The following is a 53,884-nucleotide window of genomic DNA, read 5'->3' as shown; positions in this document are numbered from 1 at the left end:
GTTACAAATTTAGGGTATTCAGATTGGGCAACTACCGATATCCCGCTTCCTAAAGAGATTTGGTATCGTTTAAGTCGTAGAGGGCCAGATTTTCTTATCGAATCCTCGTTTGATGGCTTGGTTTTTAACCAGATGCGTATCTTTCACTTACATCAGTTGGGAGAGACTACGATAGAAATGGGTAAATGTAATCCCCCTTTGCCGACACAAAAAGTGGCCAGTTTTGGAGTTTATGCGTGTAGTCCTTCAGAATCATCGTTTACAGCAAAATTTACCGAAATGAGCCTGGAGCCTTGTAAATGGTTAGCTCACTAGGCTCAAATTCACATAACAAACGCCTCAAGAGGGACTGTCAACGCGTGGCGTTTCCAGTCCCATTGAGCCGCGGTGGTTTCGGTTGTTGTGTTTGAGTTTAGTGTTATGCGTTGTCAGCCCCTTAGGCGGGCGTTATGCTTAATCCATAAAAATCAGCAGGTTGTGATTGTCAATTCCTTTGGCATTTCGTACATGTTTTGTCGGCAATTCAATATTGTTTTTCGCTGCCTAATGAAACGGCAATGTGTCTGTCGCTGTAAATTTCAGTGTCATTGCCTCATTGAGTTGTCGAGCCCATGCGTGGTGAGTTGGTTTGTCGGAGAGGGTCTCCACATTGGCCTAGTTGCTAAATGAAAGCCTGCATTGGTCAGTTCATAGGTAAAAGTTGAGCCAGTTCTAATTCAAGGAAACTCGGAGTTTGGCCAATGATTTCAGTTGGTTATCATTGATTTGATTCAAATGTAAAGTGTTGAAGCTTAAGCATAACAAACGCCTCAAGAGGGACTGTCAACGCGTAGCGTTTCCAGTCCCATTGAGCCGCGGTGGTTACGGTTGTTGTGGTTGAGTTTGGTGTTATGCGTTGCCAGCCCCTTAGGCGGGCGTTATGCTTAATCCATAAAAATCAGCAGGTTGTGATTGTCTATTCCTTTGGCATTTCGTTCATGTTTTGTCGGCAATTCAATATTGTTTTTCGCTGCCTAATGAAGCAGCAATGTGTCTGGCGCTGTAAATTCTGAGTGATTACCTCATTGGGTTTTTGAGTCTGCGCGAGGTTAGTATTGTTGGCTCAAGTCGCTTTGAGCAGTTTGGTGCCTTTACTTACAGGCTTAAAGTCTGTCGGCAATTGAGCATTGTTTTGCGCTGCCTAATAAAACGGCAATGTGTCTGTCGCTGTAAATTTCAGTGTTATTGCCTCATTGAGTTGTCGCGCCCATGCGTGGTGAGTGAGTTTGTCGGAGAGGGTTTCCACATTGGCCTAGTTGCTAAATGAAAGCCTGCATTGGTCAGTTCATAGGTAAAAGTTGAGCCAGTTCTAGTTCAAGAAAATTCGAGTTTTGGTCAATGATTTCAGTGGGTTATTCTTGAGTTTGTTCAAATGTAAATTGTTGAAGCTTAAGCATAACAAACGCCTCAAGAGGGACTGTCAACGCGTGGCGTTTCCAGTCCCATTGAGCCGCGGTGGTTTCGGTTGTGGTGTTTGAGTTTAGTGGTAATGCGTTGTCAGCCCCTTAGGCGGGCGTTATGCTTAATCCATAAAAATCAGCAGGTTGTGATTGTCTATTCCTTTGGCATTTCGTTCAGGTTTTGTCGGCAATTCAATATTGTTTGTCGCTGCCTAATGAAGCGGCAATGTGTCTGGCGTTGTAAATTCTGAGTGATTGCCTCATTGGGTTCTTGAGTCTGCGCGTGTTGAGTTTTGCTCTCTCAAGTCGCTTTGAGCAATTTGGTGCCTTTACTTATGGGCTGAAAGTCTGTCGGCAATTGAGCATTGTTTTTCGCTGCCTAATGAAACAGCAATGTGTCTGTCGCTTTAAGTTTCAGCATCATTGCCTCATTGAGTTGTTGTGCCCATGCGTGGTGAGTGAGTTTGTCGGAGAGGCTTTCCACATTGGCCTAGTTGCTAAATGAAAGCCTGCATTGGTCAGTTCATAGGTAAAAGCTGAGCCAGTTCTAGTTCAATGAAAGTCGAAGTTTGGTCACTGATTTCAGTGGGTTATTCTTGAGTTGGTTCAAATGTAAAGTGTTGAAGCTTAAGCATAACAAACGCCTCAAGAGGGACTGTCAACGCGTAGCGTTTCCAGTCCCATTGAGTCGAAGTGGTTACGGTTGTTGTGTTTGAGTTTAGTGTAATGCGTTGCCAGCCCCTTAGGCGGGCGTTAGGAATATGGAGATATAAATTGTTCAAAATTTTTAAGCGTAAACAAAATAAAAAGCGAAGTATTTCTTCAGATGTGTCAGATATTCATACTTCCTGGCGAGAGCTTCCTGGTTCTTTATGTCCATCAGTTGAAGATTTGAAGGTTGAAATTCTGAAACTAGAAAGAAATGTAAGGCTTTACCTTGAGAGTCGAGGAAAGTTAATGAATAAACGTTCTAGTTTGAATGAAATGCTTGGTGAGTTACCAAACTACCCATCTTACAGTGACTATCCAGAGATTTGGGCGCAACAAATTGAAAGATTAAATGAGCTCAAAGGTTATCGCAACCAGATAATTCATCACCGAGATTGCGATACACTGCCTCCGGTTGAAATACTTTATCCCAAATTCAAGAAGGCTAATGAGTTATTAACTCCGATGAGAATCTGTGACAGTAATATCGATCGATTTTCTAATAGAGGATGGAATGAGTTAGATGAGTTTCAAATGATAATTGATGATAATCTATACAGCTTAAAAGTAGCAGATATTAATAATGTTATCGCTCAACTCGACATGCATTCGCGCGGTAATATTAACTTTCAAAAGGGTCTAATGGTCGTAACCAAATATCATGACTATTTCTATGAGAACTTAACTGTGTACATTGAAGGGTATCCTCGCTTTGATTTGACTATAGATGAAACAATGACACTTAGTGACTATTTGATAAGTGCTTTAGCCGAAAGAATGTATTCCTAACAAACGCCTCAAGAGGGACTGTCAACGCGCGGCGTTTCCAGTCCCATTGAGCCGCGGTGGTTTCGGTGGTTGTGTTTGGGTTTGGTTGTTATGCGTTGTCAGCCCCTTAGGCGGGCGTTAGCCCTAGGAGGATATAATATGAAATCCGCACTTTTAGTCGTAGATGTACAACATGGAGTTTTTGGGTCAACTAATCCACCATATTTATCTGAAAATGTAATAAGTAACATTGAGAAATTATTGAGTTACGCTAGCTCGTCTGGAATTGGGATTGTATTTATACAGCACGAAATACCTGGGGTTCTAGTACCAGGAAGTGATGCTTGGGAACTGTTTTCAGGCTTAACAATTAATGCTTCCAGCTACAAGGTTCGAAAAAATACTCCAGATTCGTTTCAGAATACCGATTTAAAAGAGTACCTAGACAAAAATGGGATTGAGCATGTGCTTATATGTGGTTATTCAACAGATTTTTGTATTGATAGAACGGCGTTTAGTGCTGCAAGCAAAGGCTACAAAGTCACTTTGATAGAAGATGCTCACACAACACACAGTAAGACTCATTTGGATGCACCTTCGATTATCGCTCATCATAGCTTTACTTTGTCTAAGCATCCTAATATTGAACTTAATTCTACGGCAACGTTAACTTCGGGCTAACAAACGCCTCAAGAGGGACTGTCAACGCGTGGCGTTTCCAGTCCCATTGAGCCGCTGTGGTTACGGTTGTTGTGTTTGAGTTTAGTGGTATGCGTTGCCAGCCCCTTAGGCGGGCGTTAGCTTCTTTGAAGCAAGAATCATCAAAATCCAAGCTCAATCGTTCTGAAAAAACCGCTTTTAGCGTTCAAATTTCACAATTTGGCTTTTGAGTTTTCTTGATGCTGATTTGGTCGAGCGTGTTGAAAATTCAGTCGTTTCAAAATCGCTGAAAACTAGCAAGCATAGATGCTTCAACGCTGTTGGATGTTCAACACTCAAAGTTTGGTTTCACAAAAGGCAGCATCATCGCTGTGATCTTGCTTTCTTTGTCGCAGACTCTTAACCGTGGCTAACTTGACCTTTATTGTTTTGAGTTTTGGCTGTCAACTTCACAGCTTTTGGCGTTGGACGTGTGCTTGTTTGATGCATTTGCGTAAAATGACTCTCAAGTAAATGTGTTTAAAAAGTCATTGGTAAACAATGGGCTACGAAACTAACAAACGCCTCAAGAGGGACTGTCAACGCGTGGCGTTTCCAGTCCCAATGAGTCGCGGTGGTTACGGTTGTTGTGATTGAGTTTAGTGTTATGCGTTGTCAGCCCCTTAGGCGGGCGTTAGCTCTCTTTCAAAGTTCATCGTGGAGTCAAAAGTCCAAGCTGGATTTGAAGTTCTTTTTAGCGATATTTCAGGAGATAGTATGAGCACAAGGTTTTGTGAAAAGTGTGGGAAGAACACTGAACATAAAGAGGTGATGAAGCAAAAGCCATCGAAGTACGGTAAGTCCAAAAGAGAGCAGTTCAAAGCATTTCTAGATGGATTTTTTAGTAGTTCGGCGGCCTCTTTACCTGGTGGCGTTTCGTTAGAATTAACAGATAGATATGTGGTTTGTGCTATCTGTGGCAGCGCAACTTTAGAAAATCATGGTGAACAATTTCAATAACCTATTCGCCAAGCAGAGAGCTAACAAACGCCTCAAGAGGGACTGTCAACGCGTAGCGTTTCCAGTCCCAATGAGCCGCGGTGGTTGCAGTTGTTGTGTTTGAGTTTCGTGGTAATGCGTTGCCAGCCCCTTAGGCGGGCGTTATGTGAATGGATAAAATAATGTCTTCAGTTCCTGAATCAAAAGATGAGTTGCTCACAGCTATAAATTCTATATTCCCGAAACTTATGGACGAATATCGGAGTGTTCCAGCATCAATGGCACGTAAGTGTGAAATTGAAGGTAACGTAAAAGGAACACAAATTAGCGTTTGTGACACTGTCGCTTATCTTATTGGTTGGGGAAACTTGGTCTTGAAATGGCACAGTTTGAAGTCACAAGGTTTGCCAGTCGATTTTCCTGACACGGGTTATAAATGGAATCAGCTTGGATTGTTGGCGGTCAGTTTTCACGATCAGTACCGTGATTGGCAATACGAGGACTTACTTCAGGAGTTAGACTCAACAATAAAGAAGCTTATCTTGTTAGTCGCAAGTTTAAGCAATGAAGAGTTGTATGAAACGACGTGGTATGAAAAATGGACATTTGGTCGAATGATCCAGTTCAACACGTCATCACCAATGAAAAATATGCGAGCCAAAGTTAGGCGATTTAACAAAAACAACAAGCTTCGGTAGGTAATTCACATAACAAACGCCTCAAGAGGGACTGTCAACGCGCGGCGTTTCCAGTCCCAATGAGCCGCGGTGGTTGCCGTTGTTGTGTTTGAGTTTAGTGGCATGCGTTGTCAGCCCCTTAGGCGGGCGTTATACGTTTTAAGGAGAAATCGTGGTCGTAATATATGGAATTAAAGAGCATTTGAATCCCATCAAAGCTGATTTATCAGATGTGATTCAACAGTCGATGACTCAAGCTTTAGGCTTACCTGAGGATAAGCGTGCTCACAGATTTATCCTGCTCGATAAAAGTGATTTCTACTATCCTAGTGGTCGTTCGGATGCTTACACAGTGATCGAAGTAAATATGATGGAAGGTCGCAAAGTCGAAACCAAGAAAGCTCTAATCAAGGCACTGTTTAATAACATTGGATTGAGGTTAGGCATTGCTCCCGTTGATATTGAAATTACGATCAAAGAGCAACCTGCTCATTGTTGGGGTTTCAGAGGCATTACTGGTGATGAAGTCGCAGACTTAACGTACAAAGTCCACGTATAACAAACGCCTCAAGAGGGACTGTCAACGCGTGGCGTTTCCAGTCCCAATGAGCCGCGGTGGTTACGGTTGTTGTGTTTGAGTTTAGTGTTATGCGTTGCCAGCCCCTTAGGCGGGCGTTAGTTGCCAATCAGCAACAAATCAATCGTTTGGAAATTTTTGTTTCTGATGTAGTACACGCATTATTCGAATTTTAGAACCATCAACCCAATACGAAACAATCATTGATATCTCAGGGATAATAAGCAATCTGCCTCTAATGCCATCACGCTGAACACCCATTAGTGGTTGCTCAAGCAAATTTTCAACTTTGGCTTCTATGAGCTCATCCGTTTTTTCAGCGGCTGCTGGGTTAAAGTCGTAAAGAAATTCGAAAATTTTCTCACGATCATTGAGAGATGCTTCTTCCCAGAAAATCATGCGTGGCCTCGATTTCGGATTTTTGCTTTACGTTCAGCCATTCGTGCTTTGGCGATGTCATGTTCAATGAATACTGCTTTTCCTGAGTCGAACTTCTCAAATGCTTGATTCACTTGTTCTGTTAGCCATGCATCGTGAGATAATGCCTTGCGTTGCTGCTCAGCTAATTGTTCAGTGAGTTCACGGCAAGCATCGCTAAGAGTTCGACCTTGGCTTTCAGCCATTTGTTGAGCTAAACGTTTTGTTTCTTCGTCTACACGAAATTGAATTCTAGTATCCATGGTGAGCTCCTTTTTTGTGTGTACGAATGTTAGCACTGGTGTTGGTGTAGGGCAACTAACAAACGCCTCAAGAGGGACTGTCAACGCGTGGCGTTTCCAGTCCCAATGAGCCGCGGTGGTTACGGTTGTTGTTTTTGAGTTTAGTGGTAGTGCGTTGCCAGCCCCTTAGGCGGGCGTTAGTTTCTCTCAGGAAAAATCATCAAAAATTCACGCACAAGGTTCTGAAAATTCAGCCTTTATCGTTCAAGCTGCGCAATTGGGCTTTTGGGTTTTCCTGATGCTGATTTGGTAGAACGCGTTGAAAGTTCTGCAGTTTCAAAATCGCTGATAACCAACAAGCTTTGATGCTTCAATGTTGTCGGACGTTCAACTTGATCAGTTTGGTTTCACAAAAGGCTGAATCATCGCTGTGATCTGGCTTTCTTTGTCGCGGACTCTTAACGTTTTGGCAGCCAACGTCACAGCCTTTGGCGTTGGACGTGTGTTTGCGTGATGCTTTTGCGTAACATGACTTTCAAGCAAATGAGTTTAAAAAGTCATTGTTAAACAATAGGCTACGAAACTAACAAACGCCTCAAGAGGGACTGTCAACGCGCGGCGTTTCCAGTCCCAATGAGCCGCGGTGGTTTCGGTTGTTGTGATTGAGTTTAGTGGTATGCGTTGCCAGCCCCTTAGGCGGGCGTTAAATGTATTTACATCAACCTTGTCATTTGTAAGTTAAAAAATAAAGCAGTTAATTATCCTGTTGTTGTTCAGGATTCATCATGAAAATAGTAAGTTTCTGTCTGTTAGGTTGTGTTAAATTTTTAATTTTGATTTTTTAAGGATAACTTTAAAAAAAGTTTGTAGTTGTCATAACTTATGTAATGTCACAAGCAGTAAAGCAATCTAAATATGTGTGATTTTAAGTGCGTTGTGTAATTTGTCATTTAAATTTAGGCAATGACAAATGGTTAACTTAAATATTAAAGCACTTATGTCAATGAATTAAATGCCTACTGGCAAAAGTTCTATTCACAACTTGGGTTGTTAACTTAATATATCGTTTCCATTCAATAGGGTTGAGCCCATTTTCTCAGTTAAAGGATTTTTATAATGGCAGGAATCATTTTTAGTAATTCACTAAAACTGTGTTTTGTATCGGAAGAGACGAAGCATTACATGGTATCTGGAATATCACATTATGAGATAAAGCAGTACGCACATGGCTGCCTCGATAATGGTTCACAAAAGCGCGAAGCATCAAATATACGCCGCTTGCTAAACAGCGTAGACTTTGAGCATGTTGTGACAGAGGATTGCAAGTATACTGATATGGATCGTTACGAAAGTATCGGTTTTAAGATTCTGAATACACGTCGAAATCGTTCGAATCGAGCATAATCATCGGGATGGTTGCTAAAACTTTTGTCTCAACGAAATAGTGTGTTTTTTAGCATTATGTTTCAAGGGTATTTGCAAAATCCATTTAACAAACGCCTCAAGAGGGACTGTCAACGCGTGGCGTTTCCAGTCCCAATGAGCCGCGGTGGTTTCGGTTGTTGTATTTGAGTTTAGTGGTAATGCGTTGCCAGCCCCTTAGGCGGGCGTTAGCTTCTTTGAAGCAAGAATCATCAAAATCCAAGCTCAATCGTTCTGAAAAAACCGCTTTTAGCGTTCAAATTTCACAATTTGGCTTTTGAGTTTTCTTGATGCTGATTTGGTCGAGCGTGTTGAAAATTCAGTCGTTTCAAAATCGCTGAAAACTAGCAAGCATAGATGCTTCAACGCTGTTGGATGTTCAACACTCAAAGTTTGGTTTCACAAAAGGCTGCATCATCGCTGTGATCTGGTTTTCTTTGTCGCGGACTCTTAACCGTGGCCAACTTAGCTTTTATCGTTTTGAGTTTTGACAGCTAACTTCACAGCTTTTGGCGTTGGATGTGTGTTTGCTTGATGCTTTTGCGTAAAATGCATTTCAAGCAAAAGTGGTTAAAAGTCATTTTGAAACAATAGGCTACGAAGCTAACAAACGCCTCAAGAGGGACTGTCAACGCGTGGCGTTTCCAGTCCCAATGAGCCGCGGTGGTTACGGTTGTTGTGTTTAAGTTTGGTGTTATGCGTTGCCAGCCCCTTAGGCGGGCGTTATGCGCCTATCATGAAAAATGATCTGCTCCAGCCAGACTGGACACTTCATTAAGCGACATTTTGTTGTTCAAAGTTAACTGGGCTTAGATACCCAAGAGCACTGTGCCTTCTCATCCGATTATAATCAACCTCTATATACTCGAAGATCGTTTGGCGCATCTGGTCTCTCGTCATAATCGGCTCATATTGGATCGCTTCCACTTTCATAGAATGGAAGAAGCTCTCAACACAAGCATTGTCCCAGCAATTTCCTTTCCTACTCATACTTTGTTCTAGATTATAAGCAGTTATGAGATCTCGATAATCTTTTGAGCAGTACTGACTACCTCGATCACTATGAACGATAACCTGCTCGGGGAATCCGCGACGGAACATCGCCATTGATAGCGCATCACAGACCAGCGTAGCCGTCATTCTGGTATCCATAGACCATCCAATTACTTGTCTTGAGTAAAGGTCAATAATTACCGCCAAGTACAGCCAGCCTTCGCTTGTCGCTATATAGGTGATGTCTCCAGCCCATTTTTCATTCGGAGCAGATGCGCTAAAGTTCTGAGCCAACAGGTTTGGAGCAACAGGCATTTGATGCTTGCTGTCCGTAGTGCACTTAAACTTGCGTGCCGCTTTCGGCGTTAAATCTTGACGCTTCATACTGGCAGCAATGGTTTTAACATTGTAGCTATCACCGCTCTCAGACAGTTCTTTTTGGATACGCCTTGAGCCATCTCGGCCTTTGCTGTTGGCGAAAGCTTCTTTAACTTTTGTATCAAGCTGTTGGCGAATAGCCTCACGTTGGATGGCGTTGTGTCGATGCTTAATCCAGTAATAAAACCCACTTCGGGATATCCCGAACACCTTAGCCATACGCACTATACTGAAGCACAGCAGGTGTTCGAGCATAAACTCGTAGCAATCTACTTTAGATTCTTCGCGAAGTAGGTGGCGGCCTTTTTTACAATTTCTAGCTCTTCTGCTTGCTCAGCCAACTGCCTTTTGAGCTTGGCAACCTCTGCGGCTAGCTCTTGCTCTCGCTGACTAGTACTGGTGTCTTTCTTCGAGTTCTTCCGCCACCCGTAGATTTGAGATTCGTGTAAAGAAAGCTGTCTTGCTGTCGCAGCTACTCCCACTTTATCTGCTAACTTCAGGGCTTCTGCTTTAAATTCAGGGGAATGTTTAATTCTAGTTTTCTTAGTTGTCATTGTTCACCTCGTTAGTGATTGTACTCACTTAACTCAGTGTCCAAAACTGCTGGGGCGGATCAAAATCAGCTATATCTGCAAAATTTAAAAGGATATAAATTGAGCAAGGTAATTCTAAAAGGCTACATTATTGTTCCACAAGCAGAACTAACAGCGGTTATCAGCGAGCTAGAAAATCATATTCGTTTGACGAGATTAGAGGATGGTTGTCTAATTTTTGAAGTCACGCAAAACGAAGAAAACCCATGTCGATTCGATGTTTATGAAGAGTTTAGAGATCAAACTGCTTTTGATAGGCATCAGCTAAGAGTTAAATCGTCTACGTGGGGTAAAGTTTCCGTTAATGTTGAACGTAATTATGAAGTTACGGTGAGTTGCGCATAACAAACGCCTCAAGAGGGACTGTCAACGCGTGGCGTTTCCAGTCCCAATGAGCCGCGGTGGTTGCAGTTGTTGTGTTTGAGTTTAGTGGTAGTGCGTTGCCAGCCCCTTAGGCGGGCGTTAGCCGTTTCCATAATCAATACGGAGAAAAAATGGATTTTGTTTTAAGTTGGATTGATCAATTAAGTTCGTTCAATCAAGGCCTGCTAGGGTCGGCGGTATTTGCTATCTCGTCTTGGTTTGTACAAAAAGTGTTTAGTAAAGCAAAGTCAAGTGGTTCAGAGTTTCTTGATGCTTACATCACTTTAGATGTGCACAAACATGTCTTGCACAAGCATTATGTGCGTTCTAAAAATATCCAAATGGCTAGCTATGGTTCTTCTATAGCATTACTACTTGCTGCTCGCTGGGTTATTTTGGCATTTATGAGTTTGATATTCGTATTTGGTGTTCAGTCAGCTTTAGATGGGAAGTGGCTCTATGTCGTGGGTGCTTGGGTTAGCTTTAATTACATGTTTGAAGCACGTAACTGGGTCAAAGATTCAGGAACTGATAAGTCTGTAGCTCATATTGATCAAGAAAAAGTGCAAGCGGTAACAGAAAAGTTAATTCCTGAACTCGTTAATAATTCTGAAAGCAAGCATGAGATAGAACAGTCAAAAAACGGCTAACAAACTGTTTAAGAGTGATTCGCAACGCGTGGCATTTTTACTATGCGTTGTGTTTGGTGTTTAAGGTGGTATGCGGGAGCTTCGGTATTGCGTTGCTCACACCTTAACAGGGCGTTAGCATTTTCTGAAGTTTTGGGGTTAATAATTGAGTCTAGATATAAATAGTTTTGTATCCGCGATTGTGGGTGGAGCTGCAACACTGAGTGGTGTATGGATTGCGAATCGGTTTCAAGAGAAAAATCTGGCGCAACAACAACTTGCGTATATTCAGGGAGTTTTAAACGGATTGCATGCAGAGCTTGAAGCTCTCTGGCTAAAATATGATGAAAGAATGGGGAGTCATGTTGAACAGTTAAATGAGGGAGAGCCCTTATCTGCATACTGGCCAATTACCCAAGACTATTTTACATTTTATGGTGCAAACGCTAGTACTTTAGGACAGTTATCAGACAAAGAACTACTGCATGATATTGTTAAAGTGTATGGGGAGTTAAAAAGTTTGGTTGATAGCTATCGCATGAATAACGTGTTGGTTGAAAAATACGAAATTGCACACGAACGTTACCAGTCATCCCAAACAGAGTTAAATAAACAAAGCTTGGCTAATGCGGAAGCATCACTAATAGAATATGCAATATCGTTAAAAGAATTGCATGTGGTATGTAAGCAAATGATCACTCCATTATTAAAAACACTGCGAAAAAAATGCTAACAAACGCCTCAAGAGGGACTGTCAACGCGCGGCGTTTCCAGTCCCAATGAACCGCGGTGGTTACGGCTGTTGTGTTTGATTTTGGTGGTTTGCGTTGCCAGCCCCTTAGGCGGGCGTTAGCCGTTTTAGGAGGTTTCATGAACAATCGGGTAGTTTTTACTGGTGGTCCAGGTTCAGGAAAAACTTCGGTTATTAAATTTTTAGAGCAATTGGGGTACCCGAGTGCTACAGAAGTCGGTCGTAAAGTCATTCAAATACAGACTGAGCGGGATGGGGAAGCTTTACCTTGGAAAGATAAAGTCGCATTCCGTGATGCAATGGTTCTTGAAGAACTCCACAATTACAAAGTACACGACAACTCAGTTCTGACTTTCTTTGATCGAGGCATTATTGATTCTTATGGGTACAGTCAGCTTGAACAAATAGCTATTTCAGAGATCTTATTAAGAAAATGCCGCGAGCTAACCTATCACAGAAAAGTATTCATTTTCCCACCGTGGGAAGCGATCTATGAAAATGACATCGAGCGTAAGCAAGATTTTAATGAGGCTGTTGCGACATACCATGAAATGGTAAAAGCCTACGAAAGGTTTGGTTATGAACTTATTGAAGTTCCTAAGGTTTCAGTCGAAGAAAGGGCTGAGTTCATCTTAGATACGGTGGGCAACGGCTAACAAACGCCTCAAGAGGGACTGTCAACGCGTGGCGTTTCCAGTCCCATTGAGCCGCAGTGGTTGTGTTTGAGTTTGATGTTAATGCGTTGCCAGCCCCTTAGGCGGGCGTTAGCCCAATCGCGTCAATACGGAGATTTAGAAACGAATGGACATTGTATTTGTAAGACATGGTGTGCCTGATTATTCGCTATCTGACGAGCGAAAAATGAGCCAACTAGAAAAGGACTATGCTCCTTTAAATCGAGAGTATATAGATGAGCTAAAGGCTATTGCTCAAGATATTCAACTCGAAAAAGCAGAAGTTATTATATCTTCACCCTATACAAGAGCACTTCAAACAGCCGAAATTATCAATCGTAAACTGGGCTTAGAACTCTTTGTTGAACATGACCTCCGTGAGTGGCGAGCCGACTTAGAGGGTGGCTATGTTGATCTGGAGGAAAGAGATCGCCGTTGGTGTGAATATCGCGCTTCACTTAAAAATAATGTGCTGCCTAACAATGTTTCTTATGAGTCTTGGGCAGAACTAAGAAACCGTGCGGAAAATGTTTTATCTCGATACACGCATTACTCAAAGGTAATAGTTGTGTCTCATTTCAACGTGTTTGAAAGCCTAGCTGGCTATCAAGATACTGGCATTGATTGTGGAAGCTACCGCTTGCTGACGTTGGAAGAATTGGGCTAACAAACGCCTCAAAGGGACTGTCAACGCTCGGCGTTTCCAGTTTCAGTGAGCCGCAGTGGTTATGGCTGTTGTGTTTAAGTTTAGTGTTATGCGTTGCCAGCCCCTTAGGCGGGCGTTAGGTGAATGGTCTGTGGATTGAACAAGGACAGTTTTATGAAGTTGTTTTTAGCTTTTTGGCTCGTTTTCACAAGCTGTTTTTCGGTTAGCTTGTATGCCAATGACGCCGTTTTACAACAAGCTTATCAATCGCAGCAAAGTGATTTACAGGTTCAAGGATTTGGACAGGTTGCGAAAGTGCTGCCTGATGACAATGATGGTTCAAGACATCAAAAATTCATCTTAAAGCTCAATAGCGGACAAACATTGCTGGTTGCTCATAACATCGACTTAGCACCGAGAATTCCGAACTTGAAAGTTGGGGATAGTGTTGAGTTTTATGGTGAATACGAATGGAACAAAAAGGTGGAGTTCTTCATTGGACTCATAAAGATCCTCAAAATCGTCATGCTCATGGTTGGTTGAAACATAATGGGCAGGTGTACGAGTAAATTCACCTAACAAACGCCTCAAGAGTGACTGTCAACGCGCGGCGTTTCCAGTCCCATTGAGCCGCGGTGGTTTCGGTTGTTGTGTTTGAGTTTAGTGGTATGCGTTGCCAGCCCCTTAGGCGGGCGTTAGCTTCTTAAAGGGTAGAATCATCAAAATCCAAACTCAATCGTTCTGAAAAATCAGCTTTTAGCGTTCAAATTGCACAACTTGACTTTCGAGTTTTTCGGGTGCTGACTTGGTAGAAAGTGTTGAAAGTTCAGTGGTTTCTAAGTCGATGAAAACTAGCAAGCCTCGATGCTTCAACGCTGTTGGACGTTCAGCGCGGTCTGCTTAATTTCACAAAAGGCTGCATCATCGCTGTGATCTTGCTTTCTTTGTCGCGTGCTCTTACCCGTGGTCAACTCAACCTTGATCATTTTAAGTTTTGGCAGCCAACTTCACAGCTTTTGGCGTTGGACGTGTGCTTGTTTGATGCTTTTGCGTAAAATCGCTTACAAGCAAAGGTGTTTAAAAGTTATTGGGAAATAATAGGCTACGAAGCTAACAAACGCCTCAAGAGGGACTGTCAACGCGTGGCGTTTCCAGTCCCATTGAGCCGCGGTGGTTGCAGTTGTTGTGTTTGAGTTTCGTGGTAATGCGTTGCCAGCCCCTTAGGCGGGCGTTATAAGCCAAGGAGAAATTGTGGTTACATTTAGGGAAATGGATATTTCCGATTACAACGAAGTGATTGCTTTATGGGCTACTACTGAAAACGTATCCCTCAGAGATGCCGATTCTCGGCCAAACATCGAAGCTTATTTGAAAAGAAATCAAGGTTTAAGCTTTGTCGCAGTTTCAGATTCTCTTGTGATTGGCGCTGTTTTGGTTGGTACAGACGGTAGGCGAGGTTACGTACAACATCTGGCGGTCTCATCTGACTTTCGAGGTCAAGGGATTGGTAAGTCTTTAATTCAAAAAGCGACAGATGCACTATCAAGAATAGGCATTTCTAAGACGCATTTGTTTGTGTTGATTGAGAATGTTGCGGCACAGGACTTCTATACCAAGTTAGATTGGTACCCGAGAGATGAAATCCGAATGTTTTCGTACAACAGTTCGAGTAACCCAGGAGTCTAGGGTTCGGGCTTATAACAAACGCCTCAAGAGGGACTGTCAACGCGTGGCGTTTCCAGTCCCATTGAGCCGCGGTGGTTACGGTTGTTGTGTTTGAGTTTAGTGTTATGCGTTGCCAGCCCCTTAGGCGGGCGTTAGGCGATTGGAGGAAACGATGAAATCTTTGAAAAGTGGTGAGCAGTATCTAGAGGTTTCCTTCGAGAAGCTTGAGTTATCAGAAAATAGTTTCAAAGACATAGAATTTGAAGAATGTCATTTTTCAGATTGTGATTTGTCTGGCGTACAGTTCCAAAACTGCAAGTTTGTAAGTTGCGAGTTTGCACGTTGTAATCTCAGTTTAGCGAGTTTCCCCAATGCACGTTTATTTGGTGTGTCATTTCAAGACAGTAAGCTCGTGGGTATCGACTGGACAAGAGCAACGTGGCCTGTCTATCACTTAGATTTTGAGCTTAAATTTCAGCGTTGTATTTTGAACGATGCCTCATTCTTTGGGCTGACATTGAATGAGTTAGCATTCGATGAGTGTAAGTTGCATGATGTGGACTTCCGTGAAGGCAATTTTGCCAGTTCAACAATGTGTTACTGCGATTTTACGCATAGTTTATTCATGCGGACTAACTTACAAAAAGTGGATTTCAGCGAGTCGACAAATTACGCAATTAATGTGTTAGAGAACCAAGTCAAAGGGGCTAAGTTTTCTCGTTATGAAGCACTGAATTTATTGGAATGTTTAGGCATCGAGTTGGTTGATTAATCGCCTAACAAACGCCTCAAGAGGGACTGTCAACGCGCGGCGTTTCCAGTCCTATTGAGCCGCGGTGGTTGCAGTTGTTGTGTTTGAGTTTAGTGGTTTGCGTTGCCAGCCCCTTAGGCGGGCGTTATGTTTAATCACCAAAAATCAGTGGATTATGGTTTTTCTTTGTTCCCTCGGCTGATTGGTTTCACGTTTGTCGGCAAGTTGGCATTTGTGAGCGCTGTTTCCCGGACATCAATTCTTTGGCGCTGGAAGTTCAGAGAATTGCCTCAATCAGAAATCAGTTTTAAGTTTCTAGTTGTCAAAGCTTGAAATGTTAAACGCCAAGTCTGCTTTTCAAAAGTTATGAGTCAATTCAGTTTTTTAGGTTTTGCCTTTTGTTTGTGAGTCAATGCTGAGTTAATCTTGGTTTTGGTAAAACGTAAGTCATTGAAGCTTAAACATAACAAACGGTTCAAGAGGGACAGCCAACGCGCGGCATTTTTATCATACGTTGGTTTTTGTGGTTACGGCGTTATGCGGAAGCTTGGTAATGGCGTTGGCTGCCCCTTAACCGGGCGTTATGTTTCTAAGAGGAAATCATGTTTACATTGGATGTTGATACAGACCTAAAGCTTGCTTTGGTTTCTCCTAAATTTGCGCCTCACTACCTCGAAATTGTTAACCGAGAGCGTGAGTATTTGAGCCAATGGTTAGCGTGGCCTCCTCACGCAAACAGCGAAGAGTTCTTCTTAAGTTTTATCCACCGCTCATTACATGATTATGCCGATGGTAAATCGCTTGTTTGTGGCATGATTTATAAAGACAAATTAGTCGGAAACATCAGTTTTAACAGCATTAACCATCAACTGAAAAAAGTGGAAATGGGTTATTGGTTAAGTGCTGACTATCAAGGTAAAGGTATCGTTAGTAGGTCAGTGCTGAAGCTGATAGACGTTGCATTTACCGACTTGGACATGGAAAAAGTTCAAATATCGGCAGCAACGGGAAATCAACCCAGCCGAAACGTGTGTGAGCGTTTAGGATTCGTGCTTGAGGGGACAATTACTCGTGCAGAAAATTTAAATGGTCGCGTCGTAGATCATGCGGTTTATGGCTTAAGTCGTACATCGTGGCCAGAAACATAACAAACGCCTCAAGAGGGACTGTCAACGCGCGGCGTTTCCAGTCCCATTGAGCTGAGGTGGTTACGGTTGTTGTGTTTGAGTTTAGTGTTATGCGTTGCCAGCCCCTTAGGCGGGCGTTATGTGCTTTCTCGAAAAATCTCGAAGTAGTGTAGAATCCGGCTTTTGAAATCTTGAGAAGTCAGCATGTCTAAAGTTGTTCAACAGCAAATCGGCAATATCGCGCTTGTCGTAGAAAACTACGATGATGCCATTGAGTTCTATACAAAAAAGCTTCAGTTCAGTTTGGTTGAAGATACAGATTTAGGTGGTGGTAAACGTTGGGTTCAAGTTTCGCCGCCAAACTCGAATGGAACGAACCTACTTCTTGCTCAAGCAAGTACCGAAGAGCAAGCTCAATTTGTAGGTAATCAGGCAGGAGGTCGTGTTTTTCTGTTTCTACAAACGAATGACTTCTGGCGAGATTATGAGTTGATGAAGGCTAATGGTGTTGTTTTTAATGAAGAACCACGAGTTGAAGAGTATGGGACAGTTGTTGTGTTCCAAGATCTTTATGGAAACAAATGGGATCTTTTGGAGTTGAACAAGGCTCACCAATAGTACGCACATAACAAACGCCTCAAGAGGGACTGTCAACGCGTGGCGTTTCCAGTCCCATTGAGCCGCGGTGGTTGCAGTTGTTGTGTTTGAGTTTAGTGGCATGCGTTGCCAGCCCCTTAGGCGGGCGTTATATTTATTATTGGAGTTTTGATGATTGATTATAGTTTTAAGAAGTACAAAGATGAACTATTCCAAGAATTTGAAGGAAAGTGCTGTTATTGTGGAGTAAAGGCTTTTAGTCCCCAAATGGTGGATATTGAACATTTCAAACCTAAATCCTTATATCCAGAATTAGCCAACGAAAAAGCTAATCTGTTAATTGCTTGTCGTGAATGTAATATGTTCAAAGCAGCTAAATTTCCATTAGATGATCCGCCCCAGCAGTTTTGGACACTGAGTTAAGTGAGTACAATCACTAACGAGGTGAACAATGACAACTAAGAAAACTAGAATTAAACATTCCCCTGAATTTAAAGCAGAAGCCCTGAAGTTAGCAGATAAAGTGGGAGTAGCTGCGACAGCAAGACAGCTTTCTTTACACGAATCTCAAATCTACGGGTGGCGGAAGAACTCGAAGAAAGACACCAGTACTAGTCAGCGAGAGCAAGAGCTAGCCGCAGAGGTTGCCAAGCTCAAAAGGCAGTTGGCTGAGCAAGCAGAAGAGCTAGAAATTGTAAAAAAGGCCGCCACCTACTTCGCGAAGAATCTAAAGTAGATTGCTACGAGTTTATGCTCGAACACCTGCTGTGCTTCAGTATAGTGCGTATGGCTAAGGTGTTCGGGATATCCCGAAGTGGGTTTTATTACTGGATTAAGCATCGACACAACGCCATCCAACGTGAGGCTATTCGCCAACAGCTTGATACAAAAGTTAAAGAAGCTTTCGCCAACAGCAAAGGCCGAGATGGCTCAAGGCGTATCCAAAAAGAACTGTCTGAGAGCGGTGATAGCTACAATGTTAAAACCATTGCTGCCAGTATGAAGCGTCAAGATTTAACGCCGAAAGCGGCACGCAAGTTTAAGTGCACTACGGACAGCAAGCATCAAATGCCTGTTGCTCCAAACCTGTTGGCTCAGAACTTTAGCGCATCTGCTCCGAATGAAAAATGGGCTGGAGACATCACCTATATAGCGACAAGCGAAGGCTGGCTGTACTTGGCGGTAATTATTGACCTTTACTCAAGACAAGTAATTGGATGGTCTATGGATACCAGAATGACGGCTACGCTGGTCTGTGATGCGCTATCAATGGCGATGTTCCGTCGCGGATTCCCCGAGCAGGTTATCGTTCATAGTGATCGAGGTAGTCAGTACTGCTCAAAAGATTATCGAGATGATCCGCCCCAGCAGTTTTGGACACTGAGTTAAGTGAGTACAATCACTAACGAGGTGAACAATGACAACTAAGAAAACTAGAATTAAACATTCCCCTGAATTTAAAGCAGAAGCCCTGAAGTTAGCAGATAAAGTGGGAGTAGCTGCGACAGCAAGACAGCTTTCTTTACACGAATCTCAAATCTACGGGTGGCGGAAGAACTCGAAGAAAGACACCAGTACTAGTCAGCGAGAGCAAGAGCTAGCCGCAGAGGTTGCCAAGCTCAAAAGGCAGTTGGCTGAGCAAGCAGAAGAGCTAGAAATTGTAAAAAAGGCCGCCACCTACTTCGCGAAGAATCTAAAGTAGATTGCTACGAGTTTATGCTCGAACACCTGCTGTGCTTCAGTATAGTGCGTATGGCTAAGGTGTTCGGGATATCCCGAAGTGGGTTTTATTACTGGATTAAGCATCGACACAACGCCATCCAACGTGAGGCTATTCGCCAACAGCTTGATACAAAAGTTAAAGAAGCTTTCGCCAACAGCAAAGGCCGAGATGGCTCAAGGCGTATCCAAAAAGAACTGTCTGAGAGCGGTGATAGCTACAATGTTAAAACCATTGCTGCCAGTATGAAGCGTCAAGATTTAACGCCGAAAGCGGCACGCAAGTTTAAGTGCACTACGGACAGCAAGCATCAAATGCCTGTTGCTCCAAACCTGTTGGCTCAGAACTTTAGCGCATCTGCTCCGAATGAAAAATGGGCTGGAGACATCACCTATATAGCGACAAGCGAAGGCTGGCTGTACTTGGCGGTAATTATTGACCTTTACTCAAGACAAGTAATTGGATGGTCTATGGATACCAGAATGACGGCTACGCTGGTCTGTGATGCGCTATCAATGGCGATGTTCCGTCGCGGATTCCCCGAGCAGGTTATCGTTCATAGTGATCGAGGTAGTCAGTACTGCTCAAAAGATTATCGAGATCTCATAACTGCTTATAATCTAGAACAAAGTATGAGTAGGAAAGGAAATTGCTGGGACAATGCTTGTGTTGAGAGCTTCTTCCATTCTATGAAAGTGGAAGCGATCCAATATGAGCCGATTATGACGAGAGACCAGATGCGCCAAACGATCTTCGAGTATATAGAGGTTGATTATAATCGGATGAGAAGGCACAGTGCTCTTGGGTATCTAAGCCCAGTTAACTTTGAACAACAAAATGTCGCTTAATGAAGTGTCCAGTCTGGCTGGAGCAGATCATATACAACAGAGCATGTTATGGCGGGTGCTGAAGTGTATACAACATTCAAACGTAACCTAGAGAAGGTGGACGCGTTATCTAAGTTGAAGCTACCAACAGAAAAAGAACTAGATACTTATATGGTCTATATGTTGTATGCAAATGTAATTACTGCGTTAGAGACCTACCTTTGTGATAGATTCATATCGGTTGTGCAAGGAGATAAAAAAAATCTAAGAAGTTTTGTAGAAGAGTTCCATGATTTTCGTGATTCTAAATTCTCGCTTTCAGAAATATTCCACAAAATGGACACAATTGAAGAGCGCGCAATAGATGCTATGAAAGGCGTTCTTTACCACAATCTCCCTAAAGTTAGTGGTATTTATTCTTCGACACTAGGGATTAAGTTTCCTAAGTTCTCTGATATCTATAAATCGGTCAAAGTGCGACATGACCTAGTTCATCGAAGTGGCAAAGATAAGGATGGTAAGTATCATGAAATCGGCTCTAGTGATGTAACTGATTTGATTGGTGCAACAGCTGAGTTTGTCGACCTAATAGAAGTGGAAATTGCACAACTAAAATAAATATAACAAACAATTTAAGAGTGATTCAGCACGCTTGGCATTTTGGGTTTGGGTTAAGTTCAGTGATTACGGTGGTCAAATTAAGTGTTGTGGTCGCGTGCTTCACACCTTAATTGGGCGTTATGGCGCAAGGTGATAATGAAAGCCATTGTTGATTTAATTAGAAAAGATCCCATTCGACTTGAAGCACTAGAATGTGTTTATCAGCTTGAATTGCCTCAATGCTACATAGCCGCAGGTTTTGTGCGAAATCTTGTCTGGGACTCTTTACATCACAATTTAAAGCTGACGCCATTAAACGACATTGATGTCATTTTCTTCGATGCCTATCGTTTAGATTCAGATTATGAAAAATCACTTGAGCTCAAGTTGTCGGAGCAAATGCCCCAGCTCAATTGGCAAGTGAAAAATCAAGCCAAGATGCACTTACAAAATGGCGACAATCCTTACCAAAGCACATTGGATGCCATGAGCTATTGGCCTGAAAAAGAAACGGCGGTAGCAGTGAGGAAAGTCGAGCACGATCGTTACGAATGTATATCAGCCTTTGGTTTCGAGAGTTTATTTCAAGGTTTCATCACACATAATCCTAAACGAGCATATGGAATCTTCGAAAATCGAGTAAAGTCAAAGGGTTGGTTGGCTATGTGGCCTAACTTGAGAATAGCGCCATAACAAACGCCTCAAGAGGGACTGTCAACGCGTGGCGTTTCCAGTCCCAATGAGCCGCGGTGGTTTCGGTTGTTGTGTTTGAGTTTAGTGGTTTGCGTTGCCAGCCCCTTAGGCGGGCGTTATGAGGCTATAGGAAAACAAGATGAATCACGATGAGTTCAACCAATTTTGTCGTTCCTTTCCTGCTACTACATACGTAGTGCAATGGGGTGGTTCTCATGTTTGGAAAGTGGCTGGAAAAGTGTTTTCTATTGGCAGTATCGGCAAGGATCAGCAACCAGTTTTTACTTTCAAAACATCGGATTTGAACTTTGAGTATCTGAGTGAGCACGATGGTTATATTCCCGCCCCTTACTTCGCCAACCGAGGGATGAAGTGGATCCAACAAACGGAGACGTCAGGTGTATTAGACGAAGAGTTGAAGTATTACTTGTCTGAGTCCTACCGTCTTGTTGTGCTCGGGCTTAGTAAAAGGTTACAGAAAGAGTTGGGAATTACGCCAAGAGCAGACGGTGAATCCGCCTCATAACAAACGCCTCAAGAGGGACTGTCAACGCGTGGCGTTTCCAGTCCCATTGAGCCGCGGTGGTTACGGCTGTTGTGTTTGAGTTTAGTGTTAGTGCGTTGTCAGCCCCTTAGGCGGGCGTTATAACACAGAATCAATTCCTTGCTCGTAAATCTCAATTGAACTACTATTTGTACATTAAATTGTACTAAATGGAATTCATTATGAGCCGTATTCACCTTGATCAAGATATTCAGCCTTTGTCTGAGTTCCGTGCTGGCGTTGCATCATTTATCAAACAGATCAATGAGACTCGTCGACCATTGGTTATTACACAACGAGGTAAAGGTGTAGCCGTTGTTCTTGACGTTGCGGAGTATGAAGCAATGCAAGAGAAAATCGAATTACTCGAAGAAATGCGTACTGCAGAAGCTCAATTGGCTGCAGGTTTAGGTATATCAAACGAAGATGCTCGTTCACAAGTTCTGGGGCGCATCATCAAATGAAAGTAGTTTGGTCACCTCTAGCGTTACAAAAACTGGGTGATGCCGCAGAGTTTATTGCTTTGGATAACCCATCAGCTGCAGAAAAGTGGGTGAATGAAGTATTCGACAAAACGGAATTGCTCGGCTCAATGCCAGAAATGGGCCGCATGGTTCCTGAAATGCCTCATACGAACTACCGTGAAATAATTTTTGGTCATTACCGCATTATTTATAGTTTGAGCCACGAAATCCGCGTTCTAACAGTTCGTAACTGTCGTCAATTGCTCACGGAACATGATGTGTGAAACTGTGTTATAACAAACGCCTCAAGAGGGACTGTCAACGCGCGGCGTTTTCAGTCCCAATGAGCCGCGATGGTTACGGTTGTTGTGTTTGAGTTTAGTGGTATGCGTTGCCAGCCCCTTAGGCGGGCGTTAAGTTTCAGTTGAAGTTTGAGGAATATTTTTTAATGTATGAAGACCAAATAATGAACAATTTAAAGCTTAAACTTCAAGAGATTGGCTATCCACCGGATGCCATTATTGAGGAGTTAGCTGTTCGAAATTCTGATGGCAGGATTTTTTATATTGATTTGGCTATTGTAGAGCCCGTTAATAACACCGTTTTAGCTATTTTTGAAGTTAAGAAAAACTTACGTGATAACAGACAAGCAAGAAAAGCACTTGCTCAAATAAAACTGTATTCAAAAAGTTTTTTAGATATTCCACTGTTATTTCTATATAGCTCAAACGAAGAAGAAGAGTTCACTTACTCGGTCGACGTTGAAAGTGACAAACTGGAATTAATGACAAAGTTACCTAGCTTTGAGTCCTTACTTAGCTCTCAAGCTATAAAAGGCGCAAGTCTAGGTAAACGTAAAAACGATAGTACAGCTAGGAAGTGGTCGAATATTATAGCTGGTATGAGTTCTTCAATAGCAATAGCTGCAATACTAGTTTCATCATTAGGGCTGTTTTTTGATAGTGGTAGTAGAACTCTTGGTAATAAAGAGCTAACGCTCGAATTATCGCTAATAAAAGCGAAATCAAGTCATAGCAGTGCCGTAATCGAAAAGTTAGATCGAGAGCTAGAAACGATAAAAGGAACTTTAAGTGTATTATCAGACTTGCCTGATGAACAATGATCCGCCCCAGCAGTTTTGGACACTGAGTTAAGTGAGTACAATCACTAACGAGGTGAACAATGACAACTAAGAAAACTAGAATTAAACATTCCCCTGAATTTAAAGCAGAAGCCCTGAAGTTAGCAGATAAAGTGGGAGTAGCTGCGACAGCAAGACAGCTTTCTTTACACGAATCTCAAATCTACGGGTGGCGGAAGAACTCGAAGAAAGACACCAGTACTAGTCAGCGAGAGCAAGAGCTAGCCGCAGAGGTTGCCAAGCTCAAAAGGCAGTTGGCTGAGCAAGCAGAAGAGCTAGAAATTGTAAAAAAGGCCGCCACCTACTTCGCGAAGAATCTAAAGTAGATTGCTACGAGTTTATGCTCGAACACCTGCTGTGCTTCAGTATAGTGCGTATGGCTAAGGTGTTCGGGATATCCCGAAGTGGGTTTTATTACTGGATTAAGCATCGACACAACGCCATCCAACGTGAGGCTATTCGCCAACAGCTTGATACAAAAGTTAAAGAAGCTTTCGCCAACAGCAAAGGCCGAGATGGCTCAAGGCGTATCCAAAAAGAACTGTCTGAGAGCGGTGATAGCTACAATGTTAAAACCATTGCTGCCAGTATGAAGCGTCAAGATTTAACGCCGAAAGCGGCACGCAAGTTTAAGTGCACTACGGACAGCAAGCATCAAATGCCTGTTGCTCCAAACCTGTTGGCTCAGAACTTTAGCGCATCTGCTCCGAATGAAAAATGGGCTGGAGACATCACCTATATAGCGACAAGCGAAGGCTGGCTGTACTTGGCGGTAATTATTGACCTTTACTCAAGACAAGTAATTGGATGGTCTATGGATACCAGAATGACGGCTACGCTGGTCTGTGATGCGCTATCAATGGCGATGTTCCGTCGCGGATTCCCCGAGCAGGTTATCGTTCATAGTGATCGAGGTAGTCAGTACTGCTCAAAAGATTATCGAGATCTCATAACTGCTTATAATCTAGAACAAAGTATGAGTAGGAAAGGAAATTGCTGGGACAATGCTTGTGTTGAGAGCTTCTTCCATTCTATGAAAGTGGAAGCGATCCAATATGAGCCGATTATGACGAGAGACCAGATGCGCCAAACGATCTTCGAGTATATAGAGGTTGATTATAATCGGATGAGAAGGCACAGTGCTCTTGGGTATCTAAGCCCAGTTAACTTTGAACAACAAAATGTCGCTTAATGAAGTGTCCAGTCTGGCTGGAGCAGATCACAAAAGTGGAAAGTTGAAGTTAGTAAGTTACAAGCCAATGTCGAAGTTCTATCCGATAAAATCGAGTCGCTAGAGTCAGCTCTAACTGAAGACCCAAGTAAAGCTTTAGCTGTTCCACTATTGCGTAAAGACCTTGAAAGCACAGAGAAAACGCTAAAGTTGGAGTTATTGCAAACAAGGGCTGAGCTGGAGCGTATGTACGATCAAAATAAATGGTTCATCGGTTTAATGTTTACGATAGCACTGAGTGTTTTAGGCATGGTAGCTAGTAGTTGGTTCAATAGAAAAGAAACTTAACAAACGCTTCAAGAGGGACAGCCAACGCGTGGCATTTTTACTATGCGTTGGTTTTTGTGATTACGGTGTTATGCGATAAGTTGTTAGTAGCGTTGGCTGCCCCTTAAGCGGGCGTTATGCAGTTTTTGGGCAATAAAAAACCAGCATTTTCAGCTGGCTTTAGAATTTGCTTTATTGAGCAGCTTTGACTCGGATCTTGCTTTTGGCAATGTTTGCCATATTCAGCGCTGCAATTGCCGTTTTTGCTTCTGAAGCCTCTGGCATTTCGACGAAAGCAAAGCCTTTCGATAGACCGGTTTCTTGATCTAAAACGAGAGTGCATTCGGTAACAGAGCCGTGTTCAGAAAACAGTTTACGAATGTCGTGCTCAGTTGTGGTACGAGCAAGGTTGCAAACTAAGAGTTTCATAGTTGTCCGTTGATGTAGAAATAACGGTGAGGATTGTCTCAACAAAGACAGTTGCCACCAAGTGATAGTTTGGTTTTACCGTAAAATAGCGGCATTTAGGGCAACCAACTGCATAACAAACGCCTCAAAAGGGACTGTCAACGCGCGGCGTTTCCAGTCCCATTGAGCCGCGGTGGTTGCAGTTGTTGTGTTTGGGTTTTGTGTTATGCGTTGCCAGCCCCTTAGGCGGGCGTTAGCTTCTTTGAAGCAAGAATCATCAAAATCCAAGCTCAATCGTTCTGAAAAATCCGCTTTTAGCGTTCAAATTGCACAATTTGGCATTTGAATTTTGCTAGATGCTGATTTGGTAGAAAGTGTTGGAAGTTCCGCAGTTTCAAAGCCGCTGAAAGCCAACAAGTCTCGATGCTTCAATGTTGTTGGATGTTCAACACTGGCAGCTTGGTTTCACAAAAAGCAGCATCGTCGCTGAAATCGCGCTTTCTTTGTCGGAAATTCGGTAAGTGGCCAACGTAACCTTGATCGCTGCGAGTTTTGGCTGCTCACTTCACTGCTTTTGGCGTTGGATGTGTGTTTGAGTGATGCTTTTGCGTAAAATGCATTTCAAGCAAATGTGTTTAAAAAATCATAGTTAAACAATGGGCTACGAAGCTAACAAACGCCTCAAGAGGGACTGTCAACGCGTGGCGTTTCCAGTCCCATTGAGCCGCGGTGGTTTCGGTTGTCGTGATTGAGTTTTGTGTTAATGCGTTGCCAGCCCCTTAGGCGGGCGTTATGTGAATGGAGCAGGGAGAAACTATGAAGTACAAGGTGGTAAAGGAATATTTTGATGCTCCAGAGAATCCGATAAGAATCGAGAAAGGTGAAATACTTCAATTTGTAGAAGAGTCTAATCCTGAAGGTGATTGGGCAAATTGGGTATATTGCAAAGGGATAAACAAAGAAGGCTGGGTTCCAAAGCAAATCCTTGAAATTGAGGGAGACAAAGTTGTTGTGCTCAAAGACTATTTCGCTCGGGAACATACACTTGTTATTGGTGATAATGTGGTCGCTGGATATGAGCTCAACGGCTGGATTTGGTGTGAAAAGGAGTCGATGCCTAATGTTTATGCATGGGCTCCCATGAATCATTTGGCCAAAGAGTAAATTCACATAACAAACGCCTCAAGAGGGACTGTCAACGCGTGGCGTTTCCAGTCCCATTGAGCCGCGGTGGTTACGGCTGTTGTGTTTGAGTTTGGTTGTAATGCGTTGTCAGCCCCTTAGGCGGGCGTTATGTTCACAAGATGGATAGTAAAAATGGATGAGAAAGTACTAATAGCTTTTGGTGTTTTGGGCGGTGTTTCACTCCTCAGCTTTGTGTTGTTCTATATAAATAAAAACGCACAGTTTAAGAGGAAATACTATCCATTATTCTCTGTCGTAACGGGTGCTTTATTTTTGTTCATTGTATATTTGCAGGGCTTTGTTAATCATCAATTCTGGATGGTAATTGTTCCCATTGTTTCTCTAATAACTTTTATGAACATACGTGGTGCTAAGTTTTGCGATAACTGTGGGAAATCAAACTTTGGGCAATCATTAAAAGATAGAAAAATCGAATGCCCCAAATGTGGGCATACTATTTGAGTAATGTGAACATAACAAAGCGTTTAAGGCGGATTCACAACGCTTGGCGATTTCAGTTCCAGTCAGGTTAAGTGTTTAAGATGCAATGGTTTAAGTTTGATGGTTAGCGTTGTTCACCACTTAACGCGGCGTTATACCTATCGGAGGCTATAAGTGATTGACGTTCATTGGTCATATTGGGATAAGGAATCCACTGTCAGATGGAACTTCAATGATTTGATGTATATTCAGCAGTTCTCTTATCCACCCATAGCTGTTTCAGTTCTTACTAACTCAAGAATTATTGCCATATCTTGCCACTTCGAAGAATTTGGCTCTAATAACCTGAACTTGTTCACTTTTGATGGAACCTTAATTCGTAGTCTGTTTGCACCTGCTGTAGGCGATAAAGTTACTTTTGGAGCTTTAACCGAGACTTCAAACGATCGTATCCAAGCTCAAGTTTGCTATTACGAGCGCAGTGTATTTAAAGAACAGCTTTGTTACATTGAGTTAGACAGTGGGGAATGTTCAGGTTTTAGTAGAGGTTACTAGGTATAACAAGGGCTTAAGGTGACTATAAGCACTGGATCATTTTCAGTCTTTTCAGTTTTTGGTGCTTAAGGCGGCTATGTCGTGTGAATTGCTTGTTTTCGCACCTAAAGCCGACGTTGTACCTATTGGAGATGCAGTGGAAATCTGATGTATCTAGAGACAACAATACGTTCAGCAATTCAATTTTTAGATGAGCTTTGCGCGGTTCTTGGTGAAACTATTGAAAAACCGACAACTAAGGAGCAGAAGCTGGAGCATTGGCAAAAAGCCGGTGAAACAAAATTTGAGTTTATAAAAAATAGGTATAACAAACGCCTCAAGAGGGACTGTCAACGCGCGGCGTTTCCAGTCCCAATGAGCCGCGGTGGTTACAGTTGTTGTGGTTGAGTTTAGTGTAATGCGTTGCCAGCCCCTTAGGCGGGCGTTAAATGTCTTTTGGCTAATATATATAAAAATCAGGAGGAGCGATGGCTTTGCAAATAACGGATGTAACAATCAAAAATTACAAATCATGTATCAATACTAGCTTACAGCTTTCAGGTTTCACTCCTTTGGTTGGTTATAACAACGCTGGTAAATCAAATTGTTTATCGGCACTACAATGGTTACTCCGAAAGTCGAGTTTATCTGAACAAGATTTCAACGATCCTGCTAGCCCAATTGAAGTTGAGGCAGATATTCATGGAGTATCTCAGGCTTTATTAGATAGCATGCCTGAAAAGCAGAAGAAATCGATCGAGAAGTACGTTGAAAATGGCGTACTAAGTATTAAGCGAGTCCAGTTAGTGCCGGCTGCTAAAGTAGCCGAAATAAAACTATCAGTAAAAGATCCTGCGACTGCACAGTGGGTAGTGAACCCAACGGGTATAGACAATGCTATAAATGCATTACTTCCTGAACCTATCCGAATTGGAGCAATGGAAAATGCAGCCGAAGATGCATCAAAATCGAAAAATACTACAACGATTGGTAAGTTATTAGCGCAATTTCTTGAACCTGTTAGACAGGCTCATGAGCAAGATCTTAATACTCATTTATCTGAAGTTAGCAGAAGAATCTCAAGTGATGGTGACATGAGATTTGGAGAATTGTCTAACATCGACACGAACGTAAATGCAAAGGTTGCTGAGTTGTTTCCTGGAATGAGTGTAAAGTTACACTTCGAAACTCCTACGATAGATGACTTAATTAAAGCTGGAACACTAAAGGTGTTTGAGGGGCAAGGTGACGGTCGAGACTTTACGTCTTATGGTCACGGTGCGCAACGCTCTATACAAATGGCATTAGTCCAGTACCTCGCAGAAGTAAAACGTAATGTTCCTGATCTAACTACTCTGCTATTAATCGATGAACCAGAGCTATATTTGCATCCTTTTGCTATTGAGCAAGTTAGAGAGGCGCTATCTTCGCTGTCAAAGTCAGGTTATCAGGTGGTTATTACGACTCACTCAGCACAGATGGTCACGCCTGAATTGGCTGAAACAACACTACTTATACGTAAAAATGATCAGCAAGGTACATATACTAGGCTGCGCCTAGCAGATGCAATACAAAAGGTTGTACCTAACTCAGTTCATCAAATGGAACAGTTGTTCAGTTTTTCTCATTCTACCCAAGTACTCTTTGCTGAAAATGTTGTTCTTACTGAGGGTAAGACTGAACTTAGACTACTCCCCTTCTTGTTTAAAAAAGCCTGTTCTAAAACAATGGGACAAGAGAAACATGCATTGGTAGCTCAAAGTGGCGTAAATGATACTAAGAAGTCATTAGAAATTTTGGCAGCAATGGATTTGCCTGCAAAAGCTATCTGTGATTTAGACTACGGATTAACAGGTGCTATCCGAGATGGTTTTGTTGGTGCTACATCACCTGAAGTAGTTGCAATTAAGTCGCGTTTAGCTCAGATCGCCCCTGCAAATAACATTACTTTAAATGGTATCGGTCTTCCAAAAAATAGTAATCATTGCACAGCTGCACAGGCGTTTGAAATTCTAGCAAATGATGCGGTTGCAAAACCTGAAATACAATCGTTACATCGCGTCTTAAAAGCTCAAGGGATTTGGCTTTGGACTTTAGGTGCAATTGAAGCTCATATAGGTACTCAATCAAAGGATGAAAGTGCATGGGCTCAATTTAAGAGTGATGTAAATCAAAATGGTTTAGCTGCCTCATGCCCAGATCACCAATCAATCTTAGATCTAGTTGAGTGGATACGAAACTAGACATTTAACAAACTGCTTAAGAGGGATTCGCAACGCGTGGCATTTTCACTATGCGTTGATTTTAGTGATTAAGGTGGTTTGCGGCGGCTTTTGTATTGCGTTGCTCACCCCTTAGCAGGGCGTTAGCCCTCAAGAGGAAAAAAGTGATATTTCGGACGTTAAGCATACTAGCAATAATTGGTAGCGTTTTGTGGTTCATAAGTGAGCCTAGTCCAGAGCCTGCAGTCGTGTTTGTTGCTAGTCTCGCTGCATTCTTTAGAGACGAAGTTCATGGCATCATTGGTGCTAAATTTGTATCTCTCTCATCACGAGCGGCTCCAATACGTGATTTTCAGCACTACAAATATTCATTTGTTTCTGATAACTACATATCACCCGCGATATTAGATGATCTTAATGGTTGGATTTCTGATGTTGGCGACCAAATTGTTTCTATCAATATCTCTGACGCCAACCAGAGTAATCGATATTTTGGTAAAGTTGATACGCGGCATGTTTCTGGCACTTTTCCCGTAGTTGACTATAAAAGTGACGATAAATATTTGAGTTACCAGTATGTTGGTTGTTCGTTTAGTGGTGTTCATATCTTGAAGTTAGTTTCTAACTACGGAGGTAGCGGCTATTTCCATTCGCTGCTACTTGTAACTGTAATGGCGGATAGCTGCATTGAGTTTGAATCAACTTCTAAAGCGATTAAAAAGGAACGTTTTGTTATTAAAAAAGTAGGCACGATACCTTTAGGTGACCGTTACGATGGTACGGTTACATATAGGTTGGGCTTCCTGACAATATCGGCCTGTAAAGGTTTAAAAGCGTTACGTACCAAGCACGAGCGGGTATTCATACTTTAGGCATCGGGCTAACAAACGCCTCAAGAGGGACTGTCAACGCGTGGCGTTTCCAGTCCCATTGAGCCGCAGTGGTTACGGTTGTTGTGATTGAGTTTAGTGTTATGCGTTGTCAGCCCCTTAGGCGGGCGTTATGTTCTCAGTGCTTGAGATTCACTATATAATGACTGCTTTTCTTAGCTTATTGATTTTAAATGAAAAATAAAAACGCACGACTTGAGTTGTTACATATCCAACTAGAGCTTAATAATAAAAGATCTCAACATATGAGGCACTTTATCGATCAATATTACTGTTATAAACACAATTTTGTTACATCAACAGGGAAAGCTAGTTGGGAAAAATGTCTATGGAATGGACATGTTTCTAAAGCTGCAATGATTGAAAAAGATAGAAAAAGGGTTACTAAAGAACACATTATTCCTCTGAAAGTCATTGTCCAAGAATTAAAGCAGTTAGCTATTGAAGCAGAAGTCTCTTTGGATTCGATTCAAAAATATATCGATGATAATTTGCTTTTTGCAACGATAACCAAGGAAGAGGACGCAAAATTAAGAGCGTTAAAATTGAACAGTTCAATGCCTAAAGGTTATTATCTTCCAGATGATCCCTTATATAAGGATAAATTTGGTCGATATAAATTAGCAGGGATCGAACTTATAGAACGAACATAACAAACGCCTCAAGAGGGACTGTCAACGCGTGGCGTTTCCAGTCCCATTGAGCCGCGGTGGTTTCGGTTGTTGTGTTTGAGTTTAGTGTTATGCGTTGCCAGCCCCTTAGGCGGGCGTTATGTGTTTTGAGGTTCAATTGGAAAATCTTTTTTTCGTAACAAACTCTGTAGCAGGGCGCTGTGGGCCAGATAAAGTCATGTGGGACCTAGAAGAGTTGTGGTCATCTGGAGTTCGGGCAATTATTTCGGTCAATGACGGAGAGAGTGTCCATATTTCACGCCTAAAGGCTATTGGTTTTGCGTATGAACACATTCCTCTTTCGAATAATGCACCAGTTCAAAGTGGTGATTTTGAGGTTTGTCTTGATGCATTACCTCGAATTATCAAGTTCATTGAACAAAATGAGACTCAAGGCAAAGTTGTAGTACATTGCAAATCAGGCAAAGATCGGACAGGGCTAGCATTAGCAGCATACCTTTTAAAATCCAAAGGGTTCGGTGTAGAAGAATCAATGTCGGCAGTAAAGGATGTTCGTGATATTGCTTTCAGTGCACCAGACTGGGATTGGTTTACAGAAAAAGTTTTGGTTGGTCTGTCTAACACATAACAAACGCCTCAAGAGGGACTGTCAACGCGTGGCGTTTCCAGTCCCATTGAGCCGCGGTGGTTGCAGTTGTTGTGTTTGAGTTTAGTGGTAGTGCGTTGCCACCCCCTTAGGCGGGCGTTAGTTGCTCTTTGGAAAAATCACTATGAAACATGACTTATCAGTCGATGTTAGGCCAGCACAGGAAAATGAGTTAGAGCTTGTGTTTAAGCTGATGACTGAGCATAACGAATGGACTCGATTTAATGCTCCTTACTTTCCGTATTCTCATCCGACTTTGGCTGATTTTGCGGATTCAACCTTCCAACGGTTATTGGTTGGTTCAGATATGCAGTTAGTCATTTGTAATGAATTACCCGTTGGGACGGTGAGTTGTTATTGGGAATGTGAGGAAACCCGTTGGCTTGAAGCTGGTATTGTCATTTATGACGAAAGTTATTGGGGAAAAGGGATCGCATCAATAGCATTATCTCAATGGATTTCGTATCTGTTCAAAACGCAAGAAATAGAGCGGGTAGGCATGACAACATGGTCGGGAAATGATCGCATGATGTCATTAGCGACAAGGCTAGGTTTGAAGCAAGAGGCACGGCTGCGGAAAGTTCGTTATTACCAAGGGATCTATTATGATTCAGTGAAATATGGTGTGATTCGAAGCGAATGGGAAGAACGCAACTAACAAACGCCTCAAGAGGGACTGTCAACGCGCGGCGTTTCCAGTCCCATTGAGCCGCGGTGGTTTCGGTTGTTGTGTTTGAGTTTAGTGTTATGCGTTGCCTGCCCCTTAGGCGGGCGTTAAGCGCATAATCAGAGTCGGCTAGAATAGTAAGAGGTATTATGAAAGTTAAATCAATAGAAATTAACGGTATTGGTGGGATAGAAAATATCAATATTGAATTTAACGATCACATGAATTTTATTTGTGGTCCTAATGGTATAGGTAAAACAACATTACTGGAATGTGTTGCTCATTCATTTTCCACAAGTAGTACAAATATACTTAAAAGAAATGTATCTATGGAAAGTGGTAGCTTTAAATCAACGATTGATATTGAAGGAACAGATCAACAGTCAAATGTGGTAATTGTTGACTTTGATCCAGGAAAACAATCACATATTAATGGATTGTACCAACACGCTCCTAAGCTTCTTTCCTTAAAGGTTTCTAGAACATTTCAATACCAGCCTTTAGCAGCCGTCAGCAAGGATATTAATAAAGACTCCAACACTTCCTTCCAAGAAGCTAAATCTGGTGTAAATATTAGTGAAGTCAAGAATTGGTTTGTTAATAGGTATTTATACTCAGCTCATGACGGTGCTTTAACTGAACAGCAACTAAATAACCTTGAGCTAGCCAAGAGAAGCTTCTCACTCCTTAATGAGAGTTTTTCTTTTAGCAAAGTTTTAGCTGCATCTAACGAGATTATGGTTAACACTCCTAATGGTGATATATATTATGAGTATTTATCTTCAGGGTTTAAATCTTGCCTTTCAATTATTTTTGGGATAATAAAAGATATTGAATTTAGGTTTAAAAATCCTTGTATCAACGCGTTAGATTTTGACGGCGTAATTTTAATTGATGAATTAGAGTTACATTTAAATCCTGAATGGCAAGCGAAAATTGCAAAGATTTTGGTTCAAGTTTTTCCTAAGGCACAATTTATAACAGCTACGCACAGCCCTCATATTTTACAGGGTGCCAATCCTAATGAAATTATTGCTTTAGCGAGTGAAAACGGTAAAGTTTACCGTAGAAATTTAGATGGAGGGAAATATGGATACCAAGGCTGGACTGTAGAAGAAATTTTGGTGGATGTTATGGGCATGTCAGATACAAGAACTGATACTTACTACCAAGAATTAAATAAATTTGAAACTGCGATAAGTGAAGACGACTTTTTATCAGCGGAAGCGGCTTTTATTGAATTGGATAGTTTACTGCATCCAAATAATCATATGAGAAAGCTTTTAAAATTAGAGTTGGCATCAGTGAAAGGTGGTGCTGAATGATAAAATTAACTAGAGCAGGTAAACCTGCCTTTTTATCTGATGAAAAAGTGTTGGAGCTAACAAACACGTTTAAATCTACAAAATTATCCGTTTGGAATAATGATCATATAAAGGAACCGTTGCTAAAATCAAGTAACGGGAAATGTGCATATTGTGAGTGCCCATTAACATCTGAAAGCAACTATATGGAAGTTGAGCACTTTGAAGACAAAATGCATAACGAGGATAAAGTCGTCTTATGGGAAAACTTATTGCCGTCCTGCAAAAAATGTAATGGGTCTAAAGGCACTCACAATGTGGCTCAAGAACCAATTATAAATCCATATGTAGATGAGCCAAAAGATCATTTAGTTTTGCGTTTATATAGGTTCAGAGGAAAGACTGCTAAAGGCAGTACAACAATTGAAGTAGTAAACTTGAACCATTCTTCAAGGCTGGTATTAAGCCGCTTTGAAATTGGAGAAAAAATTGATCAGGTAGTTGATACTGCATGGGAGCGCTATAATAACTTCATTGAAAAAAGAGATACTCGTAGTAGAAATAGGTTAATTAATATTGTCGAAGGCTTACTTGAAGAGTGCCAACCTGAATCAGATTATTCTGCGTCTACGGCTACAAACTTACTTTCGGATTCTAAGTTTACAGAGCTAGTTTCACTAATGAGAGCCGAAGATGCATGGACTGATGAGCTTGAAGCTTTAATAAATATCGCTTTGGGATTAGTACTAGATTGCGCTTAACAAACGCTTCAAGAGGGACAGCCAACGCGTGGCATTTTTGCTATGCGTTGGTTTTTATGGTTACTGTGTTATGCAGTAACTTGGTAGTGGCGTTGGCTGCCCCTTAAGCGGGCGTTAGGTGAAATGGGGGAATAATGCAGCAAGTTTTAGAAACGGAACGTTTAATCCTTAGGTCATTTGAGCTGTCTGATGCAGAGCAAGTATCAGTATTGGCTGGTGATAAACGAATCGCAGAGATGACGGCAAACATACCGCACCCTTATGAAGTTTCAGATGCAATTTCATGGATTGAAACACATGAAATTGGCTTTGCCAGCGGAGAGAGTATTGTTTATGCGATTGTACTTAAAGAATCGTTAGAGCTTATTGGTGCAGTGAGTTTGCCGAGCTTAAAAGATGGCCAAGGCATCTTGGGTTATTGGTTGGGCGTCGATTTTTGGGGACAAGGTTATGCGACAGAAGCTTCAAAGGCTTTAATTGAGCACGCAAAAGAAAGTCATGGGTTGCGAGAGTTAAAGGTCATGCATCTTGTTGGCAATGATCGTTCAAGGTCAGTTATCGATAAACTTGGTGTTACTTACGTAGAAAATCAAACACTTCGTATGCAAGGTGGTGAACGAGAGGTTTGTGTTTATATTTCAGCGGTATAAATTCACCTAACAAACGCTTCAAGAGGGACAGCCAACGCGTGGCATTTTTACTATGCGTTGGTTTTTGTGGTTACGGTGTTATGCGGAAGCTTAGTCATAGCGTTGGCAGCCCCTTAAGCGGGCGTTAAATGAATTTGGTAGAGGTAGTACACAATTTGAATGAATCAAAATTAGGTAGTTTACGTACACTGCTAACAGTTATTGAAGATCTCCATGACCCTGAACATGTCATATTTTATCGAGGGCATGGTGATAAAGTTTATGGCTTGACTCCTTCGATATATAGAAAGGACGTGTGGATAAACAATGAACATAAAATGATTCAAGAGTTGTTGATCCGTTGCCCTAAAGATTTCGATGGCAAGCAATCTAGTTTTGAAAAACTAGTTAAAATGCAACATTATGATTTGCCGACTCGATTACTCGACATAACCGAAAATCCGCTAGTAGCATTGTACTTTGCATGCTCATCGCAAATTGATAGCGATAAAGATGGAGAACTCATATTTTTTAAAATACCTAAAAAGGATATTAAGTACTTTGATAGCGATACGGTAAGTGTTGTGTCTAACATTGCATGGCTTAAAAGTAATTTTTCTTTGCCTCATAGGTTTAGTGCCGATAGTAAATCATTCCATAATGAAGAAAATGAGCATGCTGATGTGCTAATGCATTGCATAAGACAAGAAAAGCCTCACTTTAGAGAAAGAGTAAATCCTCAACATATTCAAAGCGTTGTTTGCGTTAAACCTAAATTAGATAATCAACGGATAATCAGACAAGACGGTGCATTCTTGTTGTTTGGTATTGATGAAGAAAAAAGTGTTTCTGCCTCTATCAAGCCCGAATGGGTCCTACGACCAAGTGGCAACCGATATATAATTAAGGCAAAAGATAAACCAGAAATTAATAAACAGTTGGCTAGCCTTGGGATATCTAAAGCTAAACTGTTCCCTGAAATCGACATGGTTTCTCAGTTTATAAAAGATGATCTTGGTTTGCAGATCGAAAATTATGCAAATGACGCTCCTTTAATTCTTGGTAAACCTAAGTTGTCAGATTGGTTGTAGAAATTCATTTAACAAACGCCTCAAGAGGGACTGTCAACGCGCGGCGTTTCCAGTCCCATTGGGCTGCGGTGGTTACGGTTGTTCTGTTTGAGTTTAGTGTTATGCGTTGTCAGCCCCTTAGGCGGGCGTTATGGCGCAAGGTGAAAATGAAAGCCATCGTTGATTTAATTAGAAAAGATCCCATTCGACTTGAAACACTAGAATGTGTTTATCAGCTTGAATTGCCTCAATGCTACATAGGCGCAGGTTTTGTGCGAAATCTTGTCTGGGACTCTTTACATCACAACGTAAAGCAGACGCCATTAAACGACATTGATGTCATTTTCTTCGATGCCGATAGTTTAGATTCAGATTATGAAAAATCACTTGAACTCAAGTTGTCGGAGCAAATGCCCCAGCTCAATTGGCAAGTGAAAAATCAAGCTAAAATGCACTTACCAAATGGCGACAATCCTTACCAAAGAACATTGGATGCCATGAGCTATTGGCCTGAAAAAGAAACGGCGGTAGCAGTGAGAAAAGTCGAGCACGATCGTTACGAATGTATATCAGCCTTTGGTTTCGAGAGTTTATTTCAAGGTTTCATCACTCATAATCCTAAACGAGCATATGGAACCTTCGAAAATCGATTAAAGTCAAAGGGTTGGCTAGCTGTGTGGCCTAACTTGAGAATTGCGCCATAACAAACGCCTCAAGAGGGACTGTCAACGCGTGGCGTTTCCAGTCCCATTGAGCCGCGGCGGTTGCAGTTGGTGTGTTTAAGTTTAGTGGTAATGCGTTGCCAGCCCCTTAGGCGGGCGTTATGCAAAATGAGGGAATCATCTTTCAATGTATCTTCGGGAAGCAATTGAGAAGGCCTTATTACTTATCGACAAAGATAGTTCCGATAAGCCAAAGCACTTAACTTCATACTTTTCATACGAGAGAAACACAGGCGGTATAAACTGTCCAGATCGGAATATCGTTTTCTTTAAAGGCTCTAGGAAAGGAGTAGATGGTGAAATTACAATTTCCATGAGAGGAATGGATCAAGAAAGGGATATCACTCTTAGTAAGGTGGTTACAACGGAGAATGAGCTGATAGCACTTGTTGAAGAATGGAAAATGGTGGTTTACTGGTGGCAATCTAGACTATCTTTCTATCGGCTAGAGATTGGTGCTGAGTACAAGATAATTCGAGATTTTGCTGATCTAGATGGCCGAAATTTCAAAAATGGAGCTACTTTCTCGTTACTAGCGAAAGACGTCTTTGCCAAAGAGGAAGGATATACTTTAAAAACAAGTGCCGGAACAATAAGGTTTCACGGTCAGATTAATAGCCAAATTTTAGAAAACCTAGATCTATACATAAATGAGGCCGGTAATGCATAACAAGGCGTTCAAGAGGGACTTGGCACGCGTGGCATTTTCGGTTTGCAGTTTGTTTAGTGGTTAAGGTGCTATGCGGTCACGTTTGTATTGCGTGCCTGCGCCCCTTAACGCGGCGTTATGTGATGAAATAGCACACATACTAAACAAATATGTGCGCTAAAGTGACTTTGTTACGAAAAGTTAAAGTGGTAGACACCATGTATTTGTGTCACGCTAATAAATGTTCGACCGTAGTTTCGTAAGTCTTGTGCTGTTACAGGCTGACCGTGAGGTACGCCTATACGCGTACGAATATATTTTCCAAGAATACTTTTATCTCCAACCACGCTCATTTGTTTCGGGTATATTAGTCCGTTAATTGGTTGAGTGCCTTCTAGTAACATAGTCATCTTAGTTCCATCATCCCATATGACGTCAATTTCCTTAATGTGACCCACTGGCGGGAATAGATGAGGGTTAGCTCTAATTTCGGGAGCGCGGATGACCAAGCATGCATCATCAGGAGTTGTGTGGTTATTTGGGTTTTGCCCCCAGTTTAATCCATGGCAATCTTGAACTTCACCTTGGCGATCTAATAAACTTAAGTTGTACATAATGCATGAGCCTCTAGTTGCTATACTGTTTTTTTATACATTCAATTGAGTTTCAAGGCAAGTATGTAAGCCCGATTTTTGAAGTATCTAAGTTAAAACAATCACATAACAAAGCATTTAAGAGTGATTCCCAACGCTTGGCATTTTTCATTCCATCGTTGAGTTCAGTGTTTACGGTGGTAAGGTTAAGTTCGTGGTAGCGTTGCTCACACCTTAATGCGGCGTTAGGTGTGTGGCATTCACAGTTTGGCTTTATTTTTGTTGATGCATTTTCCCTGATTATGTATAAGTCGTTTTGAAAATAACCTTTAACACCATGATTACATTAGTTTTTGCTAACCTTTAATAACATGGAGAATAAAGGTGGAAAAAAGTAACGAGAAAGTACAGTTGCTAGTAAATGCTATTCGGTTTCGTAAACCCTACACGGCTAATGATTTTCAAGTAACAGCATCTGAGCTGAAAGTGAAAAAAGAGAGTTATCACTTAAGTAAAATCAAGAGTATTGAACTGAAGCGTCTTGGCTTCAAAGATAACGTGGTTAAAGTGACAACATACGCCATTTTACTGTCAGCAGCGACTTGGGCTTTTGTACCTGAGTTTGGTTTTTTTGCGCTCATAATTGCTCTGATTTTGGCTTTGGTTTCGATGAGAAAGTATGAGTTGAAAGTAGAGTTTAAAGGTACAGATGAAACGGGTGATTACTGGGTATCAATAGCTCGTTGTTGGACGGAAGATGAATTTCATATTCTAGAGAATATTTATACTGAACTGAAAAGCAGAATCTAGCACAGAGGCTCGTCAATTTTGGCGAGCTTTTGAGTTTATGGTCCCGCACCTAACAAACGACTCAAGAGGGACTGTCAACGCGTGGCGTTTCCAGTCCCATTGAGCGGCGGTGGTTACGGTTGATGTGTTTGAGTTTAGTGGTGATGCGTTGTCAGCCCCTTAGGCGGGCGTTATGCCTTTTTCTCTGAAATTGACCTTTTAGTCTATTGTTTTTGTTAATTTAATTGTATTGGAGCTATAAGAATGTCATTTGGTATTGGTATTTTTTGGGTGTTATGCGGCATTATTTCTGCTGTATCTGCAAGTAATAAAGGGCGCAGTGGCTTTGGTTGGTTCATAATCGGTTTATTGCTGGGGCCTATCGGGGTTGTGTTGTCACTTGTCGTCAGCAAGCAAACAGAAGTAATTGAAGCAAAAGCAATCCAATCCGGTGGTCAAAAAAAATGTAAATATTGTGCAGAATTAATAAAAGCCGAGGCTAAGTTGTGTAAGCACTGTGGTAAAGAGCAGGAGATTGAAATTGCCGATATACTCGTATCTCATGGTAGTTCCTCTGAGCATCGAGTATTTCAAGATGCGATATACCATGAGGATCTGAGCCTTATTAATCAAATGTTAAATTCTGGATTTGATATTGAGTCATGCGATTTGCCTATTTCACATATCGAATATGCAAAGCTCCACAATAAAATCGAAGTTCTTAAAGTCCTAGAAAAGCTGAAAGCACAGGCATAACAAACGCCTCAAGAGGGACTATCAACGCGTGGCGTTTCCAGTCCCAATGAGCCGCGTTGGTTACAGTTGTTGTGTTTGAGTTTAGTGTTAATGCGTTGCCAGCCCCTTAGGCGGGCGTTATGCTTAATTCCTAAAAATCAGCAGGTTGTGATTGTCAATTCCTTTGGCATTTCGTTCTGGTTTTGTCGGCAATTCAATATTGTTTGTCGCTGCCTAATGAAGCAGCAATGTATCTGGTGCTAAAAATTCAGTGTTATTGCCTCATTGCAATATTGAGTCTGCGCGGGGTGAATGTTGCTGGCTCAAGTCGTTTTGAGCAGTTTGGTGCCTTTACTTACAGGCTGAAAGTCAGTCGGCAATTGAGCATTGTTTTTCGCTGCCTAATGAAACTTCTGTCGCTGTAAGTTTCAGTGTGATTGCCTCATTGAGTTATCGTGCCCATGCGTGGTGAGTTGGTTTGTCGGAGAGGGTCTCCACATTGGCCTAGTTGCTAAATGAAAGCCTGCATCGGTCAGTTCATAGGTAAAAGTTGAGCCAGTTCTAATTCAAGGAAACTCGGAGTTTGGCCAATGATTTCAGTTGGTTATCATTGATTTGATTCAAATGTAAAGTGTTGAAGCTTAAGCATAACAAACGCCTCAAGAGGGACTGTCAACGCGTGGCGTTTCCAGTCCCATTGAGTCGCGGTGGTTACGGTTGTTGTGTTTGAGTTTAGTGTTATGCGTTGCCAGCCCCTTAGGCGGGCGTTAACTGGCAAAATGGAAATGCCAAAAGCATCTGAGCAAAAAGGAGTTTGCAAATGTTTCGTTGTGGGCAATGCCGTCATTTCGAAAGAGCTAAAAATAATCTCAAGGATCTTTGTGGTGCTTGGGAACAACCTACGACTGCAACGCGTGAGGCTTGCGGATTTTTCATGCTCAGAAAACCAGCCCGAGATGTGAAAACACCAAACGAAGAGTAGAGTAATCTTCTTTGTGTTGGTTAAAAGTGCAGTGAAAAACATAAGCACTGGCCAGTTAACAAACGCCTCAAGAGGGACTGCCAACGCGTGGCGTTTCCAGTCCCAATGAGTCGCGGTGGTTACGGTGGTTGTGATTGAGTTTAGTGGTAGTGCGTTGCCAGCCCCTTAGGCGGGCGTTATGTGACAGGGAAGTTTAGTGGAATGAAAATACTCTCAGATCGTTTAATGATGTCTCCAATTTCAGCAGATGATTGGACATTGTTTTATGAGCTCCATACTGATCCTGCGGTGATTTCACTTTGCTTTGACCTGCCGACTATGTTGGAAATCGAGTCTAAATTTCAGTCTCGACTTGAACATTGGACTCCAGATTCCGAACACTGGTTATGTTTGGTCATTTCTGAATTAAAAACAGGTCATAGAGTCGGCATTACGGGCTTTTGTCTGCGAAACGGTGTGGCCGAAGTTGGTTTCATGCTTCTGCCTAGTTTTCACGGCAACGGCTATGGTACTGAGTCGTTGCAAACAGTCATTGATTATTCGACAAAACATTTCGGTCTCGAAGGTTTTATGGCTGTCGTGACTGAAGGTAATGTTGGCTCTGAAAAAGTATTAGCCAAAAGTGGATTCACCTTACACAGAATTGTTCCTGATGCTTATGAAATCGGCGGTCAAAGGTATGCGGATCACGTCTACATCATGGGAAGAATTGTCACATAACAAACGCCTCAAGAGGGACTGTCAACGCGTGGCGTTTCCAGTCCCATTGAACCGCGGTGGTTGCAGTTGTTGTGTTTGAGTTTGGTGATAATGCGTTGTCAGCCCCTTAGGCGGGCGTTAGTTTCTCTCAGGAAAATCATCAAAAATTCACGCACAAGGTTCTGAAAATTCAGCCTTTATCGTTCAAGCTGCACAATTTGGTTTGGGGTTTTTCCTGATGCTGATTTGGTAGAACGCGTTGAAAGTTCAGCGGTTTCAAAATCGCTGATAACCAACAAGCTTTGATGCTTCAATGTTGTCGTACGTTCAACTTGATCAGTTTGGTCTCATAAAAGGCTGAATCATCGCTGTGATCTGGCTTTCTTTGTCGCGGACTCTTAACGTTTTGGCAGCCAACGTCACAGCTTTTGGCGTTGGACGTGTGTTTGTGTGATGCTTTTGCGTAAAATGACTTTCAAGCAAATGTGTTTAAAAAATCATTGTTAAACAATAGGCTACGAAACTAACAAACGCCTCAAGAGGGACTGTCAACGCGTTGCGTTTCCAGTCCCATTGAGCCGTGGTGGTTATGGTTGTTGTGTTTGAGTTTGGTGGTAATGCGTTGCCAGCCCCTTAGGCGGGCGTTATACAAACGGAGGTAGCTTTGAATCTAGATGACTTGGGACTTGATGAAACGTTGCCACTTCAAAGAGAACTGATTAAGTCTGTCCTATCTTCATTTATGCATGAGGAAAATGTGGTTGCAGGTGTTTTGCTTGGTTCACTTGCAGCAGGAACTGCCGATAGAATTTCCGACGCAGATGTTCTTATCTTTACTCAAAACAACTTTCATAATGACTCTAATCGCTGCTTTAAGACATTCGAGTCGGGAAAAGAGATTTTCTATTGTTTAAGTGGGGCTCACAACGAAAATGCTTATTTCAGAAAGTACATTTTTGGTGACCTGACAAGTGCTGAAATTCATTGCCTAGATTTAAGTGAGCCTTTCGAGATATCAAAGCCATTTAAGGTGCTGTTTGATAAAACAGGAATGGTTGAAAGCCGATTAACTGACATTCCTGCGCCGAAACACGAAGATTTCCCAACTTATGTTCATGGTGACAAAGGTTTGATTTGGGAGCTTTTCGATTGCATCAAGTGGCTAAGCCGAGATAACAACCAATTGGCTAAAAACTATTTAAAAAAGCTATCAGAAAAACTGTGAATGTTTGTATAACAAACGCCTCAAGAGGGACTGTCAACGCGTAGCGTTTCCAGTCCCATTGAGCCGCGGTGGTTTCGGTTGTTGTGTTTGAGTTTAGTGGTAATGCGTTGCCAGCCCCTTAGGCGGGCGTTATAGCTCTTATCTGAACTAATTCTTGCCATCTGTACGCTTGGTGCGTACACTTCCTGTGTGAAAAGTGTATTTGTCGAATCAACAATTTTTGAAAAGTACCGAGATGAATATCTCAGTGATGAGGAGTATAGGCTCTTTCAAGCAGAGCTAATGCTAAACCCCAAGCTGGGTGATGTGATTCAAGGTACTGGCGGTTTGCGAAAAATTCGAGTTGCGAGTAAAGGCAAGGGAAAGCGTGGTGGTTCACGGATTATCTATTACTTTCTCGATGAAAAGAGGCGTTTCTATTTGCTAACCATTTACGGCAAAAATGAAATGTCTGACTTGAATGCAAATCAAAGGAAACAACTAATGGCTTTTATGGAGGCGTGGCGCAATGAGCAATCGTGATTTATTTGCAGAGTTAAGCTCAGCTCTTGTTGAGGCTAAGCAGCATTCTGAAGGTAAGCTTACTCTGAAAACACATCATGTGAATGAGGTGGGTGAGTTGAACATCTCACCGGATGAAATCGTGAGTATTCGCGAGCAGTTCAATATGTCCCGCGGAGTCTTCGCGCGGTTACTTCATACGTCTTCGCGCACATTAGAAAACTGGGAACAAGGTCGTAGTGTGCCAAATGGTCAAGCGGTCACTCTTTTAAAGTTAGTACAGCGTCATCCAGAAACGTTGTCACACATAGCCGAGCTATAACAAACGCCTCAAGAGGGACTGTCAACGCGTGGCGTTTCCAGTCCCATTGAGCCGCAGTGGTTACGGTTGTTGTGTTTGAGTTTGGTGTTATGCGTTGTCAGCCCCTTAGGCGGGCGTTATGTGCTTTCTCGAAAAATCTCGAAGTAGTGTAGAATTCAGCTTTTGAAATCTTGAGAAGTCAGCATGTCTAAAGTCGTTCAACAGCAAATCGGCAATATCGCGCTTGTCGTAACGATGATGCTATTGAGTTCTATACAAAAAAGCTTCAGTTCAGTTTGGTTGAAGATACCGATTTGGGTGGTGGTAAACGTTGGGTTCAAGTTTCGCCGCCAAACTCGAATGGAACGAACCTACTTCTTGCTCAAGCAAGTACCGAAGAACAAGCTCAATTTGTAGGTAATCAAACTGGAGGCCGTGTTTTTCTGTTTCTACAAACGAATGACTTCTGGCGAGATTATGAGTTAATGAAGGCCAATGGTGTTGTCTTCAACGAAGAACCACGAGTTGAAGAGTATGGGACAGTGGTTGTGTTCCAAGATCTTTATGGAAACAAATGGGATTTATTGCAACTGAACAAGGCTCACAAATAGCACGCACATAACAAACGCCTCAAGAGGGACTGTCAACGCGTGGCGTTTCCAGTCCCATTGAGCCGCGGTGGTTACGGTAGTTGTGTTTGAGTTCGGTGTTATGCGTTGTCAGCCCCTTAGGCGGGCGTTATGCGCTAATTGGAAAAATTGACAGGAGTTAATAATGAACCAGCATGAAAAGCTTAATTATGTGGAGTTTGCAGCGAACGACTTAGAGTCAACGAAAGCGTTCTTTTCAAAGACTTTTGGCTGGAGTTTTGTTGACTTTGGACCTGAATATACAGCTTTCTCAAATGAAGGCTTAGACGGTGGTTTTTTCAAGGCTGAGCTTTCTAGTCGGACTGAAAATGGTGGCGCACTGTTAATTTTCTACAGTTCAGGCATTGAAGCAACTTTAGAAAAAGTCGTGAAAAATGGCGGTCATATCATCCGTCCTATCTTTGAGTTTCCTGGTGGTTGTCGTTTTCATTTTACAGAGCCAAGTGGTAATGAATTTGCTGTTTGGTCTGAAGCACGCGCATAACAAACGCCTCAAGAGGGACTGTCAACGCGTAGCGTTTCCAGTCCCATTGAGCCGCGGTGGTTATGGTTGTTGTGTTTGAGTTTAGTGGCATGCGTTGCCAGCCCCTTAGGCGGGCGTTAGGCGTATGGAGGTGTAATGAACTACGAAAGTACAATTTTTAGAGTCAGAGAGCTTCGAGAGGTTGATGCTTATTCCTTGTTTAGTATGTACTCAGGCTCAAGCAGTTCAGCAAAGTACATATCGACATTGCCTCACGATACAGTTGAAACCACGCTTTCGAAAATTAAGCAATGGCGAAAGTCCTACTCAGAAAATGCGCCTAAAGTTTGTGTTTATGGTGTTGCTGCGAGTCCAGATGATTTTGTGTTCGGTTTGGTTGTCTTCATATTTAATGAGCAATATGCTGAAATTCACTTCGGTATATCAGAGCAGTTTAGTAATAAAGGTGTTGCAACTGAGTTGTGCCGGTCTGGTCTGCAATGCTTGAAAAGTTTGGGTGTAAAAGAGGTAAGAACCAATCCGTTTATTGAGCATCTCGCAAGCATACGAGTTTTAGAAAAGTCGGGTTTCTCAAATTATGGCACGCTCACAAATCATGCACGATTTCCGACTTTGGGCGATGGTCTTTTCAATTGTGCAGATATGCGCATAACTCTTTGAAAATTCGCCTAACAAACTGCTTAAGTGGGATTCGCAATGCGTGGCATTTTCAGAATGCGGTGAGTTTTGTGATTAAGGCGGTGTGCGTTAGCTTTTGCAGTGCATTGCTCACCCCTTAGCAGGGCGTTAGCTTCTAAAAGGCTAGAATCATCAAAATCTAAGCCCATTTGTTTTGAAAAATCAGCTTTTAGCGTTCAAATTCCACAACTTGGCTTTCGAGTTTTTCTGATGCTGACTTGGTAGAAAAAGTTGAAAGTTCCGTAGTTTAAAAGCCGCTGAAAACCAACATGTCTCGGTGCTTCAATGTTGTTGGATGTTCAACACGGTCAACTTAGTTTCACAAAAGGCTGCATCATCGCTGTGATCTTGCTTTCTTTGTCGCGGACTCTTAACCGTGGCCAACTTAGCCTAGATCGTTTTAAGTTTTGGCCGCTAACTTCACAGCTTTTGGCGTTGGACGTGTGTTTGTGTGATGCTTTTGCGTAAAATGGCCTTCAAGAAAATGTGTTAAAAATCATTGTTAAACAATGGGCTACGAAGCTAACAAACGCCTCAAGAGGGACTGTCAACGCGCGGCGTTTCCAGTCCCAATGAGCTGCGGTGGTTACGGTTGTTGTGATTGAGTTTGGTGGTAATGCGTTGCCAGCCCCTTAGGCGGGCGTTATAAGCCAAAGAGGAATCATGGAAAATTCGTTAATACTTGTTGCTCTGAGTGAGGGGCAAATCTCCCAAGCTAAAGCGGTCAATGGACAGCGTAAGAAGATTACCCATGCATTACTTTGTGGTTCTTATGGGCAAATGTTTGGCACTGAAAAACAGTGCTCGAAATACTACAACGTATGGAAAGATATTTTCAAAGATCTATTTGCCGAGTCAAAGACTGTGCAGGTTTGTGATGTAATTCATTACGAATCAACTTTTGATTTAGTTAACATTCTAATATCTGCTTCTGACAAAAAGAAACAGGCTAATAATTGTATTAAACCAACTAAAAGCCAGAAACCTCAGCCAAAAGAAAAGAAAGGGTTTTGGGCGCGTATCTTTGGGTAGGCTTATAACAAACTGTTCAAGAGGGATTCGCAACGCGTGGCATTTTCACTATGCGTTGGTTTTAGTGATTAAGTTGGTGTGCGGAGGCATCGGTATTGCGTTGCTCACACCTTAACAGGGCGTTATGCTTATGCACCATGAGGAGTATCGTAGTATGATGCACGTTACAAATATTCGAATATTAATAAAAAGGTGAGAGTTGAATAATCCCGCTGAAAAAATGTTGTTAGTTGCATTACAACTAAGAGATCATAGATATAGTCAAACTAAAATTCGTAATATTTGGCAAGAGGTTCTGGATGTGAAGGATGGTTCAACATCTGATCTCTATCGTGAAATCGCAGCTATATTTGATTTGCCAGAATTTATTCGAGAGGCACTTAATGCTATTGATTACCCAGTAGAAACACTCGAGCCACCATTGAAAAAGCTAGATCATTTGTTCGATAACTTAGAGTTCAATAGTTCGGGAAGTATATTCATACAGCAAATAAGTGATGATGTCATAAGGTCTTTAGAACAAGCTAAGTGGATCATTGATCACCCAAATTTCAGTAAATTTAGCGCAAGCGAATTGACAACTTTGAACGAGCTTTGTGATGAATTGAAGACCTTATTTGAAAGTATTTCAGATATCGAAAACTTAGACGTTGAACTGAAAGAGTTCTTAGATATATACATTGCTCAATTAATATCTGGGATTGAAGAATATTTAACGAATAATAATGTTCAGAGTTTAAAAATTGCTGCTACATCTGCCTTTTCTGTATTAGGTTTAGAGCGTTCAATTCTTGATGCAGCACAAACAACCCAGGAAGGTGTGATTTTTCGAACAGTGTTATTCAAAATACTCGATTTTATCGGGTACGGTAATGACATTAAGCAACTTGCTGATAACCTTCAACTTTTGACGGGCTAGTGCAAAATAAGCATAACAAACGCCTCAAGAGGGACTGTCAACGCGTGGCGTTTCCAGTCCCATTCAGTCGAAGTGGTTACGGTTGTTGTGTTTGAGTTTAGTGGTAGTGCGTTGCCAGCCCCTTAGGCGGGCGTTATGTGTTTTCTCGTTTTAACTGTAACTCGAATGAGTTCTGGTACGCTATACCATTAATTTGCTTTTATCTATAATATGCATCTTGCTTGATATTTCAGTTGTTGGTTAGTAATAAGAGGGTTGGGAAATGAAGGTGATTAAATTACTCAGTTTGGTATTTGCACTGCTGTCAGGCTCTGTGTATGCCGGAGAAATCGAAGATCAAATCGCAGAATTTGCTAAGTATGAATATCCAAATGATCAAAAGATGCAGAGTTATGTATACAAGAAGCAATTACGTGCATACAAATATTTAGAATCAGTACAGGATCTAGAAGTAAAACAATTTGCTTCATATGCGTATCCAAACGATTTTGTAATGCAGAAATATACATATGACAAACAAGTATCAGCCAAAATATACATGTCTGCAATGACTGAGCAAGATGTACTAAATATTGCTAAAAGAGCGTACCCAAATGACTACGCAATGCAAAAGTACACTTTCGACAAACAAATATCTGCTAAGCGTTATATGAGCTCTTTGGAAGATGATTCACTTAAAAAAGCAGCTTTGCGTCAGTACCCTAATGATTATGCAATGCAAAAATATACATATGACCGATTAGCTTTCTAAACGCACATAACAAACGCTTCAAGAGGGACAGCCAACGCGTGGCATTTTTATAATGCGTTGGTTTTTGTGATTAAGGTGTTATGCAGAAAGTTGGTAGTAGCGTTGTCTGCCCCTTAAGCGGGCGTTATGTAACTAGGAGGAAATATGAACATCAGTGAAATGGATAGCTTCGATGTTACAGGCTTTGTTATCCGTACTAATAATGCGGATGAGGTATCACCATCTACTGCAAAAATCGGAGAACTTTGGGCTAGGTTTTACGCAAATGCGGCTCCAAAGCTAAATGAAAAATCAAAAGTTTTTGGTTTGTACACAAACTACGAGTCTGATTTTACAGGGGCTTTTGACGTTATCGCTTGCTCGGATACATTATCACCAGAAATATTACCAGACTCAGTAAAAGTTACTGTTGCCTCAGGTAAGTACGTGACTTTTTCTGCGACCGGTGAAATGCCACAAGTTGTTATCGAACTTTGGGGGGATGTGTGGCGCTACTTTGGTTCTGAAAGCTGTCCTTACAAACGAGCTTACACGACAGACTTTGAATATTATAAAAGTGCAAGTGAAGTCGAAATCTCTATCGCTATTAAATAGTTACATAACAAACGCCTCAAGAGGGACTGTCAACGCGCGGCGTTTCCAGTCCCATTGAGCCGCGGTGGTTACGGTTGTTGTGATTGAGTTTAGTGGTAATGCGTTGCCAGCCCCTTAGGCGGGCGTTATAAGCCAAAGAGGAATCATGGAAAATTCGTTAATACTTGTTGCTCTGAGTGAGGGGCAAATCTCCCAAGCTAAAGCGGTCAATGGACAGCGTAAGAAGATTACCCATGCATTACTTTGTGGTTCTTATGGGCAAATGTTTGGCACTGAAAAACAGTGCTCGAAATACTACAACGTATGGAAAGATATTTTCAAAGATCTATTTGCCGAGTCAAAGACTGTGCAGGTTTGTGATGTAATTCATTACGAATCAACTTTTGATTTAGTTAACATTCTAATATCTGCTTCTGACAAAAAGAAACAGGCTAATAATTGTATTAAACCAACTAAAAGCCAGAAACCTCAGCCAAAAGAAAAGAAAGGGTTTTGGGCGCGTATCTTTGGGTAGGCTTATAACAAACTGTTCAAGAGGGATTCGCAACGCGTGGCATTTTCACTATGCGTTGGTTTTAGTGATTAAGTTGGTGTGCGGAGGCATCGGTATTGCGTTGCTCACACCTTAACAGGGCGTTAGGTGAATGGTCAGTGGATTGAACAAGGACAGTTTCATGAAGTTGTTTTTAGCTTTTTGGCTCGTTTTCACAAGCTGTTTTTCGGTTAGCTTGTATGCCAATGACGCCGTTTTACACCAAGCTTATCAATCGCAGCAAAGTGATTTACAGGTTCAAGGATTTGGACAGGTAACGAAAGTGCTGCCTGATGACAATGATGGTTCAAGACATCAAAAATTCATCTTAAAGCTCAATAGCGGACAAACATTGCTGGTTGCTCATAACATCGACTTAGCACCGAGAATTCCGAACTTGAAAGTTGGCGATAGTGTTGAGTTTTATGGTGAATACGAATGGAACAAAAAGGGTGGAGTTCTTCATTGGACTCATAAAGATCCTCAAAATCGTCATGCTCATGGTTGGTTGAAACACAATGGGCAGGTGTACGAGTAAATTCACCTAACAAACGCCTCAAGAGGGACTGTCAACGCGTGGCGTTTCCAATCCCAATGAGCCGCGGTGGTTTCGGTTGTTGTGATTGAGTTTAGTGGTATGCGTTGCCAGCCCCTTAGGCGGGCGTTAGCTTCTAAAAGGCTAGAATCATCAAAATCTAAGCCCATTTGTTGTGAAAAATCAGCTTTTAGCGTTCAAATTCCACAACTTGGCTTTCGAGTTTTTCTGATGCTGACTTGGTAGAAAAAGTTGAAAGTTCCGTAGTTTAAAAGCCGCTGAAAACCAACATGTCTCGGTGCTTCAATGTTGTTGGATGTTCAACACGGTCAACTTAGTTTCACAAAAGGCTGCATCATCGCTGTGATCTTGCTTTCTTTGTCGCGGACTCTTAACCGTGGCCAACTTAGCCTAGATCGTTTTAAGTTTTGGCCGCTAACTTCACAGCTTTTGGCGTTGGACGTGTGTTTGTGTGATGCTTTTGCGTAAAATGGCCTTCAAGAAAATGTGTTAAAAATCATTGTTAAACAATGGGCTACGAAGCTAACAAACGCCTCAAGAGGGACTGTCAACGCGCGGCGTTTCCAGTCCCAATGAGCTGCGGTGGTTACGGTTGTTGTGATTGAGTTTGGTGGTAATGCGTTGCCAGCCCCTTAGGCGGGCGTTATGTTTATTTGTATGGGAGTTTATTGTGAAAATTTTAAAGCTAGTATTGTTGTCTTTATTGATGATGCCTGTGAGTCTATCTGCGGCTGAGGATAAAAATGACTGTTTCATACTATCATCTCCACCTGATTACACTCTAATGTCGTTATATACGGCTGATTCTGTTTGGCAGAGTATTTCTGTTGTAAGTGGTGCGGACTATAAATACACATCATTTGGTGATGCATATAAGGCTTTTTATGGGAATTTAGAGAAAGCAATTATTCAAAATTGTAAAAAGCATGGCTATCACGGTGTTGCAAACTTGAAAATTCAGCATTCGGTCACTGAAAAGCAATACAATTTTACAGCGGTGTTTGATTACTGGAAGTATAAAAAATAAACATAACAAACGCCTCAAGAGGGACTGTCAACGCGTGGCGTTTCCAGTCCCAATGAGCCGCGGTGGTTATGTCTGTTGTGTTTAAGTTTAGCGTTATGCGTTGCCAGCCCCTTAGGCGGGCGTTATGCCTCAAGGAGAAACTGTAGTGCAAGGATTTGAAATAAGCACAGATAATAATCGGCTCAATTTTGCGGTGATTTACGAATTTATCTCTCAAAGCTACTGGGCTGCTGATATCCCTAAAGCTACATTAGAAAAAGCCATATCGAACTCATTTTGTTTTGGGGTTTATGATTCAAGTGGTAATCAAGTAGGGTTTGCTCGTTTAATTACAGATAAAGCAACTTTTGCCTATTTAGCAGACGTGTTCATCATTGAGTCTCAAAGAGGTAAAGGTTTAAGTAAGCGGTTAGTTGAAACAATTGTTAATCATCCAGAGCTTCAAGGTTTACGACGCATGCTCTTGGCGACAAGGGACGCTCATGGTTTGTATGCTCAATACGGTTTTAAACCTGTTGAAAATCCTGAGATTTTGATGCAAATCTGGCAGCCAAGCATTTATCGTGAGCCCAAGGCATAACAAACGCCTCAAGAGGGACTGTCAACGCGTGGCGTTTCCAGTCCCATTGAGCCGCGGTGGTTTCGGTTGTTGTGATTGAGTTTAGTGTTATGCGTTGTCAGCCCCTTAGGCGGGCGTTATGCGTACTATAAGAGAGGCCGTCAAGCCTCCAAATTTATAGTAGTAACTCAATATTATCACATCCATAGTAATCTAGTAAAAAGCACGGAAATGCTGACAAAACAGATACTTGATTGTCAGGAGTAATGTGTTTTTTTAATTGATTTTCGAAAATATCAATTGGTTCTATATTAGTGTTGGGCAACGAATATGTATTGTACACTATCTTATTTGCTTTCATTAAATGGAGTGAGTTTAGTTCTTTCCACTTTTCTAAGTCATATTTTTTAAAACTATTGAAACCATGATTAATCTCTTTTGGCACTAGAGATTTATAATTAATGTTATCTTTCGCCGCCACAACGAGATCTTCAAAAGCTGCATTTTTAGGTATGTGTTTTAAAGCTTCTACCATGGGGTAGCTAATATAAAGCTTTCCATTGTCTGTTTCTTCATCGAAAAACTCTAGCATTTCTTGTAATTTATCATCGGTGGCTTGTGGCGCATGACCATCATAGTCAAAAAATAAATAAATCTCTGAAATGGACTTTCTTTTTATATCTTTTAAAACTGAATTTGCGGGCATGTCCTTAATTAGATAGAATACATCTAAATCTTCATCACTCTTTAACTTGTGATAAAGAGAGTAAATGTGGCCACAATGGGAAGAAAGTATAAAAACATTGTCATCTTCAGGTTTTAAGTAAAATTTTTGCATGTTCTTTACGATGTCATGCTCTGTCACCTGGCCTTCAAAAATAAATAAAATGCATTTAGACATTAAAAGCACCAGCCTTAAACATTTTTTCTATATTGTGTGCCTCTCTAAGTTCTTTTCTAGTTAAGTTGGGAAGTGATTTTATTCCAGCTTCAGTAAGTATGTAATAGCAGTCTGGTCTTAAAAGATCATTTGATATTACAGAAGTATTATGTGTAGTAATAATAACTTGAGCACCAACTTCAAGTAGTCTTTCAACAATGAGCTCAGACAGTTCATGATGATAAAAAGCATCATATTCATCTACGAAGATAAATTTAACGGAGTCAGTTTCCTTAAAGCGCTGTAACCAAAAGTAAAACAGAGCAAGGGCTTTGGTACCTTGTGAAGCTATACTATAAAATGGGATAGTTTTATGTTTGAACCTAAAGCCAATGGCTTTGCCTTCTTCTGTATCCATCTCGACTAAAGTGCACTTTACCCCTGCTGCATTGAGGAAGTTTTCAAAATCTTTTACATTATCTTTTTCAACTATGTCTTCAAGAATGCCAGAACTACCTTGTTGAAGTCCAATATAACTATTCCCATCTAGTGAGCGGAAAAATAGCATTTTGTTTACAAACTCTATAAACTTCATAAAACACTTATTAGTGTCATTTTTTACTAGAACGGTATTTTTACTTATGTAAGTGACTAGAGATATATTGCTATCGCCTATATCTCTCTCTAGAGATTCTGCACCTTCCGCATTAATCTCAGCGATTGAGCTTGCTCGTCTATCAACTCTTGAAAATAAATTTCCATTGATGAATACTTCTTCGAAAACAAGTTCTTCTAGATTTTTCTTCCCGTAACTGTATTTTATTTTCCCGCAATTGAATGTAAATTCGTAATTAAATTCGGCAATTTCGCTGTCACTGTTAGAGTTTATATAATGAACGTAATTTGAAGAATTTATATTTTTGTCGGTAATGTGTTTGATTATGTCAAATATGGCAAAACCAAGATTTGACTTTCCTGAACCATTTTTACCATAAATTAAAGCTTTACTGATAATGCCACTTTTTATATATTCATCATTAAAATTGTAGCCCTTAGGGTTTGTAAAATCTAAAACCACTTCGTTCTCAAAGTTCTTAAAGTCTTTTACAGAAAATCTACTTAACATATCACTAACCTTTTGTTTATGTGGTGCGAGTATAACACATGATTTTTTTGCCGTAAAAAAATTACGGATGCCTTTGTGATATTGATGCATCATTACGCATAACAAAGCGTTTAAGACGGATTCACAACGCTCGGCAGTTTCGGTTTGATTCAGCTTTAGTGTTTACGGCACAATGGTTTAGGTGTCGTGGTTGCGTTGCTCACCACTTAACGCGGCGTTAGCTTCTTAAAGGCAGGAATCGCTCAATCGTTCTGATAAATCCGTTTTTAGCGTTCAAATTGCACAATTTGGCTTTTGAGTTTTTCTTATGCCGATTTGGTAGAAAGTGTGGAATGCTCGGCAGTTTCAAAGTCGCTGAAAACCATCAAACCTCGATGCTTCAATGTTGTTGGATGTTCCACACGGAAAGTTTGGTTTCACAAAAGGCTGTATCATCGCTGTGTGATCTGCTCCAGCCAGACTGGACACTTCATTAAGCGACATTTTGTTGTTCAAAGTTAACTGGGCTTAGATACCCAAGAGCACTGTGCCTTCTCATCCGATTATAATCAACCTCTATATACTCGAAGATCGTTTGGCGCATCTGGTCTCTCGTCATAATCGGCTCATATTGGATCGCTTCCACTTTCATAGAATGGAAGAAGCTCTCAACACAAGCATTGTCCCAGCAATTTCCTTTCCTACTCATACTTTGTTCTAGATTATAAGCAGTTATGAGATCTCGATAATCTTTTGAGCAGTACTGACTACCTCGATCACTATGAACGATAACCTGCTCGGGGAATCCGCGACGGAACATCGCCATTGATAGCGCATCACAGACCAGCGTAGCCGTCATTCTGGTATCCATAGACCATCCAATTACTTGTCTTGAGTAAAGGTCAATAATTACCGCCAAGTACAGCCAGCCTTCGCTTGTCGCTATATAGGTGATGTCTCCAGCCCATTTTTCATTCGGAGCAGATGCGC

At 41.6% G+C, this 53,884-nt stretch carries 73 protein-coding genes and 12 pseudogenes (2 of these 85 only partly in view); 77 read left to right on the top strand and 8 right to left on the bottom strand.

Annotated elements, in window-relative coordinates; all coding sequences use genetic code 11:
- The 11 genes and pseudogenes from MKA69_RS17210 to MKA69_RS17160 form a co-directional block, all read left to right on the top strand.
- Positions 1-315 carry the 3' portion of a DUF1349 domain-containing protein gene (locus MKA69_RS17210; protein ID WP_043993107.1) on the top strand. The gene continues 309 nt to the left of window position 1, outside the view, so 315 of the gene's 624 nt are visible here — the last part of the coding sequence; its start codon lies beyond the left edge, outside the window; the stop codon is at positions 313-315.
- Between the two features lie 192 nt (positions 316-507).
- Positions 508-669, top strand: a complete 162-nt coding sequence (locus MKA69_RS17205) for a DUF3709 domain-containing protein (RefSeq protein WP_142542337.1) — start codon at positions 508-510, stop codon at positions 667-669.
- 221 nt (positions 670-890) lie between these two features.
- Positions 891-1,052, top strand: coding sequence for a DUF3709 domain-containing protein (locus MKA69_RS17200; RefSeq protein WP_142565532.1), 162 nt, complete (start codon positions 891-893; stop codon positions 1,050-1,052).
- The gene (locus MKA69_RS17195; protein WP_248445847.1) at positions 1,046-1,306 is read left to right on the top strand and encodes a DUF3709 domain-containing protein; all 261 of its coding nucleotides are present in this window, start codon (positions 1,046-1,048) and stop codon (positions 1,304-1,306) included. Before MKA69_RS17200 ends, MKA69_RS17195 begins: the two co-directional genes overlap by 7 nt.
- A 377-nt stretch (positions 1,307-1,683) precedes the next feature.
- Positions 1,684-1,944, top strand: a complete 261-nt coding sequence (locus MKA69_RS17190) for a DUF3709 domain-containing protein (RefSeq protein WP_233422772.1) — start codon at positions 1,684-1,686, stop codon at positions 1,942-1,944.
- 269 nt (positions 1,945-2,213) lie between these two features.
- Entirely contained in the window at positions 2,214-2,936 is a 723-nt protein-coding gene (locus MKA69_RS17185) for a hypothetical protein (protein WP_158118961.1), read from the top strand.
- A gap of 138 nt (positions 2,937-3,074) precedes the next feature.
- On the top strand, positions 3,075-3,596 hold the full coding sequence (locus tag MKA69_RS17180) for a cysteine hydrolase family protein (RefSeq protein ID WP_305848549.1): 522 nt from the start codon (positions 3,075-3,077) through the stop codon (positions 3,594-3,596).
- A 299-nt stretch (positions 3,597-3,895) separates the two neighbouring features.
- Positions 3,896-4,072, top strand: a pseudogene (locus MKA69_RS17175) (DUF645 family protein).
- A gap of 259 nt (positions 4,073-4,331) precedes the next feature.
- Entirely contained in the window at positions 4,332-4,574 is a 243-nt protein-coding gene (locus tag MKA69_RS17170; protein ID WP_000107461.1) for a hypothetical protein, read from the top strand.
- 161 nt (positions 4,575-4,735) lie between these two features.
- Positions 4,736-5,251 carry a ClbS/DfsB family four-helix bundle protein gene (locus MKA69_RS17165; RefSeq protein WP_305848548.1) on the top strand — a complete coding sequence of 172 codons (516 nt, stop codon included), beginning with the start codon at positions 4,736-4,738 and terminating at the stop codon, positions 5,249-5,251.
- Between the two features lie 151 nt (positions 5,252-5,402).
- Complete coding sequence (locus MKA69_RS17160) at positions 5,403-5,789, top strand: tautomerase family protein (protein WP_103176064.1); 387 nt, start codon at positions 5,403-5,405, stop codon at positions 5,787-5,789.
- Between the two features lie 138 nt (positions 5,790-5,927).
- On the opposite strand, the gene MKA69_RS17155 is transcribed toward MKA69_RS17160, so the two are convergent.
- Both MKA69_RS17155 and MKA69_RS17150 read right to left on the bottom strand, forming a co-directional pair.
- Complete coding sequence (locus tag MKA69_RS17155) at positions 5,928-6,206, bottom strand: type II toxin-antitoxin system mRNA interferase toxin, RelE/StbE family (RefSeq protein WP_000578471.1); 279 nt, start codon at positions 6,204-6,206, stop codon at positions 5,928-5,930.
- Entirely contained in the window at positions 6,203-6,487 is a 285-nt protein-coding gene (locus MKA69_RS17150; protein WP_000381183.1) for a type II toxin-antitoxin system RelB/DinJ family antitoxin, read from the bottom strand. Before MKA69_RS17150 ends, MKA69_RS17155 begins: the two co-directional genes overlap by 4 nt.
- Before the next feature lie 409 nt (positions 6,488-6,896).
- Here MKA69_RS17150 and MKA69_RS18295 point away from each other — a divergent pair.
- The 4 genes and pseudogenes from MKA69_RS18295 to MKA69_RS17140 form a co-directional block, all read left to right on the top strand.
- Positions 6,897-6,942: pseudogene (locus MKA69_RS18295) on the top strand (hypothetical protein); the annotation flags it as partial.
- Positions 6,932-7,033 (top strand): annotated as a pseudogene (locus tag MKA69_RS18290) (cell shape-determining protein MreC); the annotation flags it as partial. The pseudogenes MKA69_RS18295 and MKA69_RS18290, both read left to right, overlap by 11 nt.
- Before the next feature lie 549 nt (positions 7,034-7,582).
- Positions 7,583-7,870 carry a hypothetical protein gene (locus MKA69_RS17145; RefSeq protein WP_069213654.1) on the top strand — a complete coding sequence of 96 codons (288 nt, stop codon included), beginning with the start codon at positions 7,583-7,585 and terminating at the stop codon, positions 7,868-7,870.
- Between the two features lie 386 nt (positions 7,871-8,256).
- A pseudogene (locus MKA69_RS17140) lies at positions 8,257-8,376 on the top strand (DUF645 family protein); the annotation flags it as partial.
- A 286-nt stretch (positions 8,377-8,662) separates the two neighbouring features.
- Here MKA69_RS17140 and MKA69_RS17135 read toward each other — a convergent pair.
- Positions 8,663-9,813 (bottom strand): IS3 family transposase gene (locus MKA69_RS17135; protein ID WP_305847673.1). Its coding sequence is split into 2 segments (ribosomal slippage): positions 8,663-9,570 and positions 9,570-9,813, totalling 1,152 coding nucleotides; the frame shifts between segments, so codons are not numbered across the junction.
- Between the two features lie 99 nt (positions 9,814-9,912).
- On the opposite strand from MKA69_RS17135, the gene MKA69_RS17130 reads away from it, so the two are divergent.
- The 22 genes and pseudogenes from MKA69_RS17130 to MKA69_RS17020 all read left to right on the top strand — a co-directional run bounded on the left by MKA69_RS17130 (position 9,913) and on the right by MKA69_RS17020 (position 24,236).
- Positions 9,913-10,197, top strand: a complete 285-nt coding sequence (locus MKA69_RS17130) for a putative quinol monooxygenase (RefSeq protein ID WP_000048765.1) — start codon at positions 9,913-9,915, stop codon at positions 10,195-10,197.
- A 149-nt stretch (positions 10,198-10,346) separates the two neighbouring features.
- Entirely contained in the window at positions 10,347-10,865 is a 519-nt protein-coding gene (locus MKA69_RS17125; RefSeq protein ID WP_305848546.1) for a V3/V1b-type arginine vasotocin receptor, read from the top strand.
- A gap of 145 nt (positions 10,866-11,010) precedes the next feature.
- On the top strand, positions 11,011-11,577 hold the full coding sequence (locus MKA69_RS17120) for a hypothetical protein (RefSeq protein ID WP_305848545.1): 567 nt from the start codon (positions 11,011-11,013) through the stop codon (positions 11,575-11,577).
- 137 nt (positions 11,578-11,714) lie between these two features.
- Positions 11,715-12,251 carry an AAA family ATPase gene (locus tag MKA69_RS17115; protein ID WP_305848544.1) on the top strand — a complete coding sequence of 179 codons (537 nt, stop codon included), beginning with the start codon at positions 11,715-11,717 and terminating at the stop codon, positions 12,249-12,251.
- Between the two features lie 145 nt (positions 12,252-12,396).
- Positions 12,397-12,936, top strand: coding sequence for a histidine phosphatase family protein (locus tag MKA69_RS17110; protein ID WP_055045043.1), 540 nt, complete (start codon positions 12,397-12,399; stop codon positions 12,934-12,936).
- A gap of 153 nt (positions 12,937-13,089) precedes the next feature.
- Positions 13,090-13,484 (top strand): annotated as a pseudogene (locus MKA69_RS17105) (DUF3465 domain-containing protein).
- A 306-nt stretch (positions 13,485-13,790) separates the two neighbouring features.
- Positions 13,791-13,970: a DUF645 family protein gene (locus tag MKA69_RS17100; protein WP_061051317.1), complete on the top strand. Its 180-nt coding sequence runs from the start codon at positions 13,791-13,793 to the stop codon at positions 13,968-13,970.
- Positions 13,971-14,166: 196 nt separating this feature from the next.
- Complete coding sequence (locus MKA69_RS17095; RefSeq protein WP_305848543.1) at positions 14,167-14,601, top strand: GNAT family N-acetyltransferase; 435 nt, start codon at positions 14,167-14,169, stop codon at positions 14,599-14,601.
- Positions 14,602-14,752: 151 nt separating this feature from the next.
- On the top strand, positions 14,753-15,352 hold the full coding sequence (locus MKA69_RS17090; protein WP_055032893.1) for a pentapeptide repeat-containing protein: 600 nt from the start codon (positions 14,753-14,755) through the stop codon (positions 15,350-15,352).
- Positions 15,353-15,478: 126 nt separating this feature from the next.
- Positions 15,479-15,664: a hypothetical protein gene (locus MKA69_RS17085; RefSeq protein ID WP_305848542.1), complete on the top strand. Its 186-nt coding sequence runs from the start codon at positions 15,479-15,481 to the stop codon at positions 15,662-15,664.
- Positions 15,665-15,933: 269 nt separating this feature from the next.
- Entirely contained in the window at positions 15,934-16,479 is a 546-nt protein-coding gene (locus MKA69_RS17075) for a GNAT family N-acetyltransferase (protein WP_305848540.1), read from the top strand.
- Positions 16,480-16,662: 183 nt separating this feature from the next.
- Positions 16,663-17,076 carry a VOC family protein gene (locus MKA69_RS17070; protein WP_000049413.1) on the top strand — a complete coding sequence of 138 codons (414 nt, stop codon included), beginning with the start codon at positions 16,663-16,665 and terminating at the stop codon, positions 17,074-17,076.
- 150 nt (positions 17,077-17,226) lie between these two features.
- Entirely contained in the window at positions 17,227-17,478 is a 252-nt protein-coding gene (locus tag MKA69_RS17065) for an HNH endonuclease (protein ID WP_305848539.1), read from the top strand.
- 28 nt (positions 17,479-17,506) lie between these two features.
- Positions 17,507-18,411: pseudogene (locus MKA69_RS17060) on the top strand (IS3 family transposase); the annotation flags it as partial.
- A 61-nt stretch (positions 18,412-18,472) separates the two neighbouring features.
- Positions 18,473-19,623, top strand: a protein-coding gene (locus MKA69_RS17055) for an IS3 family transposase (protein WP_305847673.1) whose coding sequence is annotated in 2 segments (ribosomal slippage) — positions 18,473-18,716 and positions 18,716-19,623 — 1,152 coding nt in all. Because the reading frame shifts where the segments join, the coding sequence is not laid out codon by codon here.
- Positions 19,624-19,671: 48 nt separating this feature from the next.
- Positions 19,672-20,220 (top strand): hypothetical protein, encoded by a 549-nt coding sequence (locus MKA69_RS17050; RefSeq protein WP_305848538.1) that lies wholly within the window; start codon positions 19,672-19,674, stop codon positions 20,218-20,220.
- A gap of 138 nt (positions 20,221-20,358) precedes the next feature.
- Complete coding sequence (locus tag MKA69_RS17045; RefSeq protein WP_305848537.1) at positions 20,359-20,895, top strand: nucleotidyltransferase family protein; 537 nt, start codon at positions 20,359-20,361, stop codon at positions 20,893-20,895.
- Positions 20,896-21,034: 139 nt separating this feature from the next.
- The gene (locus MKA69_RS17040; protein WP_001015086.1) at positions 21,035-21,421 is read left to right on the top strand and encodes an MmcQ/YjbR family DNA-binding protein; all 387 of its coding nucleotides are present in this window, start codon (positions 21,035-21,037) and stop codon (positions 21,419-21,421) included.
- Between the two features lie 200 nt (positions 21,422-21,621).
- Complete coding sequence (locus tag MKA69_RS17035; RefSeq protein WP_000086649.1) at positions 21,622-21,903, top strand: type II toxin-antitoxin system Phd/YefM family antitoxin; 282 nt, start codon at positions 21,622-21,624, stop codon at positions 21,901-21,903.
- On the top strand, positions 21,900-22,187 hold the full coding sequence (locus tag MKA69_RS17030) for a type II toxin-antitoxin system RelE/ParE family toxin (protein ID WP_000869999.1): 288 nt from the start codon (positions 21,900-21,902) through the stop codon (positions 22,185-22,187). Before MKA69_RS17035 ends, MKA69_RS17030 begins: the two co-directional genes overlap by 4 nt.
- A gap of 164 nt (positions 22,188-22,351) precedes the next feature.
- Positions 22,352-23,026, top strand: a complete 675-nt coding sequence (locus MKA69_RS17025) for a hypothetical protein (protein ID WP_305848536.1) — start codon at positions 22,352-22,354, stop codon at positions 23,024-23,026.
- A 59-nt stretch (positions 23,027-23,085) separates the two neighbouring features.
- A protein-coding gene (locus MKA69_RS17020) for an IS3 family transposase (protein ID WP_305847673.1) occupies positions 23,086-24,236 on the top strand; the annotation gives its coding sequence in 2 pieces (ribosomal slippage) (positions 23,086-23,329 and positions 23,329-24,236; 1,152 coding nt in all).
- Between the two features lie 498 nt (positions 24,237-24,734).
- Here MKA69_RS17020 and MKA69_RS17015 read toward each other — a convergent pair.
- Positions 24,735-24,971, bottom strand: coding sequence for an RNA-binding protein (locus tag MKA69_RS17015; protein WP_305848535.1), 237 nt, complete (start codon positions 24,969-24,971; stop codon positions 24,735-24,737).
- Positions 24,972-25,381: 410 nt separating this feature from the next.
- Between MKA69_RS17015 and MKA69_RS18285 the strand changes: the two are divergent.
- From MKA69_RS18285 to MKA69_RS16930, 17 genes and pseudogenes are all read left to right on the top strand, one after another.
- Positions 25,382-25,429: pseudogene (locus tag MKA69_RS18285) on the top strand (DUF645 domain-containing protein); the annotation flags it as partial.
- A pseudogene (locus MKA69_RS17005) lies at positions 25,410-25,563 on the top strand (DUF645 family protein). The pseudogenes MKA69_RS18285 and MKA69_RS17005, both read left to right, overlap by 20 nt.
- A gap of 185 nt (positions 25,564-25,748) precedes the next feature.
- Positions 25,749-26,114, top strand: coding sequence for an SH3 domain-containing protein (locus MKA69_RS17000; RefSeq protein ID WP_000434800.1), 366 nt, complete (start codon positions 25,749-25,751; stop codon positions 26,112-26,114).
- Positions 26,115-26,267: 153 nt separating this feature from the next.
- Positions 26,268-26,597, top strand: coding sequence for a hypothetical protein (locus MKA69_RS16995; RefSeq protein WP_055052339.1), 330 nt, complete (start codon positions 26,268-26,270; stop codon positions 26,595-26,597).
- Between the two features lie 153 nt (positions 26,598-26,750).
- Positions 26,751-27,131, top strand: coding sequence for a hypothetical protein (locus tag MKA69_RS16990; RefSeq protein WP_305848534.1), 381 nt, complete (start codon positions 26,751-26,753; stop codon positions 27,129-27,131).
- Between the two features lie 147 nt (positions 27,132-27,278).
- Positions 27,279-27,518, top strand: a complete 240-nt coding sequence (locus tag MKA69_RS16985; protein WP_142741517.1) for a hypothetical protein — start codon at positions 27,279-27,281, stop codon at positions 27,516-27,518.
- An 80-nt stretch (positions 27,519-27,598) separates the two neighbouring features.
- Positions 27,599-29,353 carry an ATP-dependent endonuclease gene (locus MKA69_RS16980; protein WP_305848533.1) on the top strand — a complete coding sequence of 585 codons (1,755 nt, stop codon included), beginning with the start codon at positions 27,599-27,601 and terminating at the stop codon, positions 29,351-29,353.
- Between the two features lie 227 nt (positions 29,354-29,580).
- Positions 29,581-30,204 carry a hypothetical protein gene (locus MKA69_RS16975; protein ID WP_236627874.1) on the top strand — a complete coding sequence of 208 codons (624 nt, stop codon included), beginning with the start codon at positions 29,581-29,583 and terminating at the stop codon, positions 30,202-30,204.
- Positions 30,205-30,395: 191 nt separating this feature from the next.
- Entirely contained in the window at positions 30,396-30,875 is a 480-nt protein-coding gene (locus MKA69_RS16970; protein ID WP_248416340.1) for a hypothetical protein, read from the top strand.
- A gap of 118 nt (positions 30,876-30,993) precedes the next feature.
- Positions 30,994-31,482, top strand: a complete 489-nt coding sequence (locus tag MKA69_RS16965) for a dual specificity protein phosphatase family protein (RefSeq protein WP_114717217.1) — start codon at positions 30,994-30,996, stop codon at positions 31,480-31,482.
- Between the two features lie 142 nt (positions 31,483-31,624).
- The gene (locus tag MKA69_RS16960) at positions 31,625-32,158 is read left to right on the top strand and encodes a GNAT family N-acetyltransferase (protein WP_000679870.1); all 534 of its coding nucleotides are present in this window, start codon (positions 31,625-31,627) and stop codon (positions 32,156-32,158) included.
- 158 nt (positions 32,159-32,316) lie between these two features.
- Positions 32,317-33,492 carry an AAA family ATPase gene (locus MKA69_RS16955; protein WP_305848532.1) on the top strand — a complete coding sequence of 392 codons (1,176 nt, stop codon included), beginning with the start codon at positions 32,317-32,319 and terminating at the stop codon, positions 33,490-33,492.
- A complete protein-coding gene (locus tag MKA69_RS16950; RefSeq protein ID WP_305848531.1) occupies positions 33,489-34,232 on the top strand; it encodes an HNH endonuclease in 744 nt (247 codons plus the stop codon). Before MKA69_RS16955 ends, MKA69_RS16950 begins: the two co-directional genes overlap by 4 nt.
- 134 nt (positions 34,233-34,366) lie before the next feature.
- On the top strand, positions 34,367-34,882 hold the full coding sequence (locus MKA69_RS16945; RefSeq protein WP_305848530.1) for a GNAT family N-acetyltransferase: 516 nt from the start codon (positions 34,367-34,369) through the stop codon (positions 34,880-34,882).
- Between the two features lie 128 nt (positions 34,883-35,010).
- Positions 35,011-35,952, top strand: coding sequence for an FRG domain-containing protein (locus MKA69_RS16940; RefSeq protein WP_001054914.1), 942 nt, complete (start codon positions 35,011-35,013; stop codon positions 35,950-35,952).
- 146 nt (positions 35,953-36,098) lie between these two features.
- On the top strand, positions 36,099-36,635 hold the full coding sequence (locus tag MKA69_RS16935; RefSeq protein WP_305848529.1) for a nucleotidyltransferase family protein: 537 nt from the start codon (positions 36,099-36,101) through the stop codon (positions 36,633-36,635).
- A 145-nt stretch (positions 36,636-36,780) separates the two neighbouring features.
- Positions 36,781-37,323, top strand: coding sequence for a DUF3601 domain-containing protein (locus MKA69_RS16930; RefSeq protein ID WP_076025872.1), 543 nt, complete (start codon positions 36,781-36,783; stop codon positions 37,321-37,323).
- A gap of 170 nt (positions 37,324-37,493) precedes the next feature.
- Here MKA69_RS16930 and MKA69_RS16925 read toward each other — a convergent pair whose 3' ends face one another.
- Positions 37,494-37,916 carry a restriction endonuclease PLD domain-containing protein gene (locus MKA69_RS16925; protein WP_114774845.1) on the bottom strand — a complete coding sequence of 141 codons (423 nt, stop codon included), beginning with the start codon at positions 37,914-37,916 and terminating at the stop codon, positions 37,494-37,496.
- A 363-nt stretch (positions 37,917-38,279) separates the two neighbouring features.
- On the opposite strand from MKA69_RS16925, the gene MKA69_RS16920 reads away from it, so the two are divergent.
- The 22 genes and pseudogenes from MKA69_RS16920 (at position 38,280) to MKA69_RS16825 (ending at position 50,930) form a co-directional block, all read left to right on the top strand.
- On the top strand, positions 38,280-38,705 hold the full coding sequence (locus MKA69_RS16920) for a hypothetical protein (protein WP_071178894.1): 426 nt from the start codon (positions 38,280-38,282) through the stop codon (positions 38,703-38,705).
- 243 nt (positions 38,706-38,948) lie between these two features.
- Positions 38,949-39,440, top strand: a complete 492-nt coding sequence (locus tag MKA69_RS16915; protein WP_000007811.1) for a hypothetical protein — start codon at positions 38,949-38,951, stop codon at positions 39,438-39,440.
- Positions 39,441-39,667: 227 nt separating this feature from the next.
- Positions 39,668-39,938, top strand: a pseudogene (locus MKA69_RS16910) (DUF3709 domain-containing protein).
- A gap of 664 nt (positions 39,939-40,602) precedes the next feature.
- Positions 40,603-41,121: a GNAT family N-acetyltransferase gene (locus tag MKA69_RS16905; RefSeq protein ID WP_142573724.1), complete on the top strand. Its 519-nt coding sequence runs from the start codon at positions 40,603-40,605 to the stop codon at positions 41,119-41,121.
- A 349-nt stretch (positions 41,122-41,470) separates the two neighbouring features.
- A pseudogene (locus tag MKA69_RS18280) lies at positions 41,471-41,516 on the top strand (hypothetical protein); the annotation flags it as partial.
- A pseudogene (locus tag MKA69_RS18275) lies at positions 41,506-41,607 on the top strand (cell shape-determining protein MreC); the annotation flags it as partial. The pseudogenes MKA69_RS18280 and MKA69_RS18275, both read left to right, overlap by 11 nt.
- Before the next feature lie 157 nt (positions 41,608-41,764).
- Positions 41,765-42,325 carry a nucleotidyltransferase domain-containing protein gene (locus MKA69_RS16900; protein WP_001046847.1) on the top strand — a complete coding sequence of 187 codons (561 nt, stop codon included), beginning with the start codon at positions 41,765-41,767 and terminating at the stop codon, positions 42,323-42,325.
- A 189-nt stretch (positions 42,326-42,514) separates the two neighbouring features.
- Positions 42,515-42,847, top strand: coding sequence for a type II toxin-antitoxin system RelE/ParE family toxin (locus tag MKA69_RS16895; RefSeq protein ID WP_000843587.1), 333 nt, complete (start codon positions 42,515-42,517; stop codon positions 42,845-42,847).
- Positions 42,834-43,148, top strand: a complete 315-nt coding sequence (locus MKA69_RS16890; RefSeq protein ID WP_305848528.1) for a DNA-binding transcriptional regulator — start codon at positions 42,834-42,836, stop codon at positions 43,146-43,148. The genes MKA69_RS16895 and MKA69_RS16890 overlap by 14 nt, the downstream gene beginning before the upstream one ends.
- Positions 43,149-43,331: 183 nt before the next feature.
- Positions 43,332-43,738: pseudogene (locus MKA69_RS16885) on the top strand (VOC family protein).
- Positions 43,739-43,901: 163 nt separating this feature from the next.
- On the top strand, positions 43,902-44,261 hold the full coding sequence (locus MKA69_RS16880; protein ID WP_305848527.1) for a VOC family protein: 360 nt from the start codon (positions 43,902-43,904) through the stop codon (positions 44,259-44,261).
- A 135-nt stretch (positions 44,262-44,396) separates the two neighbouring features.
- Positions 44,397-44,921, top strand: coding sequence for a GNAT family N-acetyltransferase (locus tag MKA69_RS16875; RefSeq protein ID WP_196389936.1), 525 nt, complete (start codon positions 44,397-44,399; stop codon positions 44,919-44,921).
- 303 nt (positions 44,922-45,224) lie between these two features.
- Positions 45,225-45,407 (top strand): DUF645 family protein, encoded by a 183-nt coding sequence (locus tag MKA69_RS16870; RefSeq protein WP_000923336.1) that lies wholly within the window; start codon positions 45,225-45,227, stop codon positions 45,405-45,407.
- A gap of 195 nt (positions 45,408-45,602) precedes the next feature.
- Positions 45,603-45,971: a hypothetical protein gene (locus tag MKA69_RS16865; RefSeq protein WP_055028398.1), complete on the top strand. Its 369-nt coding sequence runs from the start codon at positions 45,603-45,605 to the stop codon at positions 45,969-45,971.
- Positions 45,972-46,170: 199 nt separating this feature from the next.
- Complete coding sequence (locus MKA69_RS16860; RefSeq protein ID WP_305848526.1) at positions 46,171-46,890, top strand: hypothetical protein; 720 nt, start codon at positions 46,171-46,173, stop codon at positions 46,888-46,890.
- Between the two features lie 268 nt (positions 46,891-47,158).
- The gene (locus MKA69_RS16855; protein WP_305848525.1) at positions 47,159-47,641 is read left to right on the top strand and encodes a hypothetical protein; all 483 of its coding nucleotides are present in this window, start codon (positions 47,159-47,161) and stop codon (positions 47,639-47,641) included.
- Positions 47,642-47,785: 144 nt separating this feature from the next.
- On the top strand, positions 47,786-48,235 hold the full coding sequence (locus tag MKA69_RS16850) for a GyrI-like domain-containing protein (protein WP_142738016.1): 450 nt from the start codon (positions 47,786-47,788) through the stop codon (positions 48,233-48,235).
- Positions 48,236-48,380: 145 nt separating this feature from the next.
- Positions 48,381-48,749, top strand: a complete 369-nt coding sequence (locus MKA69_RS16845; protein ID WP_055028398.1) for a hypothetical protein — start codon at positions 48,381-48,383, stop codon at positions 48,747-48,749.
- Between the two features lie 160 nt (positions 48,750-48,909).
- On the top strand, positions 48,910-49,305 hold the full coding sequence (locus tag MKA69_RS16840) for a DUF3465 domain-containing protein (protein ID WP_305848524.1): 396 nt from the start codon (positions 48,910-48,912) through the stop codon (positions 49,303-49,305).
- Between the two features lie 303 nt (positions 49,306-49,608).
- Positions 49,609-49,791, top strand: coding sequence for a DUF645 family protein (locus MKA69_RS16835; RefSeq protein ID WP_000923336.1), 183 nt, complete (start codon positions 49,609-49,611; stop codon positions 49,789-49,791).
- Positions 49,792-49,993: 202 nt separating this feature from the next.
- On the top strand, positions 49,994-50,350 hold the full coding sequence (locus MKA69_RS16830) for a hypothetical protein (protein WP_033929168.1): 357 nt from the start codon (positions 49,994-49,996) through the stop codon (positions 50,348-50,350).
- 124 nt (positions 50,351-50,474) lie between these two features.
- Positions 50,475-50,930: a GNAT family N-acetyltransferase gene (locus MKA69_RS16825; protein ID WP_371131877.1), complete on the top strand. Its 456-nt coding sequence runs from the start codon at positions 50,475-50,477 to the stop codon at positions 50,928-50,930.
- Between the two features lie 154 nt (positions 50,931-51,084).
- Here the strand turns inward: MKA69_RS16825 and MKA69_RS16820 are convergent, their stop codons facing one another.
- Both MKA69_RS16820 and MKA69_RS16815 read right to left on the bottom strand, forming a co-directional pair.
- Entirely contained in the window at positions 51,085-51,810 is a 726-nt protein-coding gene (locus MKA69_RS16820) for a hypothetical protein (RefSeq protein ID WP_305848523.1), read from the bottom strand.
- On the bottom strand, positions 51,803-52,915 hold the full coding sequence (locus MKA69_RS16815) for an ATP/GTP-binding protein (RefSeq protein ID WP_305848522.1): 1,113 nt from the start codon (positions 52,913-52,915) through the stop codon (positions 51,803-51,805). The genes MKA69_RS16820 and MKA69_RS16815 overlap by 8 nt, the downstream gene beginning before the upstream one ends.
- 382 nt (positions 52,916-53,297) lie before the next feature.
- On the opposite strand from MKA69_RS16815, the gene MKA69_RS18270 reads away from it, so the two are divergent.
- A complete protein-coding gene (locus MKA69_RS18270; RefSeq protein WP_371131885.1) occupies positions 53,298-53,360 on the top strand; it encodes a DUF645 family protein in 63 nt (20 codons plus the stop codon).
- A 27-nt stretch (positions 53,361-53,387) separates the two neighbouring features.
- Here MKA69_RS18270 and MKA69_RS16810 read toward each other — a convergent pair.
- Positions 53,388-53,884 (bottom strand): IS3 family transposase gene (locus MKA69_RS16810; protein WP_305847673.1); it runs 654 nt beyond the window's last position. Within the gene, positions 53,388-53,884 belong to an annotated coding region that runs on past the window's edge; the region does not span the whole gene.

This window comes from Vibrio sp. AH4 (assembly GCF_030710545.1).
In the GTDB taxonomy this organism is placed as follows: Bacteria; Pseudomonadota; Gammaproteobacteria; order Enterobacterales; family Vibrionaceae; genus Vibrio; species Vibrio metoecus.
This window is presented reverse-complemented; position numbering and strand designations above follow the sequence as displayed.

What these genes read in the sequence shown, in the direction of transcription:
- MKA69_RS17205 (WP_142542337.1), top strand. Translation starts at nt 508, where the DNA reads ATGTTTTGTCGGCAATTCAATATTGTTTTTCGCTGCCTAATGAAACGG.
- MKA69_RS17200 (WP_142565532.1), top strand. Translation starts at nt 891, where the DNA reads ATGCGTTGCCAGCCCCTTAGGCGGGCGTTATGCTTAATCCATAAAAAT.
- MKA69_RS17180 (WP_305848549.1), top strand. Translation starts at nt 3,075, where the DNA reads ATGAAATCCGCACTTTTAGTCGTAGATGTACAACATGGAGTTTTTGGG.
- MKA69_RS17170 (WP_000107461.1), top strand. Translation starts at nt 4,332, where the DNA reads ATGAGCACAAGGTTTTGTGAAAAGTGTGGGAAGAACACTGAACATAAA.
- MKA69_RS17165 (WP_305848548.1), top strand. Translation starts at nt 4,736, where the DNA reads ATGTCTTCAGTTCCTGAATCAAAAGATGAGTTGCTCACAGCTATAAAT.
- MKA69_RS17155 (WP_000578471.1), bottom strand. Translation starts at nt 6,206, where the DNA reads ATGATTTTCTGGGAAGAAGCATCTCTCAATGATCGTGAGAAAATTTTC.
- MKA69_RS17150 (WP_000381183.1), bottom strand. Translation starts at nt 6,487, where the DNA reads ATGGATACTAGAATTCAATTTCGTGTAGACGAAGAAACAAAACGTTTA.
- MKA69_RS17145 (WP_069213654.1), top strand. Translation starts at nt 7,583, where the DNA reads ATGGCAGGAATCATTTTTAGTAATTCACTAAAACTGTGTTTTGTATCG.
- MKA69_RS17125 (WP_305848546.1), top strand. Translation starts at nt 10,347, where the DNA reads ATGGATTTTGTTTTAAGTTGGATTGATCAATTAAGTTCGTTCAATCAA.
- MKA69_RS17115 (WP_305848544.1), top strand. Translation starts at nt 11,715, where the DNA reads ATGAACAATCGGGTAGTTTTTACTGGTGGTCCAGGTTCAGGAAAAACT.
- MKA69_RS17110 (WP_055045043.1), top strand. Translation starts at nt 12,397, where the DNA reads ATGGACATTGTATTTGTAAGACATGGTGTGCCTGATTATTCGCTATCT.
- MKA69_RS17090 (WP_055032893.1), top strand. Translation starts at nt 14,753, where the DNA reads ATGAAATCTTTGAAAAGTGGTGAGCAGTATCTAGAGGTTTCCTTCGAG.
- MKA69_RS17085 (WP_305848542.1), top strand. Translation starts at nt 15,479, where the DNA reads ATGTTTAATCACCAAAAATCAGTGGATTATGGTTTTTCTTTGTTCCCT.
- MKA69_RS17075 (WP_305848540.1), top strand. Translation starts at nt 15,934, where the DNA reads ATGTTTACATTGGATGTTGATACAGACCTAAAGCTTGCTTTGGTTTCT.
- MKA69_RS17070 (WP_000049413.1), top strand. Translation starts at nt 16,663, where the DNA reads ATGTCTAAAGTTGTTCAACAGCAAATCGGCAATATCGCGCTTGTCGTA.
- MKA69_RS17065 (WP_305848539.1), top strand. Translation starts at nt 17,227, where the DNA reads ATGATTGATTATAGTTTTAAGAAGTACAAAGATGAACTATTCCAAGAA.
- MKA69_RS17050 (WP_305848538.1), top strand. Translation starts at nt 19,672, where the DNA reads ATGGCGGGTGCTGAAGTGTATACAACATTCAAACGTAACCTAGAGAAG.
- MKA69_RS17045 (WP_305848537.1), top strand. Translation starts at nt 20,359, where the DNA reads ATGAAAGCCATTGTTGATTTAATTAGAAAAGATCCCATTCGACTTGAA.
- MKA69_RS17040 (WP_001015086.1), top strand. Translation starts at nt 21,035, where the DNA reads ATGAATCACGATGAGTTCAACCAATTTTGTCGTTCCTTTCCTGCTACT.
- MKA69_RS17035 (WP_000086649.1), top strand. Translation starts at nt 21,622, where the DNA reads ATGAGCCGTATTCACCTTGATCAAGATATTCAGCCTTTGTCTGAGTTC.
- MKA69_RS17030 (WP_000869999.1), top strand. Translation starts at nt 21,900, where the DNA reads ATGAAAGTAGTTTGGTCACCTCTAGCGTTACAAAAACTGGGTGATGCC.
- MKA69_RS17025 (WP_305848536.1), top strand. Translation starts at nt 22,352, where the DNA reads ATGTATGAAGACCAAATAATGAACAATTTAAAGCTTAAACTTCAAGAG.
- MKA69_RS17015 (WP_305848535.1), bottom strand. Translation starts at nt 24,971, where the DNA reads ATGAAACTCTTAGTTTGCAACCTTGCTCGTACCACAACTGAGCACGAC.
- MKA69_RS17000 (WP_000434800.1), top strand. Translation starts at nt 25,749, where the DNA reads ATGGAGCAGGGAGAAACTATGAAGTACAAGGTGGTAAAGGAATATTTT.
- MKA69_RS16995 (WP_055052339.1), top strand. Translation starts at nt 26,268, where the DNA reads ATGGATGAGAAAGTACTAATAGCTTTTGGTGTTTTGGGCGGTGTTTCA.
- MKA69_RS16985 (WP_142741517.1), top strand. Translation starts at nt 27,279, where the DNA reads ATGTATCTAGAGACAACAATACGTTCAGCAATTCAATTTTTAGATGAG.
- MKA69_RS16980 (WP_305848533.1), top strand. Translation starts at nt 27,599, where the DNA reads ATGGCTTTGCAAATAACGGATGTAACAATCAAAAATTACAAATCATGT.
- MKA69_RS16970 (WP_248416340.1), top strand. Translation starts at nt 30,396, where the DNA reads ATGAAAAATAAAAACGCACGACTTGAGTTGTTACATATCCAACTAGAG.
- MKA69_RS16965 (WP_114717217.1), top strand. Translation starts at nt 30,994, where the DNA reads ATGTGTTTTGAGGTTCAATTGGAAAATCTTTTTTTCGTAACAAACTCT.
- MKA69_RS16960 (WP_000679870.1), top strand. Translation starts at nt 31,625, where the DNA reads ATGAAACATGACTTATCAGTCGATGTTAGGCCAGCACAGGAAAATGAG.
- MKA69_RS16955 (WP_305848532.1), top strand. Translation starts at nt 32,317, where the DNA reads ATGAAAGTTAAATCAATAGAAATTAACGGTATTGGTGGGATAGAAAAT.
- MKA69_RS16950 (WP_305848531.1), top strand. Translation starts at nt 33,489, where the DNA reads ATGATAAAATTAACTAGAGCAGGTAAACCTGCCTTTTTATCTGATGAA.
- MKA69_RS16945 (WP_305848530.1), top strand. Translation starts at nt 34,367, where the DNA reads ATGCAGCAAGTTTTAGAAACGGAACGTTTAATCCTTAGGTCATTTGAG.
- MKA69_RS16940 (WP_001054914.1), top strand. Translation starts at nt 35,011, where the DNA reads ATGAATTTGGTAGAGGTAGTACACAATTTGAATGAATCAAAATTAGGT.
- MKA69_RS16935 (WP_305848529.1), top strand. Translation starts at nt 36,099, where the DNA reads ATGAAAGCCATCGTTGATTTAATTAGAAAAGATCCCATTCGACTTGAA.
- MKA69_RS16930 (WP_076025872.1), top strand. Translation starts at nt 36,781, where the DNA reads ATGTATCTTCGGGAAGCAATTGAGAAGGCCTTATTACTTATCGACAAA.
- MKA69_RS16925 (WP_114774845.1), bottom strand. Translation starts at nt 37,916, where the DNA reads ATGTACAACTTAAGTTTATTAGATCGCCAAGGTGAAGTTCAAGATTGC.
- MKA69_RS16915 (WP_000007811.1), top strand. Translation starts at nt 38,949, where the DNA reads ATGTCATTTGGTATTGGTATTTTTTGGGTGTTATGCGGCATTATTTCT.
- MKA69_RS16905 (WP_142573724.1), top strand. Translation starts at nt 40,603, where the DNA reads ATGAAAATACTCTCAGATCGTTTAATGATGTCTCCAATTTCAGCAGAT.
- MKA69_RS16890 (WP_305848528.1), top strand. Translation starts at nt 42,834, where the DNA reads ATGAGCAATCGTGATTTATTTGCAGAGTTAAGCTCAGCTCTTGTTGAG.
- MKA69_RS16880 (WP_305848527.1), top strand. Translation starts at nt 43,902, where the DNA reads ATGAACCAGCATGAAAAGCTTAATTATGTGGAGTTTGCAGCGAACGAC.
- MKA69_RS16875 (WP_196389936.1), top strand. Translation starts at nt 44,397, where the DNA reads ATGAACTACGAAAGTACAATTTTTAGAGTCAGAGAGCTTCGAGAGGTT.
- MKA69_RS16870 (WP_000923336.1), top strand. Translation starts at nt 45,225, where the DNA reads ATGTTGTTGGATGTTCAACACGGTCAACTTAGTTTCACAAAAGGCTGC.
- MKA69_RS16865 (WP_055028398.1), top strand. Translation starts at nt 45,603, where the DNA reads ATGGAAAATTCGTTAATACTTGTTGCTCTGAGTGAGGGGCAAATCTCC.
- MKA69_RS16850 (WP_142738016.1), top strand. Translation starts at nt 47,786, where the DNA reads ATGAACATCAGTGAAATGGATAGCTTCGATGTTACAGGCTTTGTTATC.
- MKA69_RS16845 (WP_055028398.1), top strand. Translation starts at nt 48,381, where the DNA reads ATGGAAAATTCGTTAATACTTGTTGCTCTGAGTGAGGGGCAAATCTCC.
- MKA69_RS16840 (WP_305848524.1), top strand. Translation starts at nt 48,910, where the DNA reads ATGAAGTTGTTTTTAGCTTTTTGGCTCGTTTTCACAAGCTGTTTTTCG.
- MKA69_RS16835 (WP_000923336.1), top strand. Translation starts at nt 49,609, where the DNA reads ATGTTGTTGGATGTTCAACACGGTCAACTTAGTTTCACAAAAGGCTGC.
- MKA69_RS16825 (WP_371131877.1), top strand. Translation starts at nt 50,475, where the DNA reads ATGCCTCAAGGAGAAACTGTAGTGCAAGGATTTGAAATAAGCACAGAT.
- MKA69_RS16820 (WP_305848523.1), bottom strand. Translation starts at nt 51,810, where the DNA reads ATGTCTAAATGCATTTTATTTATTTTTGAAGGCCAGGTGACAGAGCAT.
- MKA69_RS16815 (WP_305848522.1), bottom strand. Translation starts at nt 52,915, where the DNA reads ATGTTAAGTAGATTTTCTGTAAAAGACTTTAAGAACTTTGAGAACGAA.